The 52,410-nt window shown below is 65.6% G+C and carries 49 protein-coding genes and 1 riboswitch; of the genes, 32 read left to right on the forward strand and 17 right to left on the reverse strand.

The genetic code is table 11. The features are described from left to right. From NZ849_RS08485 to NZ849_RS08500, 4 genes are all read left to right on the forward strand, one after another. Positions 1–1,230: HD-GYP domain-containing protein (locus NZ849_RS08485; protein ID WP_295406103.1), on the forward strand; the 1,230-nt coding region annotated here is incomplete at its 5' end. Positions 1,231–1,280: 50 nt separating this feature from the next. Then, complete coding sequence (locus NZ849_RS08490; RefSeq protein WP_295406189.1) at positions 1,281–1,715, forward strand: DUF5317 domain-containing protein; 435 nt, start codon at positions 1,281–1,283, stop codon at positions 1,713–1,715. Positions 1,716–1,737: 22 nt separating this feature from the next. Next, positions 1,738–2,967, forward strand: a complete 1,230-nt coding sequence (fabF, locus tag NZ849_RS08495) for a beta-ketoacyl-ACP synthase II (protein ID WP_295406105.1) — start codon at positions 1,738–1,740, stop codon at positions 2,965–2,967. After that, entirely contained in the window at positions 2,968–3,900 is a 933-nt protein-coding gene (locus NZ849_RS08500; RefSeq protein WP_295406107.1) for an RluA family pseudouridine synthase, read from the forward strand. On the opposite strand, the gene NZ849_RS08505 is transcribed toward NZ849_RS08500, so the two are convergent. After that, on the reverse strand, positions 3,876–5,015 hold the full coding sequence (locus tag NZ849_RS08505; protein ID WP_295406109.1) for a Xaa-Pro peptidase family protein: 1,140 nt from the start codon (positions 5,013–5,015) through the stop codon (positions 3,876–3,878). The two genes, NZ849_RS08500 and NZ849_RS08505, sit on opposite strands and share 25 nt — an antisense overlap. Before the next feature lie 76 nt (positions 5,016–5,091). Here NZ849_RS08505 and erpA point away from each other — a divergent pair, with 76 nt between their 5' ends. The 3 genes from erpA to NZ849_RS08520 all read left to right on the forward strand — a co-directional run bounded on the left by erpA (position 5,092) and on the right by NZ849_RS08520 (position 9,455). Then, positions 5,092–5,472 carry an iron-sulfur cluster insertion protein ErpA gene (gene erpA, locus NZ849_RS08510; protein ID WP_295406111.1) on the forward strand — a complete coding sequence of 127 codons (381 nt, stop codon included), beginning with the start codon at positions 5,092–5,094 and terminating at the stop codon, positions 5,470–5,472. Positions 5,473–5,624: 152 nt separating this feature from the next. Further along, on the forward strand, positions 5,625–7,499 hold the full coding sequence (locus NZ849_RS08515; protein ID WP_295406113.1) for a peptide ABC transporter substrate-binding protein: 1,875 nt from the start codon (positions 5,625–5,627) through the stop codon (positions 7,497–7,499). Positions 7,500–7,607: 108 nt separating this feature from the next. After that, the gene (locus NZ849_RS08520; protein WP_295406115.1) at positions 7,608–9,455 is read left to right on the forward strand and encodes a peptide ABC transporter substrate-binding protein; all 1,848 of its coding nucleotides are present in this window, start codon (positions 7,608–7,610) and stop codon (positions 9,453–9,455) included. 5 nt (positions 9,456–9,460) lie between these two features. On the opposite strand, the gene uvsE is transcribed toward NZ849_RS08520, so the two are convergent. The 6 genes from uvsE to NZ849_RS08550 form a co-directional block, all read right to left on the reverse strand. Next, complete coding sequence (gene uvsE / locus NZ849_RS08525) at positions 9,461–10,375, reverse strand: UV DNA damage repair endonuclease UvsE (protein WP_295406117.1); 915 nt, start codon at positions 10,373–10,375, stop codon at positions 9,461–9,463. Between the two features lie 153 nt (positions 10,376–10,528). Further along, on the reverse strand, positions 10,529–10,993 hold the full coding sequence (locus NZ849_RS08530; protein ID WP_318773686.1) for a flavin reductase family protein: 465 nt from the start codon (positions 10,991–10,993) through the stop codon (positions 10,529–10,531). 35 nt (positions 10,994–11,028) lie between these two features. Beyond that, positions 11,029–11,652: an SDR family NAD(P)-dependent oxidoreductase gene (locus NZ849_RS08535; RefSeq protein WP_295406121.1), complete on the reverse strand. Its 624-nt coding sequence runs from the start codon at positions 11,650–11,652 to the stop codon at positions 11,029–11,031. A 54-nt stretch (positions 11,653–11,706) separates the two neighbouring features. Beyond that, positions 11,707–13,128, reverse strand: coding sequence for a DUF2867 domain-containing protein (locus NZ849_RS08540; protein WP_295406123.1), 1,422 nt, complete (start codon positions 13,126–13,128; stop codon positions 11,707–11,709). 105 nt (positions 13,129–13,233) lie between these two features. Continuing rightward, positions 13,234–14,325: an aromatic ring-hydroxylating dioxygenase subunit alpha gene (locus tag NZ849_RS08545; protein ID WP_295406125.1), complete on the reverse strand. Its 1,092-nt coding sequence runs from the start codon at positions 14,323–14,325 to the stop codon at positions 13,234–13,236. Positions 14,326–14,492: 167 nt separating this feature from the next. After that, a complete protein-coding gene (locus NZ849_RS08550) occupies positions 14,493–15,305 on the reverse strand; it encodes a DUF4384 domain-containing protein (protein ID WP_295406127.1) in 813 nt (270 codons plus the stop codon). A gap of 152 nt (positions 15,306–15,457) precedes the next feature. Here NZ849_RS08550 and NZ849_RS08555 point away from each other — a divergent pair, with 152 nt between their 5' ends. The 10 genes from NZ849_RS08555 to NZ849_RS08600 all read left to right on the forward strand — a co-directional run bounded on the left by NZ849_RS08555 (position 15,458) and on the right by NZ849_RS08600 (position 24,832). Continuing rightward, on the forward strand, positions 15,458–16,099 hold the full coding sequence (locus NZ849_RS08555) for a 1-acyl-sn-glycerol-3-phosphate acyltransferase (protein ID WP_295406129.1): 642 nt from the start codon (positions 15,458–15,460) through the stop codon (positions 16,097–16,099). Positions 16,100–16,206: 107 nt separating this feature from the next. Then, complete coding sequence (locus NZ849_RS08560; RefSeq protein WP_119359653.1) at positions 16,207–16,509, forward strand: HU family DNA-binding protein; 303 nt, start codon at positions 16,207–16,209, stop codon at positions 16,507–16,509. A 95-nt stretch (positions 16,510–16,604) separates the two neighbouring features. After that, entirely contained in the window at positions 16,605–17,369 is a 765-nt protein-coding gene (locus NZ849_RS08565; RefSeq protein ID WP_295406133.1) for an SDR family NAD(P)-dependent oxidoreductase, read from the forward strand. A 167-nt stretch (positions 17,370–17,536) separates the two neighbouring features. Further along, positions 17,537–18,304, forward strand: coding sequence for an ABC transporter ATP-binding protein (locus NZ849_RS08570; RefSeq protein WP_295406136.1), 768 nt, complete (start codon positions 17,537–17,539; stop codon positions 18,302–18,304). 72 nt (positions 18,305–18,376) lie between these two features. Beyond that, positions 18,377–20,317, forward strand: coding sequence for a long-chain fatty acid--CoA ligase (locus NZ849_RS08575; protein WP_295406137.1), 1,941 nt, complete (start codon positions 18,377–18,379; stop codon positions 20,315–20,317). Positions 20,318–20,328: 11 nt separating this feature from the next. Beyond that, a complete protein-coding gene (locus NZ849_RS08580) occupies positions 20,329–21,234 on the forward strand; it encodes a branched-chain amino acid ABC transporter permease (RefSeq protein WP_295406139.1) in 906 nt (301 codons plus the stop codon). 11 nt (positions 21,235–21,245) lie between these two features. Then, a complete protein-coding gene (locus NZ849_RS08585) occupies positions 21,246–22,322 on the forward strand; it encodes a branched-chain amino acid ABC transporter permease (RefSeq protein WP_295406142.1) in 1,077 nt (358 codons plus the stop codon). A gap of 40 nt (positions 22,323–22,362) precedes the next feature. After that, entirely contained in the window at positions 22,363–23,580 is a 1,218-nt protein-coding gene (locus NZ849_RS08590) for an ABC transporter substrate-binding protein (RefSeq protein WP_295406143.1), read from the forward strand. 52 nt (positions 23,581–23,632) lie between these two features. Further along, positions 23,633–24,448, forward strand: a complete 816-nt coding sequence (locus tag NZ849_RS08595; RefSeq protein WP_295406144.1) for an ABC transporter ATP-binding protein — start codon at positions 23,633–23,635, stop codon at positions 24,446–24,448. 54 nt (positions 24,449–24,502) lie between these two features. Beyond that, positions 24,503–24,832 carry a metal-sulfur cluster assembly factor gene (locus NZ849_RS08600; RefSeq protein ID WP_119359660.1) on the forward strand — a complete coding sequence of 110 codons (330 nt, stop codon included), beginning with the start codon at positions 24,503–24,505 and terminating at the stop codon, positions 24,830–24,832. 2 nt (positions 24,833–24,834) lie between these two features. Here the strand turns inward: NZ849_RS08600 and NZ849_RS08605 are convergent, their stop codons facing one another. Further along, positions 24,835–25,239 (reverse strand): DUF3197 domain-containing protein, encoded by a 405-nt coding sequence (locus tag NZ849_RS08605; RefSeq protein WP_295406145.1) that lies wholly within the window; start codon positions 25,237–25,239, stop codon positions 24,835–24,837. Between the two features lie 97 nt (positions 25,240–25,336). Between NZ849_RS08605 and NZ849_RS08610 the strand changes: the two genes are divergently transcribed. Continuing rightward, a complete protein-coding gene (locus tag NZ849_RS08610; RefSeq protein WP_295406147.1) occupies positions 25,337–25,702 on the forward strand; it encodes a hypothetical protein in 366 nt (121 codons plus the stop codon). Here NZ849_RS08610 and NZ849_RS08615 read toward each other — a convergent pair. Both NZ849_RS08615 and NZ849_RS08620 read right to left on the reverse strand, forming a co-directional pair. Beyond that, positions 25,672–26,991 (reverse strand): MiaB/RimO family radical SAM methylthiotransferase, encoded by a 1,320-nt coding sequence (locus NZ849_RS08615; RefSeq protein WP_295406150.1) that lies wholly within the window; start codon positions 26,989–26,991, stop codon positions 25,672–25,674. The genes NZ849_RS08610 and NZ849_RS08615 overlap by 31 nt on opposite strands. Before the next feature lie 23 nt (positions 26,992–27,014). Further along, positions 27,015–27,467 (reverse strand): hypothetical protein, encoded by a 453-nt coding sequence (locus NZ849_RS08620; RefSeq protein ID WP_295406151.1) that lies wholly within the window; start codon positions 27,465–27,467, stop codon positions 27,015–27,017. Between the two features lie 89 nt (positions 27,468–27,556). Between NZ849_RS08620 and NZ849_RS08625 the strand changes: the two genes are divergently transcribed. After that, positions 27,557–28,471, forward strand: coding sequence for a threonine/serine dehydratase (locus tag NZ849_RS08625; protein WP_295406153.1), 915 nt, complete (start codon positions 27,557–27,559; stop codon positions 28,469–28,471). Here the strand turns inward: NZ849_RS08625 and NZ849_RS08630 are convergent. Beyond that, positions 28,468–29,643, reverse strand: a complete 1,176-nt coding sequence (locus NZ849_RS08630; protein ID WP_295406155.1) for a M28 family metallopeptidase — start codon at positions 29,641–29,643, stop codon at positions 28,468–28,470. The genes NZ849_RS08625 and NZ849_RS08630 overlap by 4 nt on opposite strands. A 264-nt stretch (positions 29,644–29,907) precedes the next feature. Then, positions 29,908–30,933, reverse strand: coding sequence for a hypothetical protein (locus NZ849_RS08635; protein ID WP_295406157.1), 1,026 nt, complete (start codon positions 30,931–30,933; stop codon positions 29,908–29,910). Between the two features lie 524 nt (positions 30,934–31,457). On the opposite strand from NZ849_RS08635, the gene NZ849_RS12095 reads away from it, so the two are divergent. Beyond that, complete coding sequence (locus tag NZ849_RS12095; protein ID WP_363319598.1) at positions 31,458–31,670, forward strand: DUF418 domain-containing protein; 213 nt, start codon at positions 31,458–31,460, stop codon at positions 31,668–31,670. 29 nt (positions 31,671–31,699) lie between these two features. Here the strand turns inward: NZ849_RS12095 and NZ849_RS08640 are convergent, their stop codons facing one another. The 3 genes from NZ849_RS08640 to NZ849_RS08650 form a co-directional block, all read right to left on the reverse strand. After that, positions 31,700–32,686 (reverse strand): iron ABC transporter substrate-binding protein, encoded by a 987-nt coding sequence (locus NZ849_RS08640; RefSeq protein WP_295406158.1) that lies wholly within the window; start codon positions 32,684–32,686, stop codon positions 31,700–31,702. A 184-nt stretch (positions 32,687–32,870) separates the two neighbouring features. Then, the gene (locus tag NZ849_RS08645; protein WP_295406160.1) at positions 32,871–33,905 is read right to left on the reverse strand and encodes a C39 family peptidase; all 1,035 of its coding nucleotides are present in this window, start codon (positions 33,903–33,905) and stop codon (positions 32,871–32,873) included. A gap of 48 nt (positions 33,906–33,953) precedes the next feature. Then, positions 33,954–34,415 carry an arsenate reductase ArsC gene (locus tag NZ849_RS08650; RefSeq protein ID WP_295406162.1) on the reverse strand — a complete coding sequence of 154 codons (462 nt, stop codon included), beginning with the start codon at positions 34,413–34,415 and terminating at the stop codon, positions 33,954–33,956. 145 nt (positions 34,416–34,560) lie between these two features. On the opposite strand from NZ849_RS08650, the gene upp reads away from it, so the two are divergent. The 3 genes from upp to NZ849_RS08665 all read left to right on the forward strand — a co-directional run bounded on the left by upp (position 34,561) and on the right by NZ849_RS08665 (position 37,429). Beyond that, positions 34,561–35,187: a uracil phosphoribosyltransferase gene (gene upp, locus NZ849_RS08655; RefSeq protein ID WP_295406163.1), complete on the forward strand. Its 627-nt coding sequence runs from the start codon at positions 34,561–34,563 to the stop codon at positions 35,185–35,187. 44 nt (positions 35,188–35,231) lie between these two features. Then, positions 35,232–36,335: an MraY family glycosyltransferase gene (locus NZ849_RS08660; protein ID WP_295406165.1), complete on the forward strand. Its 1,104-nt coding sequence runs from the start codon at positions 35,232–35,234 to the stop codon at positions 36,333–36,335. Positions 36,336–36,505: 170 nt separating this feature from the next. Then, complete coding sequence (locus NZ849_RS08665) at positions 36,506–37,429, forward strand: L-lactate dehydrogenase (protein ID WP_295406167.1); 924 nt, start codon at positions 36,506–36,508, stop codon at positions 37,427–37,429. A gap of 323 nt (positions 37,430–37,752) precedes the next feature. Here NZ849_RS08665 and NZ849_RS08670 read toward each other — a convergent pair whose 3' ends face one another. Further along, positions 37,753–38,532, reverse strand: coding sequence for an ABC-2 family transporter protein (locus NZ849_RS08670; protein WP_295406191.1), 780 nt, complete (start codon positions 38,530–38,532; stop codon positions 37,753–37,755). 87 nt (positions 38,533–38,619) lie between these two features. Then, a riboswitch (cobalamin riboswitch) is annotated at positions 38,620–38,763 on the forward strand. A gap of 99 nt (positions 38,764–38,862) precedes the next feature. Between NZ849_RS08670 and NZ849_RS08675 the strand changes: the two genes are divergently transcribed. From NZ849_RS08675 to NZ849_RS08700, 6 genes are all read left to right on the forward strand, one after another. Next, complete coding sequence (locus NZ849_RS08675; protein ID WP_295406169.1) at positions 38,863–39,729, forward strand: ABC transporter substrate-binding protein; 867 nt, start codon at positions 38,863–38,865, stop codon at positions 39,727–39,729. Between the two features lie 3 nt (positions 39,730–39,732). Continuing rightward, on the forward strand, positions 39,733–40,794 hold the full coding sequence (locus NZ849_RS08680; protein WP_295406171.1) for an iron ABC transporter permease: 1,062 nt from the start codon (positions 39,733–39,735) through the stop codon (positions 40,792–40,794). A gap of 2 nt (positions 40,795–40,796) precedes the next feature. Further along, positions 40,797–41,357 (forward strand): cob(I)yrinic acid a,c-diamide adenosyltransferase, encoded by a 561-nt coding sequence (gene cobO, locus NZ849_RS08685; protein ID WP_295406173.1) that lies wholly within the window; start codon positions 40,797–40,799, stop codon positions 41,355–41,357. A gap of 5 nt (positions 41,358–41,362) precedes the next feature. Then, positions 41,363–45,691 (forward strand): cobaltochelatase subunit CobN, encoded by a 4,329-nt coding sequence (gene cobN, locus NZ849_RS08690; RefSeq protein WP_295406175.1) that lies wholly within the window; start codon positions 41,363–41,365, stop codon positions 45,689–45,691. Beyond that, positions 45,688–47,319: an ATP-binding protein gene (locus NZ849_RS08695; protein ID WP_295406177.1), complete on the forward strand. Its 1,632-nt coding sequence runs from the start codon at positions 45,688–45,690 to the stop codon at positions 47,317–47,319. Before cobN ends, NZ849_RS08695 begins: the two co-directional genes overlap by 4 nt. 163 nt (positions 47,320–47,482) lie before the next feature. After that, positions 47,483–48,853: a cobyric acid synthase gene (locus tag NZ849_RS08700; RefSeq protein WP_295406179.1), complete on the forward strand. Its 1,371-nt coding sequence runs from the start codon at positions 47,483–47,485 to the stop codon at positions 48,851–48,853. Between the two features lie 2 nt (positions 48,854–48,855). Here the strand turns inward: NZ849_RS08700 and NZ849_RS08705 are convergent, their stop codons facing one another. Then, positions 48,856–49,038, reverse strand: coding sequence for a hypothetical protein (locus NZ849_RS08705; protein WP_295406181.1), 183 nt, complete (start codon positions 49,036–49,038; stop codon positions 48,856–48,858). Between the two features lie 87 nt (positions 49,039–49,125). On the opposite strand from NZ849_RS08705, the gene NZ849_RS08710 reads away from it, so the two are divergent. The 3 genes from NZ849_RS08710 (at position 49,126) to bshC (ending at position 52,191) form a co-directional block, all read left to right on the forward strand. Further along, the gene (locus tag NZ849_RS08710; RefSeq protein WP_295406183.1) at positions 49,126–49,935 is read left to right on the forward strand and encodes a 1,4-dihydroxy-6-naphthoate synthase; all 810 of its coding nucleotides are present in this window, start codon (positions 49,126–49,128) and stop codon (positions 49,933–49,935) included. 70 nt (positions 49,936–50,005) lie between these two features. After that, on the forward strand, positions 50,006–50,647 hold the full coding sequence (locus NZ849_RS08715) for a Crp/Fnr family transcriptional regulator (RefSeq protein ID WP_295406185.1): 642 nt from the start codon (positions 50,006–50,008) through the stop codon (positions 50,645–50,647). Positions 50,648–50,694: 47 nt separating this feature from the next. Then, positions 50,695–52,191 (forward strand): bacillithiol biosynthesis cysteine-adding enzyme BshC, encoded by a 1,497-nt coding sequence (gene bshC, locus NZ849_RS08720; RefSeq protein WP_295406187.1) that lies wholly within the window; start codon positions 50,695–50,697, stop codon positions 52,189–52,191. Positions 52,192–52,410: the final 219 nt, after the last annotated feature.

The following is a 52,410-nucleotide window of genomic DNA, read 5'->3' on the forward strand; positions in this document are numbered from 1 at the left end:
AGAAGAACCGCCGTAAACCTTCCCTTCAAAGCTTCAATGTCGCATGTCTTCATCGTCGCCCTGGCCTCGGCGACAATTTTTCCGGCATGGCTCGCGGCGGCGCTGGTCTTCTCCTTTTCCTTCAACAAAGACCTGGGGAAAGCCTCGTATCCCTGGTACAAAGACCTGTTCAACCGAACCCAGTCTGCCCTAGCAACCGGCACCGCTGGGCTGGCCTGGTGGTGGGTGCAGTCCCACAACCAAACGCTGGCACCCCACCCTGCCGCCTTGGACTTTGTGGGCATCCTGGCCGCCTCGCTAGCCTACTTCGCAGTCAACGTCCTTTCCGTCACCTGCGTCATCCACCTCGCCAGCGGGGTCAGCCTGGGCAAGGTCTGGTCTGAGAACTTTGGCTGGCTCTGGGTGAGCTACCTGGCCCAGGCGCCGGTCGGGCTTCTCCTGGCCGAGGCCTACCAAACACCCCTGGTGGGGGGGTGGGGCGGGTTCACGGTGCTTCTCCTCATGCTGCTGCTCCACTTCTCGCGCCACTACTGGGACGAGAAGGTCAAGCTGGAAGCGGCCTTTGACTCCACCATTGAGATTCTTGTAGCCACGCTGGACGCCAAAGACCCCTTCACCCGGATGCACTCTGAAAGGGTGGCGGCCATCGCGGGGAGCATTGCCAAAGAGCTGGGGTTTGACGAGCCGGACACCAAGCGGATTACCTACGCAGCCCGCCTCCACGATATCGGCAAGATGGCCATTCCCGATTCGGTCCTGCTCAAGCCCAGCAAGCTCACCTCCGAGGAGTTCCAGCTCATCAAGCGGCATCCTGAAAAAGGCCTGGAGCTGCTCAAGCCGATGATGGAGCGCCTCTCCCGGGAAGCGCAGGGGGTCATCCTGCACCACCACGAACGCTGGGACGGCACAGGGTACCCCATGGGGCTGAAAGGCGAGCAAATTCCCCTTTGGGCCCGCATTGTTGCTGTGGCCGACGCCTACGAGGCCATGACCGCGGGCCGGGCTTACAGCCCGGCTAAAACCCCAGAACAGGCCCTCAGCGAGATAATCATGCTGGCAGGTCAGCAGTTTGACCCCCAGGTGGTCCGGGCCTTTGAGGCAGCTTGGGCGGAAAACCCCATCTGGAAAGACCGGGAGGTGTTCCTACGACGCTCTACCTCATCAGTGCAGCCATTGGCGTTGCCCTTGCCCTCGCCCTCCGAGCCAGTCTCCGCGACATCGGAAACATAGAGCTAAAGGCCCTTTGGACCTTTCTAGCGGCGGCGCTCCTGGAAGGCGGGCTGGCCTTGGGAACCGCCCGGGGCCTCTTCCCACCGGAAGCAGCAGGCCCCATCGCCAAGAGCCTGGTGGTGGGGCTGGTGGGCTACGGCCTCTGGCAGAACCGGCATCTGCGAGGGCTGTGGCTGGTGGGGCTGGGGCTAGCCAGCAACGCGCTGGTAATCTTTGCCAACGGGGGACACATGCCGGTAGACCCGGCGGCGCTCGAGCGGGCAGGGCTCGAGGCCCTGGTACCCAGGCTACAAGCCCGATACGACGCGGTCCACTCCCTAATGGACGAGTCTACCCGGCTGGGCTTCCTGGCCGATGTAATCCCCGTGCGCATCCTGAGCTACGCCAACGTCATCAGCCCTGGGGATGTCTGCCTGATGCTGGGCATCGCCCTGACCATTGTGGAGGGAGCCCTGCGGGCCAAGCGGGGTTCCCGAGCGCCGTAACCGGTGTCCTATAATGGCCTCCATGCGTCGCGTGGTTGTTACGGGAATCGGACCGGTGGCCCCCAACGGTGTCGGAGCGGAGGCCTTCCATAAGGCTCAGCTTGCGGGGAAATCGGGCATACGCCGCATCACCCAGTTTGATGCCAGCAACTATCCCGTCCAAATTGCAGGGGAGGTGGACATCAACCCAGAGCAGTACATAGACAGGCGCGAGCTTCGGCGGCTCGACCGATTTACCCAGCTCGCCCTCATCGCCGGGCAACTGGCCCTGGAGGACGCCGGGCTCGAGCTGGAAAAGGAGGACCTCACCCGCATTGGCACCCTAGTCGGCACGGGCATCGGGGGGATGATCACCTGGCAGGAGCAAAGTCGGGTGCTCTTTGAAAAGGGGGGCACGCGCCTTTCACCCTTCTTCATTCCCATGATGATCGCCAACATGGCCTCAGCCCAGCTCGCCATGAGGTACGGCTTCATGGGCCCCTCCTCCACCGTGGTCACGGCCTGCGCCACCGGCTCAGACGCCATCGGCAGCGCCTTTCGGGTGGTGCAGCTCGGCGAAGCCGACGTCATGCTCACCGGCGGTACCGAGGCCTCGGTGGCCGAGATGGCCATCGGCAGCTTTGGGGTGATGCGGGCCCTCTCTACCCGCAACGAAGAGCCCGAGAAGGCCAGCCGCCCCTTCAGCAAAAGCCGGGACGGCTTCGTGCTCTCCGAGGGAGCAGCGGTGCTGGTGCTGGAGGAGTACGAGCGGGCCAAGGCGCGGGGCGCCAAAATCTACGCCGAGGTGGTGGGCTTCGGCCGTAGCTGCGACGCCCACCACATCACCGAGCCCCACCCCGAGGGCAAAGGCGCAGCCCTGGCTATGCGGGCTGCCCTAAAAGACGCCAAGGTAGCGCCTGAGCAGGTGGGCTACATCAACGCCCATGGCACCTCCACCCCCATTGGTGACAGGGCCGAGACCCTAGCCATCAAGCAAGTCTTTGGCGAGCACGCCTACCGGCTAGCGGTTTCCTCTACCAAAAGCATGATTGGGCACCTGCTGGGTGCCGCCGGGGCCATAGAGGCCATCGCCACGGTGCAGGCCCTGGCCTCGGGCATCCTGCCCCCCACCATCAACCTGGACGACCCCGACCCCGAGCTCGACCTGGACTACATCCCCCACGTCCCCCGGGAGCAGAGGGTGGAGTACGCCCTCTCCAACTCCTTTGCCTTTGGGGGGATGAACGCCACCCTGCTCTTCCGCCGGGTGTAGATGGTGCGCTTTTCGCTCAGCGGTGTGCGGCTTGACCAGGCTTTGGCCCATCAGGCCAACATCTCTCGAGCCAAGGCCCAGGAGTGGATTGCCGCGGGGCGGGTCCGGGTCGGGGGGCAGGTGGTCACCAAGCCTGCCTACCGGCTGAAGGGTGAGCTGGTGGAGGCCGAGCCTCCGCCCCCCAGCCCCCCCATCGTGGCCCCGGAGGCAATCCCCCTCGAGGTGCTCCACGAGGACGACGATATCCTGGTGCTCAACAAACCCCCAGGGATGGTCACACACCCGGCCCCTGGTGTCTATTCCGGCACCCTGGTCAATGCCCTGCTGGGCCGCTACGGGGGCCCGGCAGAGGAAGCCACCAGGCCTGAGCTGGTACGCCCCGGCATTGTCCATCGGCTGGACAAGGATACCAGCGGGGTGATGGTAGTGGCCCGGCACGAGGCCGCTCACCGCCGGCTGGCCGAGGCTTTTGCCGGCCGGAGCGTGTACAAACGCTACCTAGCCATCACCGCAGGCGTCCCCCCTGAGGGCCTCCTCTCCGCCCCCATCGGCCGCCACCCGGTGGACCGCACCCGCATGCATGTGGGCGGGGTAGCAGCTCGCCATGCCCAGACCGAGTTTGAGGTGATGGCCCAGGCAGCGGGCCACGCTCTGGTCTCCGCCGTCTTGCACACCGGCCGCACCCACCAAATTCGGGTGCACCTCAAACACCTGCGGGCCCCCGTCCTCGGGGATGAGCTCTACGGCAGACCTTCCCCGCTTATCCCACGCCAAGCCCTGCACGCCTACGAGCTGCGCTTCCAACACCCCAGGACGGGAAAGTACCTGCACTTCACCGCTCCGGTTCCTGCCGATATGGTGCAGTCCTGGGAGGCCCTGGGAGGGGTTTGGCCCGACGGGCTGCTGCTTCAAAGCCGCTCCAGCGCCTCCTGAGCCACGGTGGTTACCTCCGGCCCTTCAGGATGGAGGTAGACGTTCACCTCGGTGCGAACCCCAAAGGGCCCTGGGTAGACCCCGGGCTCTATGGTGAAGGCCAGACCCGGGATGAGGGGGCGGGTATCGTGGGTCTCCCAGTCGTCTAGGTGGGTGGCGTTGCCGTGAGGCGCGGCAAAGCCCAGGTGGTGCCCGGTGCGGTGCCGCAGGTGGCCCCCAAGGCCGGCCCGCTCAACAACCCCTCGAGCCACCCGGTCCAGCTCAAAACCGCGCGGATAGCGCCCCTCAGCGTAGGCCTGGCGGCAATGGGCCAAGGCCGCCTCGCGGGCCTCCCGCACCACCTGAAAGGCCCGGTGGGCCTCCTCTGGGGCTTCCCACCCCGCCATCCAGGTCACGTCGGCATAGGGACCTTCGGGCCGCCGGCACCAGAGGTCTATGAGAAGCACCTGCCCCTGCTCGAGCCGGGCCTCCCCCGGGATGTGATGGGGATTGGCCGTATGAGGACCGAAGGCCACCATAGGGGGATGGTCCCAGACCAGCCCCCGAGCGACAAAGACCCGGAGGACCTCAGCCTGCACCTCCCGCTCGCTGGGCGGGCTGTCCAGGCGAGCGCGCACAAACCCTAGGGCGTGGGTCAGGGCCTCGGCAATGCCCGCGGCGGCCTCGCGGTGAGCGGCCAGGTCAGCCTCGTGCCAGGTCTGGAAATGGAGCAGCACCTCTGCCGAGGAGACCACCTCGAGCCCCATCCCCCGCAAAAGCTCCACCGTACCAGCGTCCACCCGGGAAAGGTAGGGAATCCCCCCGGCTGGGTGGTACTCCATAGCCACCCGCCCCAGGGGCACCACATGGGTCCGCAGGGCCTCTAGGAACTGGGTCCAGCTGGAGAAGACCGCTCGCCGCCCCGGAAGGTCGGAGAAGTAGGTTTCCTCTATGGCGTGCACGATTAGGGTGGGCTCGCCATGGGCGGGAATCAGATAGGCAAAACGCCGGCTCAAAGCCCGTCCCCCGAGGCCAAGGACCTCCAGGGCTAAGGGGTTGCTCCCTTGGAAGCTGTACAGGAGCCAGCCGGGAATTCGCGCCTCCCGCAAGACCTGCTGGGCCAAAGGGATGTCCATGCGCCCAATATAAGGGGTGCGCCTGCTTACGATTCGCTTTTCGGAGCGTGCTACTTTAGGGGTTGGGAGGTCTTTTGTGGTGCAGGAAGCGGTGATCTCCATTACCCCTCTAGCCGCCGAACGGGCCAAGGAAATTCTGGAGCGCTACAACAAGCCCCACGCAGCCATTCGGGTTTTCGTGAAGTCGGGGGGCTGCAGCGGCTACCAGTACGGCATGGCGGTGGACGAGCGGGAGCTCGAGGGCGACACCACCGTGGAGATGCACGGGGTACGCCTGGTGGTGGACCGGATGTCCCTCCCCCTCCTGGTTGGCTCCCAGGTGGATTGGGTAGACAACCTGATGGGCGGTGGCTTCAGCATCAACAACCCCAACGCCACCTCCTCCTGCGGTTGCGGCCACTCCTTCCGCACCGACGGCAGGGCCCCCGAGGGCGCGGGAAGCGGCTGCCGCGGCTAGCCTAAGGAGGCCGAACAGGGCCATCCACCAAAGGGTGGATGGCCCCTTTACGTCCACAGGTTTGACGCAAGTGAACGGCTGGCTATAATAGGGGCGGCAAAACGCCATAGCACAGCAGGATTCTGCTTCGGCAGAGCCCAAAAGGAGGTTTAATGAACCGTGTAGGCAAGGTCTTTGCACTGGGTCTAACCCTGGCCGCCGGGGCTGCCCTGGCTGGGCCCGCCGACAACAGCCTGGTGATCGGCGCCTCCCAGGAGCCCCGGGTGCTGGGGGGGGACTTCCTCAACGTCATCTCCAACCAGTCCATCAAGATTGAGATTGAAAACTACCTCTTCGCCCCCCTCATGGTGCAGAACCTGCGGGCCGAGAACGAGGCGGTGCTGGTCACCGAGGTGCCCACCCTGGCCAACCGCCGCCTGCGGGTGACCGACATCGGCGGGGGTAAGCGCCGCCTGGAAATCGACCTCACCCTCAAGCCCAACCTGCGCTGGTCAGACGGAGCCCCCCTCACCACCGACGACTTCGCCTTCTACTTCGAGGTGGGCAAGGCCAAGGGGATGCCGGTACCCAACCCCGACTACTGGGAGCGGGTAAACCTTCGGGTCCGCGACAGGCAGAACATGACCGTAATCTTTGAGCCGGCCTACTACTACGACACCTACGGCTCGCCCATTGGCTACGCCCCGGCCCACATCATGCGGCCCGAGTGGGAAAAAGTCAAAGCCGCGGCGGCCAACCTCAACCCCGACCGCGACGCGCAGCGCCTCAACGAGCTCTACCGGGGCTTCTTCCAGCAGTTCTCCTCCAACCAGGCCATCAATGCCGGCCGCATGGTCTACAGCGGCCCCTTCCAGGTCCGGCGCTGGGTTTCCAACAACTCCATCGAGCTGGTGCGCAACCCCAACTTCACCGCCATCGTCCCCCAGGGTGGGGCCGACAAGTACGTGCAGCGGGTGGTCTACCGCATCATCCAAAACACCAACTCCCTCCTGGTGGCCATCCTGGGCGGGGGAATTGACGCCACCTCCACGGTGGGCATCACCGCCGACCAGGCCAGAAGCCGCCAGCTCACCAGCCGGGCTCCGGGCCGCTTCGACATCTGGGCAGTGCCCGGTCCCATTTGGGAGCACATCGACATCAACAAGTTCACCAACGTTCAGCGGGTTCGCGACCTGACCCTGGACGACAGGCGCACCCGCCAGGCCCTGCTGCACGCGATTAACCGCGAGGCCTGGGTGCAGGCCTTCTTCGACGGCACCGAGCCAGTCTCCCACACCTGGGTCTCCCCCTACAACCCGCTCTTCAACCCCAACGTCAGGAAGTACGAGTACAACCCGGCCCGTGCCCGCGAGCTGCTGGCCCAGGTGGGCTGGCGCCCCGGTCCGGACGGCATCCTGCAGCGTACCGTGGACGGGCGCACGGTGCGCTTTGAGCTGGAGTTCGTCACCACCGCGGGCAACGCTGTGCGGGAGCGCACCCAGCAGCTCTTCATCGAGCAGTGGCGGCAGGTGGGCATCGCGGTCAGGACCGCCAACGCCCCCAGCGCGGTGGTCTTCGCCGACGACTTCATCCAGCGGGGCGAGGAGGGCAAGTGGCTCTTCTTCATGTTCGCCTGGGTGAGCAGCCTGGCCGAGGACGGAAGGCTCTTCCAGTACAGGAACCTGAACACCGGGGCCATCCAGGTACCCAGCAGGGAGAACAACTACGCCGGGCAGAACATCGGCAACTGGCGCAACGAGGAGTTTGACCGGCTCACCAGCCAGGCAGTTCTCGAGTTCGACGAGGCCCGGCGCAAGCAGCTCTTCGCCCGGGCCCAGGAGATCTGGGCTGAGGAGCTGCCCGCCCTGCCGCTGCGCTTCCGCTCCAACTACCTGATCGTGCGCAACGGGCTGGTGAACTACGTGGCCTCCACCTACTCCGGGGGCAACGGCTACCCCGGCTGGAACGCCTGGGAGATCGGCTGGGCCAGCCGCGGGGCGGTCAAGCGTCACGACCAAGCCCAGGCCGGCGGTATCGCCATCAAGTAGGCTGTGGGCCTGTTGGGCCAGGGGATGCCCCTGGCCCTTTCGCTTTGACTGGGCGTGCACAGCCCAATAGAATCTAGCCCAGCCGGTTACGGCTGGAAAGGAGGAGGCATGAAAAAGCAGTTCCTTACCCTGGTACTCCTGAGCGGGTTGGCCCTGGCTGGCCCCCAGGACAACAGCCTCATCATTGGGGCAGCCCAGGAGCCCCGCTCCCTCGCTGGGGATGTGGTCAACGCCATATCCAACCAGTCCATCAAGTTTGAGATAGAAAACTTCCTCTTCGCGCCTCTGGTGCAGACCAACCGCGACCTGGAAATCATTCCGGTGGTGGTAACCGAGGTGCCCACCCAGCAAAACGGACGCGTGCGCTTTACCAACGTGCGCCCTGGGGTACGGCGGCTCGAGCTCGACTACACCATCCGCCCCGATGCGGTCTGGTCGGATGGGCGGCCCATCACCACCGAGGACGTGGCGCTCTACTTTGAGATGGGCAAGACCAAGGGAGTACCCTCCACCAACGTGGACTTCTTTGAGCGGGCCTCCATCCGGGTACGGGATAGCCGAAACTTCACGGTGGTCCTAGAGCCTGCCTACTTCTATGACCTGGACGTAAACCAGGTCTACTACGCCCCGAGCCACATCATGCGGTCTGAGTGGGAACGGGCCAAGGCAGCCGCTGCACAGACCAACGACACCGCCCGCCAGGCCGAGATCTTCCGCAACTTCTTCGCCCAGTTCTCCAACCCGCAGTTCCTCAACAGCGGGCGCATGGTCTACTCTGGTCCCTTCACCCTGGTGCGCTGGGTACCGGGGAGCAGCATTGAGATGCAGCGCAACCCCCGCTTCTGGATCAAGCCCCCTGGGGGAGAGGACAAGTACGTGCAGCGGGTGGTCTACCGGATCATCCAGAACACCAACTCCCTCCTGGTGGCCATCCTGGGCGGGGGAATTGACGCCGCCTCGAGCGTTTCCATCACCTTCGACCAGGCCAGAAGCCGCCAGCTCACCAGCCGGGCCCCGGGCCGCTTCGAGATCTGGGCAGTCTCCACCCCCTTCTTCGAGCATCTGGAGATCAACCAGTTCAGCAACGTGCCCAAGGTGCGTGAGCTGATGCTCGACAACGTCAAGACCCGCCAGGCCCTCATCTACGCCATGAACCGCGAGGGCATCACCAGGGCTTTCTTCGACGGGCTCTACACGGTGGCCCCCACCTGGGTCTCGCCGCAGAACCCCATGTTCAACCCCAACGTCACCAGATACCCCTACAACCCCGAGCGGGCCCGGCAGCTTCTGGCTGAGCTGGGCTGGCGCCCCGGCCCGGACGGCATCCTGCAGCGCACCGTGGACGGGCGCACCGTGCGCTTCGAGATTGAGTGGGCCACCACCGCGGGCAACGCCGTTCGGGAGCGCATCCAGCAGTTTGTGGCGGAGAACTACCGCCAGGTGGGGATTGCGGTGCGCATCAACAACGCCCCCAGCGCGGTGCTCCTGAGCTCGCAGTACCGCTCGAGGGCCCAGGAAGGCACCTGGACAGGGTTCCTGCATTACGCTTTCAGCATGGGCCAGGCCGACGATGGGGTGCGCTCGGCCTGCCGCGACGACGAGGGCCGCATGATCTACGTGCCCACCCGGGAGAACGGCTTCCGGGGGCTCAACTTCGGCGGCTGGTGCAACGAGGAGTACGACCGCCTGCGCAACCAGGCGGTGGTGGAGTTCGATGTGAACCGCCGCAAACAGCTCTTCGCCCGCATGCAGGAGATCTGGGCCAACGAGGTGGCCATGATTCCCCTCTACTTCGTCGCCGATGCGCGGATCTACAGGGTAGGCCTGCTCAACTACGTCTCCTCCACCTTTGCCAGCTCGGCCTACCCCACCATCGAACCCTGGCTGATTGGCTGGCAGTCGCGGGGCGCGCAGAAGGTCTACGACCAGGCCAAGTACGGCCAGCCCATTCGCTAGCCATCCTAAACCCAAAGGCCCTCCCTCAGGAGGGCCTTTTTCCCTATTCCCTGCTCCTTCCCCTTGGCCTCCACCATGACATCCGCAGGACCGGGGAGGGCCCGAAGAAGCCTCTCGAAGTCCTCCTCCGCCACCCTGTAGGCATGGGCCCCAGGACGTTTGGCGGGGTCCTGGCTTGCCAGGTGGACCTTGGGCCGCCCCCGCCAGGTGGGGAAGGCAAGGCCAAGGGCCTCCTCCAAGGAAAGCCGCCCGGGGTTTAGGGCGTGGTGGAGGCTGTCCACCACCACCGCAACCCCCAAGGCCTCCGCTGCCCTCAGCACTTCCTCCGCGGGCCAAAGCCTCTCGTCGTTCTCCAAGGCCAGGTAGCGGAGGACCTCCCTCTCCCCCCTCAGGTTGTCCACAAAGCGCCAGAGGCTCCTTTCCGGGTCGCCGTAGACTCCGCCCAGGTGGAGGACCAAGACCCCTTCCTCCGCCCCTAAAAGGCTAAGGGCCCGAGCCGAGTAGCGGAGCTCCGCCAAGGAGCGCTCCACCACCTGGGGGTCGGGGCTTCCCGGGTTCACGTACTGCCCTGGGTGGAAGGAAAGCCGCTGCCCAAGGGCTTTGGCCAGGCTCCCCAGGCGACGGAGCTCCGCCCCGTGGACCTTCTCCCAGTCATAGGGAAAAGCGGGGTGGGAGGCGAAGGGGACAAGGTGCTGGCCGATGCGGAAAAGGTAGAAGCCCCTAAGGGCGTTCCAGCGGAGAATCCGTTCCAGGTCGGTGAGGTTTTCCGTTACCTTAGCCCGGACCCTTTCCTCGGTCAGGGAAGCAAGGCGCAGGGTGTGGTTGGTGCTGGCTTTCAGGGTAAGGTTCTCGCAGGGGTAGCCCAGACGGATCACCGCGTGACCTCCACCCCGCCCCTCACCTCCAAGAAGCGGAGGCACCCCAAGCCCCACCCGAAGAGGCGGGCGGGCGCTCCCGGAAGCCCTCCCCCGGGCCGCGGGCCACCCCCTCCCAGCTCCCCGAGGGGCAAAGGCCGCGCTGGCGCGCGGTGCCCTCCACGGCGCAGGGGGAGGCAAGGGGGGGCCAGGGTTGCCTCAAGGCCGAAACCTCCAGGTCTCCCCTAAGGTGGCGAAGTCACGGAAGCCCAGGAAGAGGATGGGCCGCCGCTTGGCCTCGGCACCTCCCTCGGCGTGGAGCACGTCCCCCAGGAAAAGGCTGTGGTCGCCGTCCGTAGGCCACTCCACTACCCGCAGCTCGTACACCGCCAAGGCCTTCTCCGGCACCTGGGTCCGGACCAGCCTCCGCGCTGGACGCAAGGGGATGCCGAGCTTTTGGGCCTTCTGCGCCCGCCTTCCCGAAAGGTAGCCCGCGCGCACCACCCAGGCCCGCTCCTCCCAAGGGAGGAAGCAAAGCGCCGCCTCGCCCAGCTCCCGCAGAAGGCTTAGGGTGTGGTTCCTCCGGTCCATGGCCAGGAGGAAACGGAAGGGTTCTTTGGACACCGGGGTCCACCAGGCCATGGGCATGAAGTTCTCCCCCACGGCCAGAAGGGCCAGACGCATGGGGTAGAAGTGGGCCCGGTAGCGAGCTTCCACGGCTAGACCTCCAAAACCTCGGGCGGGGGTTCAGCCAGAACCCCCTCCAGGACCTTCCTGGCCGCCTCCTCCGGAGGAAGGGCGCCTTTGGGTGGGCCTCCCAGGGGAGCCCAAAGCCCTGTAGCCACGGCAGGAAGGCGCACCAGGATGAGGTGCACCCCCTCCCGGCGGAGCTCCTTCCGGGCCGCCTCCAGGTAGGCCTCGAGGGCCCCCTTGGCGGCAGCGTAGGCGGCAAAGCCCGGCACCCGCACATAGGTAGGGTAAGCCCCAAAGAAGACCGCCCGTCCCCCTTGCTGGAGGCGGGCGTACCTGAGGGCGTGGTGGGCAGTGAGGAGGTGGGCCGATAGCATCCCCTCCAGAAGCTCCCTCGAGGTTTCCCGCACCGGGGCCCGCCCTGCCACCCCCACGGCGTGGAGGAGGAGGTCCAACGGACCGGCTTCTTCCAGGAGGGCCTTGGCCTCGATGGCGTCCGTTAGGTCCCCGGGGAGGGGTGTCCCTCCCAGGGCCTCTGCCAGTTCCCGCAGGGGCAGGGACCGCCTTCCCGAAAGGAAAAGGGTGTGCTCCCGCAGGAGGTGGGCAAGGGCGCTTCCCAGGCCTCCCGTAGCACCCAGGACGAGGACCCGCATCCCCCTTAGGCTAGGGGGGAAGGCATCCCCCCTTTGTAGCCCAGGGGAAAAACCCTAGCGACCCTCCCCGCTTTCCGCTTCCTTGGCAATGGCCCGGGCCAGGTCGCTGAAGATGCGGGCGTGGACGGGGTAGAGGAGCCACCAGTAGAGGAAGCCTGTAAGGCCAACAGGCTCAAAGTAGGCGGTCTGCACCAGGCGGGACCCTTCCCCTTCCGGTAGGAGCTGCCACTCGAGCCAAGCCTTCCCGGGTAGGCGCATCTCCGCCCGAAGCCGCAGGAGGCGGGGAGGTTCGGCCCGCTCCACCCGCCAAAAGTCCACCGCCTCCCCGGGGAGAAGCTCCGTGGGGTGGCGCCGGCCCCGCCTGAGCCCCGGCCCCCCCAGGAGCCGGTCCAGCCACCCCCGCACCGCCCAGGCCCAGCCCCACACGAGCCAGCCCCGCTCCCCTCCCAAGGAAGCGAAGACCCCGTAGACCCTTTCCAGTGGGGCCTGAACGGGGAGGGTGCGCACCTCCCGGATGACGCCCTCGCGGTCCTCCAGAAAGTAGCCCCGGCCCTGGAGAGCCCCAGACCAGCGGGTCTCCACTTCCCCCGCAGCGATACGCGCCAGGGCGAGCGCCACCGCCTCCCGGTAGGGAATGGGCTCCACCTCGGGGAACAGGGTCTTCGCACGGCAGGTGTCCGCCACCAAGGGGTGGAGGATCCCCTCCACCAGAGGCAGGGCGAGGCGGTTTGGGATGGGGGTCACAAGGCCCACCCAGAGAGCGGCGAGCCGGGGGGCGAGCACAGGTACAGGAAGGATGAGGCGCCTTAGCCCCCGCACCTCGGCGTAGGTCTCCATCATGGCCTTGAAGGGGAGGGGCGAGGTCCCAATCTCCACCACCCCGGAGGGCCCCCTTTCCAAAGCGAGGAGAAGGTAGGCCAGGACATCCCGGATGGCAATGGGGGCGACAGGGTTGAGGACCCAGCGGGGGGCTACCATCACGGGCAACCTCTCCGTCAGGTAGCGGACCATCTCAAAGCTGGCCGAACCTGAGCCCACGATGGGCCCGGCCCGAAACTCCGTGGTGGGCAGGTGTGCCCGCAAGATCTCTCCCACCCGGGCCCGGCTTGCTAGGTGGGCGGAGGGCTTCTCTCCATGGGGAAGGAGCCCTCCAAGGTAGATGGCATGGGGGAGGCCCACCTCCCGGGCGGCTTGTGCGAAGGCGTGGGCCTGTCGTTCCTCCGCCTCCTGAAACCGGGATTCCGAGAGCATGGCGTGCACCAGGTAAAAGGCGGCCTCCACCCCCGAGAGGGCCCTCAGCAGGGCCTCTCGGTCCTCCAGGCTTCCCTCCACCGCCTCCACGGCCTCCGCCCAGGGTCTTCCCTCGAGGCGGCCCAGGTCCCGCACGAGGACCCGCACCTGGTAGCCCCGCTCTAGGAGACGGGGAACGAGCCGCCCCCCCACGTACCCCGTGGCCCCCGTCACCAGGACCCTCACAGGGCCCACCTTATCCCACGCAGACTGAAGGAAGGGTAGTGGGAGAGCAATTTCTCCGAGGTACCGGGGCATCCTCCCCCCGAGGCTGAGCAGCCCAAGGGCTGCCTACCGGGAAAGCACCTCTGCCAACAACCGATGGAAGTGGTGCACCCCCTGCTCCCGCTTCACGCTGAAGCGGCCCTGGTCGTAGAAGCGCGACCTGACCCCCTTATGCACGGCCTCCACCACCACCTCGTCCTCCCGCTCCACCCGGTCGAGGGCGGCCCCGGCCCCCGCCTCGAGCTTGCTGGCATCCCAAACGTAGGGCAGAAACGAGACCTTGGTCAGCTCAGGACCCAGGGGGCGCACCACGTTGACCGAGAGGCCCCAGGGGTAAAAGTTCAGCATCAGGTTGGGAAACACCCAGTAGTAGTAGGCCGCAACGCGCTTGCCGTAGTCAGGCGAGTCCTTGGGTAGCTCAAAGCAGGGCTCGCCGGGGGCCGCGATGCCCAGTTGCAGGTTGCACCAGTCGTAGATTTCGGTGGTGTAGCTGCCGTAGTCAATGGCGCTGTTGAGCGAGGCGTGGATGTAGGGAATGTGAAAGCCCTCGAGGTAGTTGTCGCAGTAGAGCGCCCAGTGGGCCCGCACCAGGTAGTCACGGGCGCGGGCTGGCTCAAAGTAAAACTGCTCAAACGGCATCCAACCCACGCGCTCCTCTATGGGCCTCAGCACCTCCTCCAGCGGAACGGCGGGGTTCAGGCTGGCGAAGAGGAACTTGCCCTTCCCCCAGGTTGCAAAGGCCACCTTGGGCAAGTTGTCTTTGGGGCTGGGAAAGCCCTGAACCCCCTCGAACTCCGGCATGGCCTGGAAGCAGCCGTCCAGGCCAAAGCGCCGCCCGTGGTAGCGGCAGCGCAGGTAGCGGGCGTTGCCGCCGGTCTCGGCCACCAGCATCCCCCGGTGGGTGCAGACGTTGGAGAGGAGGTGCAATCGGTCGTCAAAGTCGCGGGTCAGCACCAAAGGCTCGTCCAGGCAGCCCTCGAGCAAGATAAAGGGCTTGACCGTGCCGGGGGCCTTCAGGTCGTCGGTGTCGCCCACCCACTGCCAGCTCTGGGCAAAGACCTTTTCCTTGCTGGCCTCGTAGAGGGCCGGGTCTTTGTAGAAGCGGGCGGGCAGGGTAGCGGCCTGGGCGATGTCGGGGTGGACTTCAAGCTCCTTCATGACTCCCTCCATGAAAAAGCGGTGCAGCCAGGACCTGACCGCACCGCGCAGGGACGCACCTCACTTACCAGCGGCCACGATGGCTCGAGCAAAGCGCAGGCAGCGGATCTGCATTGCAGGCCAAAGGGGCATGCCCTTATTCTACCGCACCCCCAGGGCCCCAGGCCTCACTTCCCCCACTCCAGCCGCACCACCAGCTCCCCACCGCGAGGGGTTACGCTTACCTCGAGCCTGTCCCCACCCCGGCGGTACTCCGCCTGGTAGGCCAGGCTCCTCTTATCCCCCCTGGAGCGGAAGCTCACCTTCACCCAGCCCTTGGAAAGGAGGTCCTTGTGGTAGTAGCTGAAAACCTCCTCCACATCGCCTCCCCGGTAGGCCACCTGGTACTCGGTCTCCTTGCGGTCCTCCCAGAGAACCGCATGGCCCGGTAGGGGTGGGATGAAGAAAAGGGGGGGCCTAACCGCCACTGCGGGTGGTTGCACCCGGTAACGCACAACGCCGCTCACCCAGTCGCGTTCGGGCAGGCTGGCCTCCATCGTGCCCTGCGCCCATCGCCTAACCTCGGCTAGCTGGATGGGCGAGAGGGGCCGACGGCTGGCCAACGCAAGCACCCGACCCACCCCGGCAGGGCCGCCGAGGCTGAACTCATAGCGGGCCCCTGGCTCGGGGAAGGCCCGGGTCTCGCCCGCCCGCAGGTAGTTCTCCGAAGAGAAGGCGTTGGGCAGGATCAGGCCAACTTGGCCGTCGGCGCCGATGGTGAAGAGGTAGATGTAGGCGTCCTGGCTGACCCAGGCGTAGATGCGAATTCTGTCCCCAATGGAGTAGGTTGGGCTGCCCGATGCCTGGGGGTCGCGGTCCAGCCAGAGGCGCAGCTCGAGCCCGGAAGGCACGGGGTTCACCAAAATCCCCTGGGGGCCCAGCGGGGCCGCCAAGGCCAGCAGGGCCAGGCTTCCCATCAAAACCACCATCCAACGTCCCATGGCTCCTCCTGGGTCCCAGGCTAGGAAAAAGGCCCGCCCCCACCATGAAACCCTCGTCAGGGAAGCTTAACCCTGACCTTGAGCCATCCTTTACGCCCTTCCCCCTCGCAAGACTGGCCCCCCCGGCGGGCTCTTCCTTATGATGAGTTGCCATGTACGCCTACGGCCTCAGCGTCTACAGGGTCTGCAAGGTTCTGGCCACATTCTTGCTCAAGGTGCTGTTTGGCTTCCGGGTGGAAGGGGCCGAGAAAATTCCCAAAGAAGGCCCGGTAATCCTGGCCTCCAACCACATGTCCTTCCTGGACCCGGTGGTGATGGGCGTGGCCTGCCCGAGGGTGGTGAGCTACATGTCCCGTGACGACCTGTTCAGATACCCCATCCTGCGGTGGCTGTTGCCCCGGCTGTACGTGATACCCGTAGCCAGGGGCGCAGGCGACCTGGCAGCCATCAAAGCGGCCATCCGCACCCTGAAAAACGGCATGGCCTTCGGCATCTTTCCCGAAGGGCGGCGAAGCCGCACCGGCTTCATTGAGCCCTTCAAGACAGGCACCGCGGCCATCGCCCTGCGCACCGGGGCCCCCATCGTCCCTGCCGCCATCATCGGAAGCGACAAGGCCTGGCCGGTGGGCAAGGGGCCGCGCCTTCGACGCCCCATCCGGGTGGTGTTCGGTGACCCCATAGCGGTATCTCCGGGAAAGACCGATCACCAAAGTCTGGAAGCTCTCACCAAGCAGCTCGAGGCTGCTGTAACCGCTCTTCTCCCTCCCGAGTATCACAGAAAGCCCATCGTTTAGATATTCTGTTTTTAGCATAAAAGCTTTTCGTGCCGACCCAGCGCTTGCAATTCCATGGCGAGCTGTGATAGACTTCGTCCCGAAGGGAAAACAAAGGAGGTAATGCTATGGCAAAAGCTGGAGCAAGGAAAACCAAGACCAAAGCGGACCTGATAGACCAGGTGGCCGCTGCAGCAGGTTTGAAGAAGAAGGACGCCAAGGCTGCCGTAGATGCCTTCCTGAGCAAAGTAGAAGACGCCCTCAAGTCCGGCAGCAAGGTGCAGCTTACCGGTTTCGGCACCTTCGAGGTGCGCAGCCGCAAGGCCCGCACAGGGGTCAAGCCCGGCACCACCCAGAAGATTAAAATCCCCGCTTCCAAGTACCCCGCTTTCAAACCGGGCAAGGCCCTGAAGGAAGCGGTCAAGAAGTAGGCACCCAGTCCCTTCCAATAGAGGAGGCCCCGGCCTCCTTTATTGCTTTGCCCAGGGCGCAAGCGCAAGGCGCCCAGCTTGGTTAGGATAGGGCCATGTTCCAAGGCAAGGTGGTGCTGGTCACCGGGGCTGCGCGGGGCTTGGGCCGGGCCATCGCAGAGGCCTTTGCACGGGAAAAAGCCCTGCTTGTGCTCTGTGATGTACGACCGGAGGGCCTGGAAGTGGCCAAGCAGCTGGGGGCCCTGTTCGTTTACGCCAACCTGGCCGAACCCAGCCACCGGGAGCGGCTGGTGGAGCAGGCCGTCAAGCAGTGGGGAGGGGTGGATGTGCTCATCAACAACGCTGCCATCGCCCCACCCGGCTCGGTGCTCAAGGTAAGCCTGGAGGAGTGGCAGCGGGCCTTGGAGGTAAACCTGACCGCCCCCATGCACCTTTCGGCTCTGGCCGCACGGGAAATAGCCAAGCGGGGTGGAGGGGCCATCGTCAACATAGCCAGCGTGCAGGGTCTATTTGCTGAGCAGAACAACGCCGCCTACAACGCCTCCAAAGGGGGTTTGGTCAACCTTACCCGCTCCTTGGCCCTCGACCTGGCTCCGCTGAACATCCGGGTCAATGCGGTAGCTCCCGGCGCAATCGCCACTGAGGCGGTGCTCGAGGCCATTCAGATGTCCACCCACCCTGAACTCACCCGACAGGACTGGGAAGACCTGCACGCCCTACGCCGTCTAGGGCGGCCCGAGGAGGTCGCCGAAGCGGTGCTGTTTTTGGCCTCAGAGAAGGCCAGCTTTATCACCGGGGCCATCCTCCCCGTAGACGGGGGCATGACCGCCAGCTTCATGATGGCTGGGCGGCCGGTCTAGGCCGTCGCGAATTCTGCGGGGGCGCAGCCGCTAAAACACAACGTTTTTTATCAAAAACCGCCACAAAGCGTTGACACTAACTCACAGGTGTCGCTATACTTGGCCCCAACCAAACGCACGTTAGCCCTGTCCAGTCAAGGTTTTCGGCAGGCGTACCAGGAGGCGCGGTGCAACTTCAGGTAGACAAGGTCACCCTAAGCTTTGGTGGTGTCCAGGCCCTGAGCCAGGTTTCGCTCGAGGTGGACAAGGGCGAGCTGGTTTCGGTCATAGGGCCCAACGGCGCAGGTAAGACCAGCCTTCTAAACTGCATCTCGGGCTTCTACCACCCCAGCTCTGGAAGGATTACCTTTGAAGGCCACGACCTGACCCACGCCCCACCCCACCTGGTCACCCGCTACGGCATTGCCCGGGCCTTCCAGAACATCGAGCTCTTTACCGGGATGACCGTGCTGGAAAACCTACTGATGGCCCGGCACACCTTCGGCCACTACAGCCTGTGGGACAACCTCTGGTTCTACGGCCGAGCCCTCCGGGTTAGCGTGGAAAACCGCCGCATTTGCGAGGAGATTATCGACTTCATGGAGCTCGAGCCCTACCGAAAAGCCTTGGTGGGCGACCTGCCCTACGGAGTGCGCAAGCGGGTGGAGGTGGCTCGAGCCCTGGCCCTCTCCCCCAAGCTACTGCTCCTGGACGAGCCGATGGCCGGCATGACCCTTGAGGAAAAAGAGGACATGGTGCGCTTTATCCTGGATATAAGGGCTGAGCGGGGCACCACGATCGTCCTCATCGAACACGACCTGGGGGTGGTGATGGACATCTCCGACCGCGTATATGTCCTCGATTTTGGACAGGTTATCGCCTCGGGCCTTCCAGAAGAGGTTAGCCGAAACCCAAGGGTGCAGGAAGCCTACGTGGGGGTGGAGCATGGGGCATAGACCTCAAGCCACTGCCGAGACCAAGCCACACGCCAGGAGGGGCCCCGGGCCCTGCTCTCAGGGGGTGGTCCTATGATGCCCTCCGGCTACGAGCTCAAAAGGTACACCCTCCCCCAAGTCCTGCGGCTACGGGCCCAACACACCCCCAGAAAGGTGGCGCTAAGGGAAAAGGAGTTCGGCATCTGGAACGAAATCACCTACCAGGACTACTACCGCCACGTGACCCACTTCGCCGCAGGGCTGCTGGCCTTGGGCTTTGAGCGGGGGGAGCGCCTGGCCATCATCGCCGACAACATCCCCGAATGGCTCTACGCCGAGCTAGGTACCCAGGCCGTGGGAGGCATCTCGGTTGGGGTTTACCAGTCCTCCTTACCCCCCGAAATCGCCTACGTGCTCGCCTACACGGGAACGGCCTTCGTGCTAGCCGAAGACCAAGAGCAGGTAGACAAGCTTATAGAGATCAGAGGCGAAATCCCCAGCGTCCGCAAGGTCATCTACGAAGACCCAAGGGGCATGCGGGCCTACCGGGACGACCCCTGGTTCATCAGCTACGAGGAGGTGGAGCGGCTGGGCGAGGCCTACCTGCAGCGCCACCCAACAGCGGTGGAGGAGCGCATCAACGAGGGGAATCCGGAGGATGTTTGCCACCTCTCCCTCACCTCCGGCACCACCGGCAGACCCAAAGCAGCTATGCTGCGCCACCGAAACCTTCTGCACATGGGGGTGGCCCTGCAGGAGGTAGACCCCCTAGAGCCCACCGACGACTACCTTTCCTTCCTGCCTTTTGCCTGGATTGGCGAACAGATGATGTCCGTGGGAATGGCCCTTGCAGGGGGGTTTGCGGTCAACTTCCCCGAATCCATTGAGACCGCCATGAACGACCTCAAGGAGATTGGCCCTCACGTGATGTTCAGCCCTCCCAGGGTCTGGGAGGGCACCCAAAGCCAAATCTGGGTCCGTATCTCCGAAACCTACGCCTTCAACCGCTGGGTCTACAACCAGATGCTCAAGATTGGCTACCGCGCTGCCGACTACCGCATGCGGGGTAAGCCCATGCCCATTGGCCTGCGAATCGCCTACTGGCTGGCCGACCAGATCATGTTCAAACCCCTGCGCGACCAGCTAGGCTTCCTGCGGTTGCGCCGAGCCTACACGGGCGGAGCCGCGTTGGGCCCGGATGTCTTTCGCTTCTACCACGCCATTGGGGTCAACCTGAAGCAGATATACGGCCAGACCGAAATAATCGGAATTGCTTTTGTACATCGCGACGGCGATGTGCGGGCCGACACAGTGGGGCTGCCCATCCCCGGCGGTGAGGTGAAGATCAGCGAGCGAGGCGAAATCCTCTGCCGGTCCGATGCGGTGGTGGCGGGCTACTGGCAAAACCCCGAAGCCACCGCCGAAACCTTCGCGGAGGGATGGCTGCACACCGGTGACGCTGGCTACCTCACGCCGGACGGCCATCTGGTGGTGATCGACCGGGTTTCGGACGTGATGCACACCAGCAGCGGCCACATGTTTAGCCCGCAGTTCATAGAGAACAAGCTCAAGTTCAGTCCCTACATCAAGGAGGCGGTGGTCTTTGGCCATCAGAAGCCCTACATCACCGCTTTCATCAACGTAGACCCCCAGACCGTGGGTAAATGGGCTGAAGACCACCGCATCGCCTACACCACCTATCTGGACCTCTCCCAAAAACCCCAGGTGGCTGAGCTGATCCGCAAAGAGGTGCAGGCCGTTAACGAGAGCCTCCCAGAACACCTGCGCATTCAGCGCTTCGTGCTTCTGTACAAGCTCTTAGATGCTGACGATGACGAGCTCACACGCACCGGAAAGGTGCGCAGGAAATTCATAGCCCAGCGCTATCAAGCCCTGGTGGAAGCCCTCTACAGCGGGGCCCAGCAGGTACGGGTGGAAACCGAGTTCAAGTACCAGGATGGCTCAATACAAAGGGTATCTACCGAGGTAAGCGTGCTCGAGACTCATTCCCACCAACCCTTGGTGGGGGTGTAGGGAGGATTGCGATGGACCTGGCACAGAACCTGATTTCCGGCGTCGCTGTGGGCTGCATCTACGCGCTGGCCGCTTTAGGCTTCGTGCTTATCTACAAATCCAGCCGGGTCATCAACTTTGCCAACGGGCAGCTCATCGCCATCGGAGCCTTTCTGGCCTACGCCCTGGCGGTCTGGGTTGGGCTTCCCGTCCTCCTGGCCATGCTCCTGGCCATGCTCCTTACCGCAGGTCTTGGCTTCCTGGTGGAGCGATTTTTTCTGCGCAGGCTGGTCGGCCAGCCCATCATCTCGGTCATCATGGTCACCATTGGCCTAGCCAGTGTCCTTGATGGGCTGATGTACCTGACCCCTTTTGGCTCAGGCAACTTCACCTTTCCCCAGTTCCTCCCCCCAGGCGGTCTAAACCTGGGAGGCGTCAGCATATCCTACCCCCAGCTCCTAGCTATTGGCTTCACAGTGGTCTTTCTCCTAATCTTCGGCTGGTTCTTCCAGCGGTCGATCCTGGGGATAGCCATGCGGGCCGTGGCCGACGACCAGATGGCCTCCATGAGCCTGGGTGTCTCGGTAGAAAAGGTCTTCGCCCTTGCCTGGGCGGTGGCGGGCCTCGCCGCCGCGTCAGCAGGAATTGTGGTCGGCGCGGTTTCCGGGCTCAACCAAGACGGGCTCATCGCCATCGGCCTGGCCGTCTTTCCAGCGGTAATCCTGGGCGGGCTTGACTCGGTACCGGGCGCCGTGGTGGGCGGTATCGTCATCGGAATCCTGCAGTCCCTCTCCACCGCCTACCTAGACGGCTTGCTGGCCCAGGTGGGGCTGGTGGGGGGTGGGTCGCAGTACGCGGTGCCCTTCGTGGTGCTCCTGATTATGCTCTGGTTCAAGCCACACGGCCTGTTCGGCACTGAAGAGATAGAGCGGGTGTAAGAGGAGGCAACATGCGCAACCCCTGGGCCCAGACCGGCAACTACCGCACCTCCTACGCGCAGGACACCACCATCTTCTTCAACTACCGCGAGATCCTCTCGGTTGGGCTGCTTCTGGTGGCCCTCTGCCTGCTTCCCCTGTTTCTGGAACGCTCGCAGGTGCTGGTGCTGAACTTTATCCTGATCTACGCCATCGCGGTGCTGGGGCTCAACATCACCACCGGCTACGCCGGGCTCATCAGCGTAGGGCAGGCCGCCTTCATGGGGGTAGGGGCCTACACCGTGGCCCTGAGCGCGCCCAGCCTGCCCTTCTGGCTCACCATTCCCCTAGGGGGACTGGTCGCGGCGCTGGCCGGGTTTCTGGTGGGGATTCCCTCGCTCCGGGTCAAGCACCTCTACCTGGCGCTGGCCACGCTGGCCTTCCAGGAGATCTTCGTCTGGGTGGTAGGGCGCAGCCCGGCCCTGGCCCAGGGCTCAGCCATTCCGGTGGAAATGCGCAACTTCCTGGGGCTGGAGATTACCTTCCGCAACCACAACTACTTCTGGTACTACGTGATTCTCTTCGTGCTGGTGGTGCTGGTGGTAGCTTGGCGTAACCTGTTGCGGGGCAAGTACGGCCGAGCCCTTATCGCCGTGCGCGACAACGACCGCGCCGCCGACGCTATGGGCATGGACCCAGGCCGCACTAAGCTCTTCGCCTTCGCTCTGGGGGCCTTCTATGGGGGGGTGGCTGGAGGGCTTCTGGCCTACATGCAGCGGGCGGTGGTGGTGGAGGAGTTCACCCTGGTGCGCTCGGTGGCCCTTCTGGCCATGGCCATCGTAGGGGGGCTGGGTACGGTGGTGGGCAGTATTCTGGGCCCGGCCTTCATCGAGTTCCTTAGGCTGGGGGTGGAGCGGCTTTCAGAGTGGATGAAGGCCAACCCCTTTATCCAGAGCATCACCCCGGCGGGGGTGGATGTGGCCTCGGCCCTGCTGCCGCTCTCCTTTGGCCTGGTGATCGTGCTCTTCTTGATGTTCGAACCCCGCGGCCTATACAACTGGTGGCGGCTGGTGCGCAGCTACTTCCGCAACTGGCCTTTCAGGTACTAACGGCAACCCCGCGTTTGCGCGCGTTGCGAAAGGAGGCAGCATGAAGCGAGCGATGACGTTAGCTCTGGCGGTAACCATAGGACTTCTGGGACTGGTCCTGGCCCAGGGACGCACGGTAACGCTGCTCTGGTCGGGAGCCATCACCGGGCCTACCTCGGATGTGGGCGGGCCCTACGCAGCCGGCATCGAGGACTACTGCCGCTACGCCAACGAGCAGAGGCTTATCCCCAACGTGACCCTGAACTGCATCGTGCGGGACGACCAGTACCAGAACCCCAACACCCAGCGCATCCTCGAGGAGGCCCTGGACCGCTCCAAGCCGGCCATCTACCTGGGCTACTCCACCGGGGCCATGCTCCAGCTCAAGCCCCTCATCCAGGAGGTCAAGCTGCCCACCATTCCGGCCTCAGCCCACATCGGCCTGATCGACCCCCCCAACAACCAGTACTTCTTCCTGCCGGTAAGCAGCTACTCCGAGCAGGTTGTGGCCCTGATGGAGTACATCAACCGCAGCGAGAAAAACGCCCGCATTGCCCTGGTGGTCAACCCCAGCCCCTTCGGCCGGGCGGTGGTGGACCACGCCCGGCGGGCCGCCCAGCGGCTCGGACAGACCATTGTCGATGTCCGAGAAGTTGGCGGCGGCAACCTGGACAACACCGCCCTCCTGCGGGCCTTGGATGCCGCCGGTGCGCAGTACATCATCCACCAGAACGTGGCCGGGCCGGTGGCCAACATCCTCAAGGACGCAAAGCGGCTGGGCCTTGACCGTAAAATCAAACAGATGGGGGCGGTCTATACCGGGGGCTCCGACCTGATCCGGCTGGCCGGCGACGCCGCCGAGGGCTACCTCTGGGCCAGCAGCTACTACACCCTGGACGAGAACACCCCTGGCATCGCCCTGCAGAGACAGCTTGCAACCCGCTACAACCGCAGCGCCGATATCCTGAACTCCACCAACTACACCGCTGGGATGCTGGCCGCGGCCATTGCTATAGAGGCCATGAAGCGGGCCGCGCAACGTTTCAGCGGCCGAATTGACAACGATACCGTCTACCAGTCCATCATCGGGATGAATGGCCCCAACGCCTTTAAGCCGGGCTTTGCGGTCTCCACCAAAGCGGGCATTGAAATTGACTTTACCCGCAGCGAGCAAACTGGGGCCGAGGGGCTTCGGGTGCTCGAGGTGCGGGGAGGCAAGTTTGTGCCCATCACCGACCCCTTCACCTCTGCCCTCTTCCGGCAGGTAAGAAACCCCTAAATCCCCCCAGGGCCGAAGGCAGCCCGCCTTCGGCCTTTGGTTTGGAGGCCGTATGCAGCCTGAGGATATAGGGCCCATCCTCCTCGAGGTCAACAACATCGAGGTGGTCTACAAAGACATCATCCAGGTGTTGCGGGGGGTTTCCCTCAAGGTGCCCGAGGGGCACATTACCGCCCTGCTGGGCCCCAACGGCGCGGGCAAGACCACCACCCTCCGGGCCATCTCCGGGCTCCTGGTGCCCGAGGATGGCCGCGTGGTCTCGGGGTCTATACGCTACCGCGGCGAGAACATCGCCAACCGGCCGCCTGAGGAAATCGTGCGGATGGGCATCGTACAGGTACCCGAAGGGCGGCGGGTTTTCAAACACCTCACCGTGGAGGAAAACCTCCGGGTGGGTTCCATCACCCGCCAGGACAGGGCCGTCAAAGAGGACCTGGAGCGCATCTACCACTACTTCCCGCGGCTCGCAGCCCTCAGGAACCGCCTTGCTGGCTACTGCTCGGGGGGAGAGCAGCAGATGCTGGCCATCGGCCGGGCCCTGCTGGCCCGTCCCCGGCTCCTGCTGCTGGATGAGCCCAGCCTGGGCCTGGCCCCCTTGCTGGTGCGGGAGATTTTTGACATCGTGGCCCAGATCAACGCCGAAGAGGGCGTAACCGTGCTGGTGGTTGAGCAAAACGCTCGGGTAGCCCTTTCGGTGGCCCACTACGGCTACATCATGGAGTCGGGGCGAATCGCTTTGGAGGGCACCCGGGAGTACCTGGAAGCCAATCCCGACGTCAAGGAGTTTTACCTGGGGGTGGCCAAGTCGGGGGGGCGGAAGAGCTTCAAAGAGGTCAAGAGCTACCGGCGCCGCAAGCGGTTTATGTAGGCTTTGCAACACAAGGTAGCTTTGGAATGGGCCCTATGCGCTAGTATAACCAGCATGAGCGAGGCCACGCTACCCACCAAAGAGGAAATCCTAGAGGCCCTCAAAGTGGTGCGGGACCCGGAGATTCCAGTCAACGTGGTTGACCTGGGTCTGGTCTACGACGCCCAAGTGAAGGAAGGGGGCATTGTGGACATTACCATGACCCTTACCTCCATCGGCTGCCCTGCCCAAGACATCGTGAAGGCCGATGCCGAAATCGCCGTGCTGCGCCTGCCTGGGGTGAACGCGGTCAACGTGGAATTCGTCTGGACCCCCCCCTGGACACCGGCCCGGATGACCGAGGAGGGCAAGCGCCAGATGCGGATGTTCGGCTTCAACGTCTGAGCCTAGGTCGGCTTGTGGGGCCCCAGGTACAGCGACGGGTCGGCCGGGTTGGCCGCAGCGAGCAGAACTTTGGCGAGCTCATCCTCCTCCAGCCTGAAAAGGGCGGCGAACCTCGAGGGCGGAACCACCGCCTCCCGAAACTCGCTAACCCCCTGCTCCAAGAAGTAGCGGGTGAGCGCATCCAGCGCCTTCACCCCCTGAGGGCCGAAGCGAGGACCAAAGGCATCCAGGGAAAGCACCCGACGCGCGCCTTCCCGCACATAGACCGCATAGCGCGCCTGGTCGCGCCGGTCCTGCCAGTCGGTGATGTAGGTAACCACTGCCTCTGGGAAGTTCACCCTTCTTAGGGCCTCCTTCAGGGCTGATAGACTCTCCTGAGGCGCACCCCGCAAACCCACGATCTCCATGCCCCAGATTCTAACCAGCTGTGGGTTCTAGACCCCGGGTGGCCCGCTACGGTTGCCACCGGGCAAGAGGCTATCCTAAAGAGCGAGGAGGTGTGTGTTGGGAAACCTGAGCGCTAGAGCCCTATGGACCGGGGTATTTCTCGTCCTGATCTCCACGCTGGCGGTGGCAGCCTCTAAGCCCACGCCTACCGCCCTCATACCAGGCCTCTTGGGGCTCCTGATAGCCCTGATGGGCATCTGGGCAAAAAGACGCCCGGACCAGGCCCGGCTGGCCCTGGGCCTCGCCCTAGGCCTCTCCCTGCTGGGCATCCTGGGCTCGCTCAGAGGGGTACCGGAGTTTCTGACCCTGCTCACTGGGGGTACTGTGGAGCGGCCGGTGGCCGCCATGGCCCAGTTCGCCACAGCATTCATATGCTTGGGCTTTGTGGTGCGCTACCTGGCGGAAAGGCGCAGGGGCGGATGAGCCTCCTCTGGCTCCACAGAACCCCGCAGGGTGTAGCCCGAGACGCCCTCCACCCGCGCCCAGACAGTCTGGCCCACCCGGGCTTCTCCAGCCAGCTCGGCCTCGTAGTAGTCCGGCGTATGGCCGTAGGCCCTATCCCCCCGGAAGCTCTCCACCAAGACCTCCACCCGACCCCCCAGGAGGGGACGGACCCGCTCCTCAGCCAGACGGCGGGCCAGTGCGGCGAGCTCCCGGTTCCGCCGCTTGCGCACCTCCACGGGTACCTGGGGCATTGAGGCCGCGCGGGTTTTGGGCCTGGGGGTGTAGGTAAACACATGCACCCGGCTGGGGCGAAGCTCCTCCAAAAAGGCCAGGGTCTCCCGGTGCTCGGCCTCGGTTTCGGTGGGCAGGCCCGCGATGACATCGGTGGTGAGGGCAAAACCCGGTATCAGGGCGTAAGCCCGCTCCACCAAGGCGCGGTAGTAGGCTCTGTCGTAGCGGCGGCCCATCAGCGCGAGGAGCCGGTCGGAAGCGGTCTGCAGGCTCAGGTGCAGGTGGGGGCGAACCTGGGGGGCATAGCGGCGAAGAACCTGCAGCAAATCCTCCCCTGTGTCCTCAGGCTCAATGGAGGAAAGGCGCACCCGGGCCCCCATCTGGGCCAGGGCCTCCACCAGCCCAGCGATGCCTCGGGGATGGCCCTTGTAGGAGCCCAGGCGAACCCCCGTGAGCACGATTTCTTGCACCCCAGCCTTCAGCAAGGCTTCGGCCTCCCGAAGAACGCCTTGGTAATCGCGGTGGCGCTCCCGCCCCCGCAAGCGAGGGATGATGCAGTAGGCGCAACCCGCGTTGCAGCCGTCCTGCACCTTGATAAAGGCCCGCACGTAGTTGTTCAGCAGGCCGCGCTCGCCCGCACCCCAGAACTCGTTGGGTGGGGTGGTCAGCGGGTCGGCAGGCAGGCCGAAGCGCTCGAGAATAATCCCCGGCAACTCGGCCTTGCGCCGGTTGGGCACCACCGCATCAGCCCCCAGCTCGGCCACCTGTTCGGGAGCCAGCTCGGCGTAGCAACCGGTAACCACGATAAAAGCGCCTGGGTTGGCCCGCCGGGCCCGGCGCACCTCCTTGCGGGCGTCGGCCTCGGCGCCGGTGGTAACCGCACAGGTGTTGATGACCACCAAGTCTGCCCCAGCCTCCAGCGGCACCACCCTGGGGTTCAAGGCCCCCAAAAGGCCCACCAGGGCATCCGATTCCACCTGGTTAACCTTGCAACCGAGCGTCCTTACAGCCAGCCGAAGCCCCTCCACCAGGGGCATTGTGGGGGAAGCGAAGCCCGGGGTCAAGGGTCGGCGTCGGTGATGATCAAGGAGGCTATGTCGTCGTCCTCCCCACCGGCCCACTCCTGACGGACCCCGGGAAGCCTGAGGAGCTGCGCGGGCCTTTGCCCGGCCTGCCCCTGGGAGCGGAGCACCCGCTTTTGGATGAGCCGCTCGAGCCCAGGGGTGGCCTGCTGGAGGCTCACGGGAAGGTCGAAGAGTTCGGAAGCCTGGACGGGGTAGACCGTCTCCAGGTAGCGCAAAGCCTCCAGCACCTCGGTTGCGGAGACCAGGTCCCGCCCAACCGCGCTGCGAAGGGGCTCAGAAGCCGGCTCTGGAAGATGGAGCACGTACAGGTCAAACCCCCCTTCGTGGCGGTGCACCCAAAGCTGCAGGACTCCCTGGGAAAAGGGCGTCTGGCCGGACAGCACCTGACCGGGCTGCAGTGTGTAGAGGGCCTCGGCAAGCGGGCGCATGGCTTCAGGGTAGCCAAGGCCGACGGGCCCCGGGGGGGCTTTCATGCGTTACGCAAGGGTCTAGCGTTAAGGCCTGGTAGCATGGGAAGGTGCTCACCCTCCCCGAGGTTTTAGCCGCATCCCAGCGAATCGCTCCCCACATCCACCGCACGCCGGTACTGACCAGCCGGGGGCTGGATGCCCTTTTGGGCAAGAGGCTTTTCTTCAAAGCCGAGCACCTGCAAAAAACCGGCAGCTTCAAGGCTCGAGGGGCTCTCAACGCCGCCTTGGAGCTACAAAACCCCAAGGGGCTCATCGCCGTCTCCTCGGGCAACCACGCCCAGGGGGTTGCCTACGCCGCAGGGATTCTCCGGGTTCCAGCCCTGGTGGTCATGCCCAGCGATGCCTCGCCCACCAAAAAGGCCGCCGCCCGGGCCTACGGGGCAGAGGTCTATGACCAGGGGGTCACGGTGGAAAACCGGGAGGCGGTGGCCGAAAAGCTGGCCGAGGAGACGGGCTACACCCTCATCCACCCCTTTGACGACCTCCGGGTGATGGCCGGGCAGGGCACCCTGGCTCTGGAGCTGCTGGAGCAGGCCCCCACCCTGGAAGCGGTCTTGGTTGCGGTAGGGGGCGGGGGGCTTATCTCCGGTGTGGCCACGGTGGTCAAGGCCCTGCGGCCCGAGGTGGAGGTCATCGGGGTAGAACCCGAAACCGCCAACGACGCCCAGCAGAGCCTGCAGGCAGGCCGGCGGGTCAGCCTGCCCCAAGCCCCCAAGACCGTGGCCGATGCGGTGCGCACGCTGGCGGTGGGGGAGCGCACCTTCCCGGTGATGCAGCGGCACGTGGACCGCATTCTGACCGTTCCAGACGAGGTCACCCTGCAGGCCCAACGCCTCATGATGGAGCGGCTCAAGCAAGTGGTGGAGCCCACCGCCGGGCTGGCCCTAGGACCGGTGCTGATGGGCTACCCACTCCCTCAGCGGGTGGCGGTGGTGGTGTGCGGGGGCAACTGGATGCCTTAGCGGAGGAGCCGCCCCAGCACCCCCTGCACCACCCGGCCCGTCTGGGCCATGAGCCGAGGGTCGGCGATGGTGTCGGTGGGGCGGTGGTAGTTGGGGTCAAGGCCCCGGAAGAAGAAGAGCACCGGCACCCCGGCCTGGGCAAAAGGCACGTGGTCGCTGCCCCCACCCGGCGCGCTGCCGCAGACCACCTGCACTGCCGCGCAGTCAACCAAGGCCCGCAGTTCGTTGCTGCCCCCGATGCCCAGGCTGCCGTTCACATCCACCCCCACCATGTCCAGGTTGAGCATGGCCCTAAGCCCCCTCACCAGCTCGAGGTTCTGCTCCACGAAGCGACGCGAGCCCCAAAGACCATCCTCCTCGCCGTCGAAGAAGATGAACCAGATGCGCTCGGAAAGGGGGTCGGCGGCCAGCTGGCGGGCCAGCTCGAGCACCGTCACCGTGCCCGAAGCGTTGTCGTTGGCCCCCGGGCTGCCCGGCACCGAATCGTAGTGGGCACCCACGATGGCCAGCGGGCTCTGGCCGCCCCGCCTGGCAATCACGTTGCGCCCCTGGACTTCCTCACTCACCATGCGCACGTCCAGCACGGCCCAGGCCCCGGCCTGGTTGAACAGCGCCTCGCCGTCGGTGCGGGAAAGGGTCGCGCCCGGAATGGGGCTTTCACCGCCAAAGGTGAAGCGGGTGCTGCTGGGTTCTTCGGTGACCAGAACAATGCCCAAAGCGCCCCGCTCGGCGGCCAGGCGGGCCTTCTCGAGGCCCGGAATTCCCCCCCGGCGCACCAGGGCAATGCGGCCTTGCAGGTTCAGGCCGGCAAAGTCTGCCGCCAGCCCCGCCCCCGGCACCACTGCCAGCGGCCCTTCCACCCTTCGGCCTGGGCTGCCCGATATGCCGTTCACCGGGAACGAAGCGCCGCCCACCACCAGGCTGGTGCCCTGGTCGCGGGTGCGGCTGTAGGTGAAGGGAAAAAACTCCACCGAGTACCCCACCCTGCGCAGCTCTCCCGCCAGGTACTCCGCCGCAGCAGCGGCCGCCGGGGTCCCGGCCACCCGCGGCCCCTGGGAGAGCAAGGCCTGCAGGTCGGCCTGCATCCGCTCGGTGGAAAAGGCCTGCACCAGCGCCAGCAGCCCCAGCGCCACCAGACCCCAAAAGGCTCTGGAAAGCAGGTTTCGGCTCATGCCCCATTCTTGCCACCCGGCGCATGAGTTAGATGGGCTCCAAGCACCTTACCGGTGCTCTTTAGAGCAATCTCGACCATGAGCCTTCTGACTTCAAGAAAAAACCCCCGCTGGGATCCAGCGAACCAGAGAAAATGCCCCCGAGGGTAGCGGGGCTCCAAACCCTGCGGCCCCGAGGGCCGCTCTTGACAAAAGCCGCGCGGTTGGTCTCCAGCAGGCCCAGGCTCAGGCCGCCGAGGAGGACGTAGGCCGCTCCGCGCATACCTACTCGTGGTAGCGGAAGCTGAACCCCTCCGGCCAGCGGAAGGGGTTGTACTCATCGGGCAGCAGGAAGGGGTGGGCGGCGTTCTGGATGTAGGGAATCTCCACCCAGCGCCAGGGCTCGCTCTGGCAGACCAGCCGCCCCCCCTCCAGCCGGGCGCTGACCCTGGTCCAGCTGATGAAGGAGTCCCGTGGGTAGTGGGAATCCCAGTTTGGATCGGTGCTCTGCAGCATGACCACCTCGTAGGGGGCCTCCCGGGGCGGGAGGGCGGTGATGAAGTCGGCACCGCCCAAGGCATTCATCTGGGCCACTCCATCCAGGTACAGGGTCTCCTTGCCCTGACTATCCAGCGCCAGGTAGAGGGCTGGGGGGGCCGGGGGGGCCAGGATGCGGCCCGGGTTGGGCTCGTCGTTCACCGGCGGCCCCAGGAACCACTTTGCGCCCGCCTGCAGGCAGTAGGGCTCGTGGGCCACCAAGCGGGGGCCGACCTCCCGCGCCCACAGCCTCGGCTTTCCGTTCTCGTCCAGCCGGTCGCTGAAGAAGAGGGGTGACTCCGCCGTGGGCTCCCGGTAGACCACCGTGGGGGTGAAGCGGAAGGTGTAGCTTCCGTCCGGCTGGAACTCGGCCTCCACGGTGCGCCGGGCCACCCACCAGGCCTCGGCCGGGTCGGGGCTGGACTTGTAGTAGTAGAAGATGTGGTGGCCGGGCTTGAGGTGGACGCAGCTGAGCGCCGTCCAGCCCTCCTCCCGACGGGGCTGGTGCCTCATCAGCAGCCCCTTGGCGCTCTTCTGGTCAGGCCTCTTCCCCACGAAGAAGGCGTACCAGCCCGGCTGCTCCCCGATGGTGTGCAGCAGGAAGCGGCCGTCGTCCTCGCAGGTGTCGTTGCGCCCCTCGGGGCTCTCGTCCATCAGCAGGATGCGCAGGACGGGGGCGCGCTCGGGCGAGGGTGGAGGGGCGGTCAGGCGGCCGAGCTCGTTGCAGCCAAAGAGGGCGGGCAGTAGCAGTAAAAGGATGAGATACCTGCTCATGCTTCTCAATTGTAGTGCCAGGAAGCGGGCGTCTCAGGTCAAAACCATCGGATCACTGCCGCCAACCGCGGCCCGCCCACCCGTTTTGGTTTGTGCCGGGTATGGGAAGTTACCCGGAAGGGTGAACACCCTAACCCAAATCTGTGCAACCGCTGGTTCTCCGAGCGCCGTTTGATTGTGGGCTGCGGGTTTCCTGCTGTGCGTTCCACTGCCAGAAAAACGCCCTCCACGCCGCCACGCAAAAAGGGGGGGCTTGCACCGGGGTTTGTAAGGAAATCCCCGTACAATCGCCTGGTGCAGCCGCCGGCCTCGCTCGAGCGCGACGCTTCGCGCTGGTAGGCATCCTGGCGGTGAACCTGGAAATCTTCGCCGGGGTGGGCCTGTACGCCGCCCTCCACGGGGCCTCGCCTGGCTACCAGCTGGGCCGCGAGGTGCTTTTTCTTTAGCGGCAATTTCTACACCATCTTCTCGATTCTGTGGGCTGGGCCTGCTGCAACACCGGCGCTTTGTGGAAGCGGGCCTGGATGCACAGAAGCCACTCCGCCGCCATCTGGGCTGGCTGCTGGGGGTGGGGGCGCTGCACGGGGTGTTTGGAACGAGCTTTACAACAACGAGGTGATGCGAAGCAGGGGGTTCTGGGCGTGACCTTGCAGGTGGTCCTGAGCCGCTGGTGGCTGGCGCACTTTGGGCAAGGACCGCTAGAACGCCTCTGGCGGAGCTTCACCTACCGCGCGTGAAGCCCGCCGAGGCGCTGTTCCCAGCCAGACTAGAGCAACCCCGCCTCGCGCAGCAGGCGCAGGGCAGTCTCGAGGGGCAGCTTCTCAAAGTCTACCTTGGGGCTCTTGGCCACAGCCTGGTTGAGGGGCAGCAGGCTGCTGCTCAAGACCACCCCCCGGCCTACGGGATACTCGATGATCTCGCTGGTGAAGAACTGCTGAGCCTTAGGCGAGAGCAACCAGAGCAGGAAGCGGTTAGCGGCCTGGATGTTCTTGCTGGTCTTGAGAATGCCCGCCCCGGTTACCAGAGCCAGGTTGCCCGCGTCCCCATCGGCGAAGTAGTAGGTCCCAATCTGCTGACCGGCCCGCACAAAGCGCTGGATGTAGTAGTGGTTGGTGGAACCCAGGTCAATCTCCCCCGAGCGGATGGCCTCCATCATGGCCGGGTTGGAAGGGTAGGCCTTGGGCTCCAGGGCCTTCATCTCGGCCAGCCACTGGCGGGTGCGGGCCTCGCCAAACTGCAGCACCATGGCCGCGATCATGTCCTGGAAGCTGCTGTAGGTAGGTGTCCATCCAATGCGGCCTTTGTACTGGGTTAGCTTGGGCAGGTCCAGGATGCTCCTGGGCAGCTCCTCGGGCTTAACCTTGGCCGGGTTGTAGGCCAGCACCCGCAGGCGCACCGTCAGGGGCACCCACTGCCGGCTGGCCGGCAGAAACGCCGTCACCCGTTGGGCAATGGGGTCGGGTACCCGCAGGAACAGCCCCCGCTCGGCGGCCACCCCCAGGGCCCCCGCCGTGTTGCCCCAGAAAATATCGGCTGGGCTGCGGCTTCCCTCCTCCTGCAGGGCCGCTAGAATCTCCGCATCCCGACCGTAGCGCACATTAACTTTGATGCCGGTCTCTGCTTCAAACTGCCGGACCAGAGGCTCTACCAAAGCCTGACCCCGTCCGCTGTACACGGTGAGGGTTGCTTGCTGAGCCTGAGCCAGGCTCGCAAAGGCCAGGGCTGCTCCAACCAGAACCGATTGCAGTTTCACTTTCCACCTCCTGCAAAAATTTCAAGTCGTTGCCGACTCCAGGGTGAGTCTACGGACCGGCCTGGCAAATGTCAAGTATTCCAATCGGATTTACTAACTTTTTGAAAACAGGACCTATTCGCATTAGGCCCATGCCCAGGTGGTCCAGCCGCCGGGCAGCACCTCCCCCATCCCTAAAAGCGCCTCACTCGAGGGTCCGCAGCGCCGCGGCAGCCTCCTGGAAGCCCGGCCGGTACCCCAACGCCGCCCGGAGGTCGGCCCTCGCCCCTCGCAGGTCCCCCAGCGCCCCCCGAGCCCTTCCCCGCCAGTAGAGGCTCTCCTCGTGGTCCGGGGCTCGAGCCAGCACCCCATCGGCCAGGGCCATGACCTCCGCGTAACGGCCTGAGCGGTAGTAGGCCTCGTAAGGGCCAAACTGGTACCAGAGCATCCGCCAAGGCCAGCCAAAAGCCCCACCCCCCACAGGACGGGGGTCGAGGCCCCGGTCTGGCGGCATCCGGCGGGAGCGGTCAAAGGCCAAAGCGGCGTCCTGGGGCCGTCCCAGCGCCAGCCAGGCGCTGCCTAGGTTGAACCAGGGAAAAGGGCTGGGAGGGCCCTCCCGAATCTCCTGCTGGGCCCGCTCTGCGGCCAAGCGAGCCTCAAACCCCACCCGCCGCCGCTCCCCTAGTACGGCCCAAAGCCGCTCCTGGTGAGATTTCGGATAGACCACCAAGTAGGTCCGGCCAAAAACCCGCCAAAGCCGGTCCAGCTCGCCGTAGGGAAGGAGAACCCGGGGGCCGAGGTAGCTGTCCAGGGCGTGGAAGACCCTCCGGGCCCGGTCGTAGCCCACCAGCAACCGGTAGTGCCCCATCCCCCCATGATCGGGGGTCACAAACCAGGTCTCCACAACCACCGGAAAGCCCGCCCCAAGGAGCCGCTCGAGGAGCCCCCAATCCCCGGCCACCCCCTGGTGGGCGCCGAAACCCAAGCCCCGGGCGTAGGCCACCATCTCCTCTGGGCTCACGTTCTTGTCATTGGGGTTGGGCTTCAGCACCGGGGCGATCTGGTACTGGGTCTCAGGACGCCCCCAGTAGCTCAGGGCCATCCCCAAGGTGGCCGGACCGCAGTTGTTGAAGCGCTGGTACTCGTGCCGAATACCCCTCAACAAGAGGGCCTCCTGGGCCTTGGCCGCGGGATAGGCCAGCAGCGCCCCAAGGCCCCACAACACCCAGAAGGGCAACACCCTCCCAGTATAGGCCCAGGCTGGCTCAAGGGGACCGGGTACCCCTACCTAGCCGCGCTGAAGGCCTGCCGCCTCCACCAGGGACTCTTCGCTGGGCCAACGGCCCGCTTTCAGCTCGCGAAGCAGGTACTCGCTCATGCGACCCAGGGCGTCACGAACCCTGCGCCACTCCGCCAACTCCCTTCCGCTAGGGTCTGGAAAGGAAACGTGCCGCCTCTGGGTCTGGGCCGGGTAGGCAGGACAACGCTCAGCTGCCGCATCGCAAACCGTGAGGACAAGGTCAAAGTTCCAGGGGTCGGGCAGTTCAAACAGGGTCTTGGAGGTATGGCCGCTCAGGTCTATGCCCACCTCGGCCATCACCGATACCGCCTCGGGCTTGACCCGCGTCTTCTCCGTTCCTGCCGAGAAAACCTGGGCAGGAAGCCCTATCTGCTCCGCCCAGTGGCGCAGCCAACCCTCGGCCATCTGGCTGCGGGCCGAATTGTGGGTGCAGAGGACCAGGATTCTCACTGAGGTTATTATTAGACACTTTTTTTCACGGCAACGTCAGGCGGTCGGCCCGCTTTGAGTTCGGAGGCCCCAGGGAGGGCACGCACAGGGCAATTTCCGAGCCGCATTGCTCCCACCCCCAGCGCGGTGTTACGATTCGGCCAGCATGAAACTTACCGTGGTCAACCACCCCCTGGTGCAGCACAAGCTGGCCATTCTGCGGGACAAAAACACGGGGAACAAGGAGTTCCGCGAGCTCGCAGAAGAGGTGACCCTGCTGCTGGCCTACGAGGCCATGCGAGACCTCGAGCTCGACCCCGTCACCATAGAAACGCCCCTTACCACCATGACGGCCCACATGCTCTCCGGGAAAAAGCTGGCGGTGGTGGCCATCCTTCGGGCCGGGCTGGTCATGGTGGACGGCATTCTCAAGCTGGTGCCAGCGGCCAAGGTGGGGCACATCGGGCTCTACCGGGACCCTGAAACCCTCAACCCGGTGGAGTACTACTGCAAACTGCCCTCCGACATCGCCGAGCGCCGGGTCTTCCTGCTCGACCCCATGCTGGCCACTGCAGGCAGCGCGGTGCACGCTCTTTCTGTCCTAAAGCACAAGGGGGCCCAGCAAATCAAGCTCATGAGCATCATCGCCGCTCCGGAAGGGATAAAGCGCGTCCAGGAAACCCATCCCGACGTGGAGATTGTGGTCGCCGCGGTGGACAGCCACCTAAACGACCACGGCTACATCGTGCCGGGCCTGGGCGACGCGGGGGACCGCATCTACGGGACCCGGTGAAACCCTCTCTCACCGGAGGGGAGTAGCCTCACCTGGGGCTTAGAATGACAGAGTTCCTCAAAGCCATCGGCATTGCCAACCCCGGAGGCACTGGCTGGCTCACGGTGGTCTTCACCTTCGTGGCGGCTTGGATAGTGACCTGGCGCTTCATCCCACGGGTGCGCCAGTTTGCGCTCAAGGTAGGCTGGGCCGACCACCCCAACGCTCGGCGGCTCAACAAGGAACCCCTGCCCAATGCGGGAGGGCTGGCCATCTTCGCCGGTGTGGTGGCGGCTCTGGTCGTAGCCACCGCCCTGCGGCCCATCCTCATTCAAGAGGTGCAGGTGCAGGTGCTGGCCATCCTCTTGGGGGGGTCCATCCTGGTTCTGGTGGGCTTTGTGGACGACCAGTTTGGCCTGCCGCCCCTGTTTCGGTTGCTTGTGCAGCTCCTAGCAGCGTTGCTGTTGGTGGCGGTAGACATCCGCTTCCACGCGGCTTTCGGCACCGCCCTAGACCCCCTGCTGGGCATCCTGCTCACCTTGGTCTGGGTCGTCGGTATCACCAATGCGGTCAACCTGATGGACGGGGTGGACGGCCTGGCCGGAGGGGTAGCCTTTATCACCGCCATGAGCCTTCTGGCCGTCTCAGCCCAAAGCCCCCAGTGGGCCGCGGCCACCCTGGTGCTGTCCGCTTTGGCTGGGGCCGCACTGGGCTTTTTGCGGCACAACTTCTACCCATCCAAAATCATCATGGGCGATGCCGGAGCCTACTTTTTTGGGTATGTGCTGGCCGCCACTGCGCTTTTGGGCAGCCTCAAGCTCACCACTGCCTTCTCCTTGGTGCCCACCGCGCTTTTCCTGCTCTTGCCGATTCTGGACACCACCCAGGTGTTCGTGCAGCGGCTTTTGCGGGGGCAAAACCCTATGGCCACCCCTGGCAAGGACCACATCCACCATCGGCTGCTGGCCCGGGGCTTCTCCCAGCGGCGCACCACCCTGACGCTTTGGACCATCACCCTGCTGTTCAATCTGCTGGCCATGCGGGTGCAAGGCCTAAGCCCCCTGGTCATAGGGGTAACCGCTCTGGGCACCGCCCTGCTGCTGGGGTTTACAGTCTGGCGAAAGCTCCGGGCAGTATGGAAAGAAGCTGAAGGAGCGGCCCACCCCTAAGGGGCCTTGCACCCTTGTGAGGGCAGGGCAACCCAAGCGCCGCCCTTGTCGCGCGGAAGGGGTGCAGCCGTCGGGATAACCGCACGAGAAACCCCAAAAGCGCATGAGGGGCGCAGGGGAAAGGGGGAAGGCAGCCCCGGAGGCCTAGCCACCACGGCTATAATTCACCTGTGAAGGTCGGAATTGTGGGCTCGGGCATGGTGGGCAGCGCCGCTGCTTACGCCCTCGTCCTCCTTGGGGTGGCGCGGGAAGTGGTCCTTGTGGACCTGGACGAGGCCTTGGCCCGGGCCCACGCGGAGGATATCCTCCACGCTACGCCCTTCGCCCACCCGGTGTGGGTGCGTCAGGGAGGTTACGCAGACCTGGAGGGGGCCAAGGTGGTGATCCTGGCGGCGGGAGTGGCGCAGCGGCCCGGGGAGACCCGGCTCCAGCTTTTGGACCGGAATGCCCAGGTGTTCGCGCAGGTCGTGCCCAAGGTGGTGCGCGCGGCCCCAGAGGCGGTGCTCCTGGTGGCCACTAACCCCGTGGACGTGATGACCCAGGTGGTCTACCGCCTTTCCGGTCTGCCTCCCGGGCGGGTGGTGGGTTCGGGAACCACCCTGGACACTGCCCGCTTCCGGGCGCTTTTGGCAGAGCACCTTTGGGTCTCGCCCCACTCCGTACACGCCTATGTGGTAGGAGAGCACGGGGATTCCGAGGTCCTGGTCTGGTCCAGTGCCCAGGTAGGTGGGGTGCCCTTGGGCGCCTTTGCCGAGGCCAGGGGGAGGCCCCTCACGGAGGCGGTCCGGCGGGCGGTGGACGAGGGGGTGCGGCAGGCCGCCTACCGTATCATCGCCGGCAAAGGGGCTACCTACTACGGCATCGGGGCGGGCTTGGCCCGATTGGCGCGGGCCATCCTCACCGACGAGAAGGGGGTCTACACGGTGAGCGCCTTCACCGAAGAGGTGGAGGGGGTGGCCTTGTCTCTGCCTCGCCTCCTTGGGGCCCAAGGGGTGGAGGCCACCCTCCGTCCCCCTCTGGCCAAGGAGGAGCAGGATGCGCTTTGGCGAAGCGCGGAAATCCTGAAGGAGGCGGCAGCTACTCTTGGGTTCTAAAGCCTCCCCCAATTCTCCACCGAAAGGCAGGGGGCACGGTCCCTTCTGCAAGCCAAAGCACCACCTCAAAGGGTTTCCCCCACCGGGGCCAATGTCCCCAAAGCCACAAGGCTCGGGCCACCTCCGGCAAGACTGCTCCAGCAGATGGAAGGAGTAGAGGTTTCGGCCTGGGGAAAGCCTCGTTCTCCGCGTGCTCTTTTTGTCGGTGCGGGGCTCTGCGGTTTGGGAGCACCTCACACGTACTGCTTGGTGAGGGTTTTTCCCTGGCGAACCTCCCCCAGAATAGCCCGGTAGCGGCAGGCCAGATTCTATTGGGCTTCCGGTCAGCTCGAGGCCGAGGTGTAGCTCCTAAGAGCCACCCGCCACAAAAGTCGGGACAATCCCAACAAGCCCAACGCCAGCCCCACGGACAGCGCCAGGCTCGAGGCGCCCAACCGTCCCAGCACCGCCTCAGCCGGAACGGTGGTCAGGAAAGCCACCGGCACCACAAAGGTAAAGACGAACCGGTAGGCTGGCGGAAAGGCCTGAATGGGAAAGCGTCCCGCCTCCAGAAGAGCCCTGAGCACCTCTACGGCGTTGGCAACCTTCACAAACCAGATGCTGCTCGAGGCGATGACGAACCACAAGCTGTAGAGGATGAGCATTGCCAGGAGCAGAAGGCCCAAGCCCAGCAGGTAGTCCAGCGGTCCAAGCCCCAGCCGCACCCCCGCGTACAGCCAGAGGCCCAGGCCTATGAGAAGGTCGGTAAGACCCCAGGGAGAAAGGCTCCGGCAGGAAAGCCAAAATTGGCTGTCTATGGGCTTCAGCAGGACAAAGTCCAGGGTCCCTTTCTGCACGTGCTCCACAATACGGCCGAGGTTGGGGTACAAAAGCACAGAGGAAAAACCATCCAGCATCAAAAAGGCCGACAGAACCAAAAGAGCCTCCTCAAACCGCCACCCTCCCGGCTGGTAGCCGCCCTGGTACAGCAGCGAGATACCGAACAGGCTACCCAAGGCCCCCCCAACCGCAGAAAGGGCGGCGAGCGAAAAGTTGCTGCGGTACTCCAGCTCCGCTGCCAAAGACGTACCCCAAAAACGCCACAGCACCCGCAGGTAACGCACCCCCATAGTCTACCCATCCGGCCCTCTGCACCCCTTGCCCCCAGGCTGGGCCCGATGTAGTTTTGGTGTATGCCCCGCTAGGGGCCGAAAGCTCGAGCCGCTCTCGGTGGCTGGGCGCGTAGTCCAGCCTTAAAGTGGGGAAGTCCGGTGAGAATCCGGCACTGTTGCGCAGCGGTGTGGGGCGCTGGAGCGCCCCGAGTCCGAATACCTGCCGAGAAGTCCTCCGGAGCCGCAACGGAGGACTCCCGCGCATCACGGGAGAGATACGGGGTTCCCGTTCTCTTGGGCCTTTGCCCAGCGAAATCCAAGCTCGAGCTTCAGGGAGCCAAAATGAAACGTGTGTTTTCCCTCCTTCTGGCGTTTGTCCTAAGCCTCGCTCTAGCCCAGTTTCCCCTCACCCTCACCGACGATCAAGGCCGCAGCATCACGCTGCAAAAACCGCCCCAACGCATCGTGACCATGCTGCCCTCGGCCACGGAGACCATCTGCTCGCTTTCTGAAACGGCCTGCAGGCGCATTGTGGCCACCGACCAGTTCTCCAACTGGCCGGAGCAGGTAAAAAGCCTGCCCAAGGCCGGCGGCCTCATCAACCCCAACCCCGAGCTGATCGTCTCCCTCAAGCCCGACCTGGTCATTGTGAACTCGGCCCGGCTGGTGGAGCCCCTGGAGCGGGCCGGCATCCCGGTCTACATCACCCGCCCCCAGACCTTTGCCGACATCTTCCGCACTGCCCGGGTCTACGGCGAGATGCTGGGCATGCGGGCCGAGGCCGAGCGGCTGGTGGCCCGCATCCAGGCTGAGGTGTTCGCCCTGGAAAGCCGCGCCGCCAAGGCTAAGGAACGCCCGCTGGTCTACTACGAGATCGACCCCACCCCCTACACCGCTGGACCGGCCTCCTTCATCGGTACGCTCATCGAAAAGGCCCGTGGCCGAAACATCATCCCTGCCGAGCTGGGCAACTTCCCCAAGATCAACCCCGAGCTGGTGGTGCAGCGAAGACCCCAGGTGATCGTGGTCACCCACCCCGAGGTGGGGGGCATCCGGAACCGCCCCGGCTGGGGGACCATCCCTGCGGTGCAGCAGAACCGCATCTGCGCCTTCAGCGGGGAGGCCACCGACCTGCTCTCCCGACCCGGACCCCGGGTGGCGCAGGGGCTCAGGCTCCTGATTGAGTGCTTCCACCCGGAGCTGAAGTAGGCCATGCAAGGCCGCCTGAGCCCCACCCAGAGGTGGACAGGCCTGCCCTTTGCAGCCCGGCGCACCCTCACCTTCACCGCCCTGGCCCTCCTGTTAGGCGCGGCGCTGGTCCTGGGGGTAGGCCAGGGGGCCGTCTACGTCCCCCCGCTCGAGGTGCTCCAGGCCCTCCTGGGCCAGCGCGAAAACCCCATCGTCACCGAGCTCCGCCTGCCTCGGGTGCTGGGAGCCATGCTGGTAGGGGCGGCCTTGGGCCTGGCCGGGGCCGCCTACCAGGGCCTTTTCCGCAACCCCCTGGCCGACCCCTACCTGATGGGGGTGGCCGCCGGGGCTTCCTTCGGCTTCACCCTCACCCTGAGCCTAAGCGGTGCGCTGGCCGGCTTCGGGGCGGGCCTCTTCTTCTCCAGCCTGCCCACCACAGCGGCGCTGGGGGCCTTCCTGGGGGCCCTTCTCGCGGTCTTCCTGACCCTCATCCTGGCCGGTGGGTCCAGAAGCGGACAGCACCTTATCCTGGCCGGGGTGGTGGTGGGCAGCGTGCTCACCGGCTTCTCCACCCTTCTTCTGCTGCTGGACACCGACCGCATCCGCGAGGTCTTCAGCTACACCCTGGGAAGTCTAGCCTTCATGGGTTGGCGAGGGGTGGGTCTGCTCTCTGCGGGGCTGGCCTTCGCGATGCCCTTGCTTTGGGGGCTGGCCCGGGCCCTGAATGCCCTGGCGCTTGGGGAGGAGACCGCGCGAAGCCTGGGCCTGCCCCTTTCGGCCCTTCGGTTGGTGCTGATTGGCCTCTCCACACTGCTCACCTCACTCTCGGTGGTGCACGCCGGCATCATCGGGTTTGTAGGCTTTGTAGCCCCCCATGCCCTCCGGCAGCTCGTGGGGGGGGATTACCGCTACCTGCTCCCCGCCTCGGCGCTGGGCGGGGCCCTGCTGCTGGCCCTGGCCGACTGGGCTGCGCGGGTGGTGGTGCGGCCCGCCGAGCTTCCGGTGGGGGTGATCACCACCCTGCTGGGCGGGCCTTTTTTCCTCTATTTGCTTTGGCGGGCCCGGCGGGGCCTCCAGTGGGGGTAAAGATGGAACAGCCCAAACGGGAAAAACCCTACCAAAAGCCCACCGGCCCCCGGCGGGGGCTGGTCCTGGTCTACACTGGGGAGGGCAAGGGCAAAACCACCGCCGCCTTGGGGCTGGTGCTCCGGGCGGTGGGGCGGGGCTACCGGGCGCGCGTCTTCCAGTTCATGAAGCACGAGCGCGCAGCCTTCGGCGAACACCGCGCCCTGGAACAGCTCGGGGTGGAGATTGAGGGCCTGGGCGACGGGTTTAGCTGGAAGTCCAAGGATTTGGAAAAGTCGGCGGCGCTGGCCTACCAGGGCTGGCAGAAAGCCCGTGCGGCGCTTTTCTCGGACTACTTCCTGGTTGTCTGGGACGAGATCAGCTACCCCCTGCGCTACGGCTGGGTGCCCCTGGCCGAGGTGCTCGAGGCCCTGCGGCAGAGGCCCCAAGGGGTGCACGTGGTGCTCACCGGGCGGGGCATGCCGCAGGAGATCCTCGAGCTGGCCGACACCGTGAGCGAGGTGCGCAAGCTCAAGCACGCCTTCGATGCGGGCATACCGGCCCAACGGGGGATTGAGCACTGAAGCCCATGAACCTATACCGCCAAAAAGTCCTGCGCCCCGATGGCCGCCCGGTGCACCTGGTGCAGAAGCGGGGCCACCTGAGCTACTGCTACACCGGCTGCTGCTGCGGCCACACCGAGCGGGGCTACGCCCCGGTGCCCGCCGAGGTCTACAAGGAGGAGTGGCTGCGGCGCAAGCTGCGCAACGTGGTCCATCTGACCAAAGGGGGCTGCCTGGGGCCCTGCACCCTGGCCAACGTGGCGGCACTGGTTTTTGACGGGCGCTCGGTCTGGTTCCACTCGGTGAACACCCCCTGGCAGGTGCGGCTCATCTTCGACTACATCGAGAGCATGCTCCAGGCCGACCGCTTCCTGCCCCCCCCGCCCGAACTCGCCGAGTACGCCTTCAACTTCTACGACTGGGAGGCCCGGGGTGCGGTGGCTCAGCCCCCTTCCGCGCCCACCGAGGCCCCTCAAGCCCTCTCAGGCCTCGCCCTGCTGAGCCATGCCGACACCGACCTGCTGGCCCTGGAGGCGGCCAAAGGCCTGCTGCCCCCGGGCTTCCCGCCGGTGCTGGGCCTGAGCCTCAACCAGCTAAAAAGCCCCGAGCAGATGGGCCTGTGGCTCCAGGGCCCTCTGGGCCGGGCCCAGGTGGTGGTCCTGCGGCTACACAGCTCGCCCGAACGGGTACCCGGCCTGGAGGCCCTTCAGGCCCACGCCCAGGCTCACGGGCAGCAGCTTTTGCTCGTAAGCGGCCTGGGGGAACTCTCCCCGGAGCTGGCCCGGCTCTCCGACGCGGGCCCGCTGACCCTTCGGGAGGCCACCGCCTACTTGTCGGCGGGTGGAGTGGACAACCTGGTGGAACTCCTCAAGTACCTCTCGGATACCCTGCTGGGAAGCCGCTACGGGCACGCCCCCCCAATCCCCCAACCCGAGCACGGCATCTATCACCCCCGCCTGCCCCAAGGGGCCACCCTGGAGGACTGGGAGGGAATCCGCGACCCCAACCGCCCCACCGCCGGCCTGCTCTTCTACCGGGCCCACTACCTGTCGGGAAACCTGGCCTTTGTGGACGGTCTGGTAGGGGCCCTGGAAGAGCGGGGAATGAACGTCCTTCCCGTCTACACCTCCTCGCTCAAAGCCATGGAGATGGGCTTTCCCGTGGCGCTCAGCTTCTTAGAAGGGCGCGTGGATGTGCTCATCTCCACCCTGGTCTTCGCGCTGGGGGAGGTTCGGGGGGGCGCCATCACCCCACCGGGGCAGGGGGTGGGGGCCTTCGCCCGGCTTGGGGTGCCGGTCCTACAAGCCCTGACTCCGGGAATGCCCAAGGGAGCCTGGGAGGTGAGCCAAAGGGGGCTCAACCCCCTCGAGACCGCCATGGGGGTGGCCCTGCCGGAGTTTGACGGCCGGCTGATTGGGGTGCCCATCAGCTTCAAGGAGCAGGGCCAAGCAACCCTCTACATTCCCGAACCCGAACGCATGGAGCGCACCGCTGGCCTGGCCGCGCGGCTCGCGGCGCTGCGGCGCAAACCCAATGCGCAAAAACGCATCGCCTTTGTGCTCACCAACTCAGGGGCCAAGGCCCAGATGGTGGGCAACGCGGTGGGCCTGGATGCCCCTGCCTCGCTGCTGCGCATCCTACGGGCCATGCGGGCCCGCGGCTACGACATCCCCGAGCTGCCAGAAAACCCCACAGCCCTCATGGAGGCCCTACTGCGGCGGGGCAGCTACGACCCGCAGCACCCCCTAGACCCTCAGCAGGCCTTCCGCATCCCCCGCTCGGACTACCTGCGCTGGTTCAGGGGCTTTCCCGAGGCCCTGCGCTTCCGCATGGAGGACTTCTGGGGCACCCCGCGCGAGCGGGGCTACACCCTGCGCCAGGGGCGTCCCAGGACCGACAAGAAGACCCTGAGCAAGGAGCTCAGGCGGCTGGGCACCCCGAAGCTGGACGAGGAACCCTACAGCGACGAGGAGAGCTACTGGGTGGCGGGCCTCGAGCTGGGCAACGTCCTCATCGCCCTCCAGCCCCCCCGGGGCTACGGCCTCGACCCCGACGCCATCTACCACACCCCCGACCTACCCCCCACCCACCACTACGCGGCCTTCTACCGGTGGCTGGAGGAGGGCTGGGGGGCCGATGCCATCGTGCACCTGGGCAAGCACGGCACCCTGGAGTGGCTCCCCGGCAAGGGGGTGGGCCTCTCGGCGGCCTGCGCCCCCGACGCCCTGCTGGGCGATCTGCCCCTCTTCTACCCCTTCATCCTCAACGACCCTGGCGAGGGCACCCAGGCCAAACGGCGGGCCCACGCCGCAGTGGTGGACCACCTACCCCCACCCCTGACCCTAGCCGAGACCTACGGCCCCCTGGCGCGCCTGAGCGAACTGGTGAACGAGTACTACGTCCTGGAGAAGCTGGATCCCAGCAAGCTACCCCTTCTGCAGCAGGAAATCTGGCAGCTTCTGGAGGAGACCCAGCTCAAGGCCGACCTCGAGCTGAAAAACCTGCTCAGCGCTGACCACGGCGACCACAAACACGAGTGGGACGAGACGCTCACCCCTGAGGGCATCCCCTCCACCCTGGCCGAGATGGAAGGGCGCCAGGTGGCCCACCTGCTGGAGGACATCGAGGGCTACCTATGCGAGCTGGGACTGGCCCAGATCCGCAATGGGCTGCACACCCTGGGCGAACTGCCCCCCTTCCCCGAAACGCTCAGGGCCCTCACCCGGCTGCCCAACGGGGGGGTACCGGGCTGGCTCCCCACCCTGGCCCGGGCCTACGGCTTCCAGCTGGACGGGCTCCTGGAGCGCATGGGGGCCCGCCTGGACCCCCCCCACCCCCTGGGCCGGAGCCACGGCCAGGTGCTGGAGGGCCTCGAGCACCTGGCCTTGCGGCTTTACGAAGCTTTGGAGGAGGAAGGCTTCGACCCCGGCAAAGTCCCCGGTATTCTGGCCCAGACGCTGCCCGAAGGGTACGACGTGGGGGCGCTGGCCGAGCTGGAGGAAACCCTGCGCTTCGCCTGCAACCTGGTAGGGGTTCTGGAGCGCACCGACGACGAGATCGAACACCTCTTGCTGGGGCTGGAAGGCGGGTACATCCCAGCCGGCCCTGCTGGAGCCCCCAGCCGCGGGCAGGCTCACGTCCTCCCCAGCGGGCGCAACTTCTACGCGGTGGACCCCCGGGCCCTGCCCTCCCCGGCGGCCTGGCGGGTGGGCGAGCGGCTGGCCCGGGAAACCCTGGAGCGCTACCTGAAGGAGACCGGGCGCTACCCCGAGATGGTGGCCCTCTCGGCTTGGGGCACTGCCCAGATGCGCACCCAGGGCGACGATGTGGCCGAGGTGCTGGCCTTCCTGGGGGTGCGCCCCCGCTGGCACCCCCTGAGCCGGCGGGTTGAGGGGCTGGAGGTCATCCCTCTAGCCGAGCTGGGCCGTCCCCGCATCGACGTGACCCTGCGCATCTCCGGCTTCTTCCGCGACGCCTTCCCCCACCTGATAGAGCTTCTGGACGAGGCTTTTGAGATGGTCATGCACTTGGACGAAGACCCCGAGCAAAACTACCCCCGCAAGCACTACCTGGAGGCCTTGCAGCAGTGTGGCCCGGAGGCGTGTGGCCTGGCCGAGGCCCAGGCCCGCTGGCGCATCTTTGGCTCCAAGCCGGGGAGCTATGGGGCGGGGATGCTGCCGCTGCTCGAGGCGGGCAACTGGGCAGGCCCAGACGACCTGGCCGAGGTCTACCTGGCCTGGGGGGGGTACGCCTACGGGCGTGGGGTGGATGGGCTCGAGGCCAAGGAGGTCTTTGCTCAGCGGCTGCGGCAGGTGGAGCTGGCCCTGCACAACCAGGACAACCGCGAGCACGACATCCTGGACTCCGACGACTACTTCCAGTACCATGGGGGCCTTATAGCCGCGGTACGGGCCCTCAAAGGAGAGGCCCCCAGGGCCTACTTCGGCGACACCGCCGACCCCGAGCGGCCCCGGACCCGCGACCTGAGGGAGGAAATCCTGCGGGTTTACCGGAGCCGGGTGGTCAACCCCAAGTGGCTTTCGGCCATCCAGCGCCACGGCTACAAGGGGGGGCTCGAGATGGCCGCCACCGTGGACTACCTGTTCGGCTACAGCGCCACCGCAGGGGTGGTGCCCGACTTTGTCTTCCAGGGCGTAGCCCAGGCCTATGCCCTCGACCCCAGCACCCAGGCCTTCCTCAAGAGGGCCAACCCCTGGGCCCTGCGGGCCATCGCCGAGCGGCTCCTGGAGGCCGCCGAGCGCGGGCTCTGGAAAGCTGAAGAGGCCACCTTGGAGGCCCTTCGCGAGGCCCTTTTGGAAGGTGAGGCGGCCTTGGAGGCTCGAGGCGAGGTATGAACTACCCCTTCGCTGCGTTGGTTGGACAGGAGGCCATGCGGCTGGCCCTCCTGCTGGCGGCCACCGACCCCGGGCTATCGGTGCTCCTGCAAGGGGAGAAGGGCAGCGCCAAGACCACCGCCGCGCGGGCCCTGGCCGAGCTGCTCCCCGAGGGGGCTCCCTTCGTGAATCTGCCCATCGGCACCGGGGAGGAGCGGCTTTTGGGCGGGCTTGATCTGGAAAAGGCCCTGGCCGGCCAGCCGGCCCTGAAGCCGGGCCTCTTGAGCCAGGCCCACGGGGGGGTGCTCTACATAGACGAGGTCAACCTGCTGGCCCCCCACCTGACCGATGCCCTGCTGGACGTGGTGGTGAGCGGGGTGGGGCGGCTCGAGCGGGAAGGGTTCAGCCTGGAGTACCCAGCCCGCTTCGTGCTCCTGGCCAGTATGAACCCTGAGGAGGGGCGGCTTAGGCCCCAGCTCTACGACCGGTTTGCCCTGAAGGTAACCGTTGCCGGCCTCAAAGACCCCGCGGAGCGGGCCGAGGCCCTGAGGCGAAGGCTGGCCTTTGAGGCCGACCCGGTGGGGTTTCGCGAGGCCTGGGCAGAAGCGCAATCGGCGCTTCGGACCCAGCTCGCCGAGGCTCGCGCCCGGCTGGGGGGGCTGACCTTACCCCAAGAACTCCTCCAGGAAATCAGCGCACGGGTGGCCGCCCTAGGGGTGGGAAGCCTGCGGGCCGACCTGGCGCTGGCCAAGGCCGCGCGGGCCCTGGCCGCCTGGGACGGGCGGGATGGGGTAGCCTGGGAGCAGGTAGCGGTGGTCTGGCCCTTGGTGCTGCCGGAAAGCCCCAGCCCGACCCCGCCCACCCCACCCTCTGCCCCACCCCCTCCCCCCGAGGACCACCCCCCCTCCGAGCGGGTCTTCGCCCCGAAAACGCCCCCTCACCCCCTCCGCCTGGAAGCCCCGCCCCTCCCCCAGGGCCATAGCCAGCCCTCCCCAAGAGGCCCCGCAGTAAGGGCCATACCTGAGGAAGGGCCGGTCCGCCTCGAGCTCCGCGCCTCCTTGCTCCATGCTGCTGCGCGGGGAGCCCACCGGATAGAGCGGCAGGACCTGCACGCCCGCGTAGAGGCCGGACGGGAGGGCCGCCGGTTGCTGTTGGTGGTGGACGCCAGCGGCTCCCTGGGGGCCCAAGCCCGCATGGCCTGGGCCAAAGGAGCCCTCCTGCAACTCCTGGAGGAGGGGCTCGAGGAGGTGGGGCTCATCGTCTTCCGCGGCAGCGAGGCCCGGCTGGCCCTGCCCTTCACCCGCGACCTGGAGGCCGCCCGGCGGGCCCTGGAGCACCTGCCCACCGGAGGGCGCACCCCGCTGGCCGCGGCGCTGGCCCTGGCCCTGACCCACCTGGATGGCCGCACCCGGCTGGTGCTGGTCACCGACGGGCGGGCCAACGTGCCCCACCAGGGAGGCGACCCCTGGGATGAGGCCCTGGCGCTGGCCCGGCGCATCTCCAGCCCCGCGGTGGTGCTGGATGTGGAGGGCGGCCCTCACCCTTTGGGCCGCGCCCGCCTCCTGGCCCAGGCCATGGGTGCCCAGTACGCCCGGCTCGACGACCTCAACGACCACACGGTTCTCCTCAGGCTGGAGGGAGCGCCATGAACCCACCTCGCCCGCTGGCGGCCGCCCCCCATCCCGGAACGGGCAGGGCCACCTCACTGGCGCTAGCCCCAGACTCTCTGGCCCGGGACTCTCGGACGCAGCCCCACGGGCCGGAGCCCAACTACCTGACCCTGAGCGGGGGGGGATGATGTCCAAGGCCATTATGGTTCAAGGGACCAGCAGTGGGGCCGGCAAGAGCCTGTTGGTCACCGCGCTGTGCCGCTACTACGCCCGGCAGGGCCTCCGGGTAGCCCCCTTCAAGGCACAGAACATGAGCAACAACGCCCGGGTGGGGGTGGGGGGGGAGATGGGCAGCGCCCAGTACTTTCAGGCCCTGGCGGCAAAGACCACCCCCGAGGTGCGGATGAACCCCATTCTGCTCAAGCCCGAAGGGGAAAACCGAAGCCAGGTGGTGGTGCTGGGAAAGCCCCAGCCGGAGCTTTCCCGCCTCCCCTGGCACGAGCGCAAGGCCCGACTCTGGCCGGTGGTTCGGCAAGCCCTGGGGGAGCTGCGGGAAACCTACGACCTCCTCGTCATCGAAGGGGCGGGCAGCCCAGCGGAAATCAACCTGAAGGCCAGCGATATCGTGAACATGCGGGTAGCCCGGGAAGCGGGCGCCCGGGTGCTTCTGGTGGCCGACATAGACCGGGGCGGGGCCTTCGCCCACCTCTACGGCACCTACCTGCTTCTAGAACCTGAGGAGCGCAGACTGCTTCGGGGCTTTGTCCTCAACAAGTTTCGCGGCGACGCCAGGCTCCTCTCCCCTGCCCCTGAGCGGCTGGAAGCCCTCACCGGGGTTCCCACCGTAGGGGTACTGCCCTTCCTCGAGAGCCACGGGCTGCCCGAGGAGGACGGGGTTTTCGACGACAGGGCGACCGGGGAGGGCTTCACCGTGGCCGTGGTGGCCTATCCCCGGGCCTCCAACCTAGACGAGTTCGAACCCCTAAAGCATCTGAAAGGGGTGCGGCTGGTCTGGGTCCGGAAGCCTGCCGACCTCCAGGGGGTGCACCTGGTGGTGTTGCCCGGCTCCAAGCACACCGCAGACGATCTCCGCTGGCTGCGAGGGCAGGGCCTCGAGAAGCCCCTGCGGGCCCATGCCCAAAGCGGCCGGCCACTTCTAGGTGTCTGCGGCGGGCTGCAGATGCTGGGTCAGGCCATCCACGACCCGCTGGGGATAGAAGCCCCAGGAAGCCACCAGGGGCTCGGGCTCTTGCCCCTTCAAACGGTGTTTGAGCCCAATAAGGTGCAGCGCCACACCCGGCTGCGCCTAACCGGGCTTTCGGGCTTCTGGGCAGCGCTGGAAGGGGTGGAGATGGAGGGCTACGAGATTCACCACGGCCAAAGCGGCTCCCTTTACCTCCAGCAAGGAAGCGTACTCGGACTCTACCTGCACGGGCTGTTCGAGAACCCGGAGGTGCTCCGGCGGCTTTTCGGCGGGAGCCACGCTGGACTGGAGCCGGTCTTCGAGGCCCTGGCCGACCTTGCGGCAAAACACTTCGCCAAGGGCTTCTTAGAGCGCCTGCTGGAGCCCTAAGCCTACCTCTTCCGGTAGGCGTACAGCACCCCGGCCACCGCCAGCAGGGCTAGCAGGAGCCCCGGCCACCCCTCCTGCAGCACCGCCGCCCAACCTCCCTGGCTCCAAAGGGAGTAGGTCCACAGACCGAAGAGGAACCCAATCAAGGCCAGCCAAAATTCGCGCAGCGAGGGGTTGGACTTCACCCCTTCAGTGTACAAAAGGACTGGGGAGCGCGCAAAAAGGTATCCCCAAAGGATGCGGTGCCTCCCCCAGGGGTTTAGCATAGGCCCATGCAGCTCGGATACTCCTTCTGCCCCAACGACACCTTCATTTTCTACGCCCTGGCCCACGGCAAGGTGGAGGCCCCCTTTGCCATTCAGGAGCACTTAGAGGACGTGGAAACCCTAAACCGCTGGGCCCTGGAGGGAAGGCTACCCCTCACCAAAATCAGCTACGCGGCCTACGGCCACCTGCGCGAAGGCTACGTAGCCCTGCGCTCGGGAGGGGCACTGGGCCGGAAGGTAGGACCTCTTCTGGTGGCCCGCACACCTTTAGGTAGCCTGGTAGGCAAACGGGTGGCCATCCCCGGCCGCTACACCACGGCTTTTCTCCTGCTCTCTCTCTTCAATCCGGGCTTCGTGCCGGTGGAGATGCGCTACGACCAAATTATGCCCAAAGTGGCCCAGGGAGAGGTGGACGCAGGGCTCATCATCCACGAATCGCGCTTCACCTATCCGCGCTACGGCTTGGTAAAACTCCTCGACCTGGGGGAGTGGTGGGAGGACGAAACCGGCCTGCCCTTGCCCCTGGGGGCCATCCTGGCCCGGCGCGACCTGGGAGCGGAGGCCATCCGGGCTCTAGACCAGGCGGTGCGGGCCAGCCTCGAGTACGCCTGGGCCCACCCCGAAGAGACCGTGGCCTACATCAAACAGCACGCCCAAGAGCTGGAAGACGAGGTCATATGGGCCCACATCCATACCTACGTGAACGAGTTCTCACTAGACGTGGGCCCGGAGGGCGAAGCTGCGGTAGCTGAGCTCTTCCGCCGGGGCGAGGCCGCCGGTCTTCTACCCTCCTCCAACCTTCCGCCCTTCCTCTAATGTGATATTCACACATTTTGTATCCCATACCCGAAATCAGCTTCCCGAAAGCCGCTAAATTATCCCAGGGATGACGCCGGAATTCATCGCCTCCCTGCCCCCAGAAGCCCGGGCTGAAGCTGAGCGGGTTTTCCACAGCTTCACCGCCCGCCGTGGCAGCTACATCTACTACCCGGAGGACGAGGCCAAAACCCTCTACTACGTGGTAGATGGCTGGGTGCGGCTCTTTCAGCTCGGTCCGCAGGAAGAGGAAATCACCCTTACCGTGGTGGGCGCGGGAGAAATTTTCGGCGAAGGGGCCCTCCTGCCCAGCGAGTCCTACGGCGCCTTCGCCGAACCATTGGTGGACAGCGAGCTCCTCTCGGCCAGCCGCGAGGACCTGCAGCGGCTCGCAAGCCGCTTTCCCGAAACCCAGATGGCCTTTGTGCTTCTCCTCTCCCGCAGACTGCGCAAGGCCGAAGAACGCCTGCGCGACCTGCGCTTCAAAGAGGTTCTGCCCCGCCTGGCCAAGGCCCTGCTCTCGGCCATGCGGCCGGGCGAGGAGGGCTTTGAGGTGACCCTCTCCCACCAGGACCTGGCCCACCTGGCTGGATCCACCCGGGAGACCATCACCAAGGTACTGGGCGAGCTGGCCATGAAAGATGCAATTGAGCTGGGCTACCGGCGTATCCTAATCCTGAAACCCGAGGTCTTGCGGCGGGTAGCCTTTTAGCGGTAGCCTACGCCACGGCACCCGGGAAGGCGGTAGAATCCCTGGTTATGGCTGACCCCTTGCGCCTGTTCCTGCCCTACGGCTTAGAGGAGCTGCCGGTGGCGCTCTCCTCTCCCAAAGAGGCCCCCCGCGAAGCCCTGAGCCAGGGGTTACAGGCCTACCTCAGGCGGCTGGGGGCACCAGAGGAGAGCCTGGCCGCCGCCCGCCACCTCGCCCACCCCCAAAGCCGAGCGATTGTCACCGGGCAACAGGCCGGCCTGCTCACCGGGCCTGCCTACACCTTTTACAAGGCCCACACAGCCCTCCGGCTGGCAGCGCAGCACCACCACCCCGATCGCCCGGTGGTCCCGGTCTTTTGGGTAGCCTCGCAGGACCACGACACAAGCGAGGTGAGCAGCGTTGAGTTGCTGGACTTTGAGGAGCGGATTCACCGCCTGACCCTGAACCTACCCCCTGCCCGACCCGCAGGGCGCATTCCGTTTGCACCCCATCTGGAATTGGTCTGTGGACTTCTGGGGAAGTTCGGGGGGCGGCCCGAGGTACGGGCCCGGCTTTGTCAGGCCATGCTGGGACCCTGGAGCTACAGCGAGGTCTTTGCCCGGATGCTTCTGGAGTTTCTGGGTCCACAGGGGCTGGTGGTCTTCGACCCCATGGCTCCGGAGCTAGCCCCGCTGTTTGTCCCGGCCCTCGAGCGCGAGCTGGCCAATCCCTTGGCCTCCTCCGAGGCCATCAACCGCACCGCTCGAGCCATGAAGCAGGCCGGGCTCGAGCCCAGCTTGGGCCGAGGCGAATCCGCTACCAATCTCTTCCTTGAAGGTGACGATGGCCTGCGCCGGCTGTTGCGCTTCCGCGACGGGCGGTTTGACGACGGGGTGCAAACCTACACCCTGACCGACCTCAGGGCCATCCTAGCCCAAGACCCCGCCCGCCTTACCCCAGCTGCGGGCCTGCGGCCGGTACTCCAGGACACCGTTCTCCCCACCGCCGGATTCGTGGTGGGACCGAGCGAGCTGCGCTATGTGGCCGAGCTAGGGGAAGTCTACGCTCTACACGGCCTTACGCCACCTGCTGTTATCAGCCGCATGCGGACTACGGTGATTGAACCACCCATCGCCCGCATCCTGAAAAAGTACAACCTGGACCCCTGGGCTTTTCAGGAAGACCCTGAAGGGGCCTTCAAAAGGGCTTTAGCGGAGCAAGAAGAGCGCATAGCGGCCATTGAGCGGCACCTCGAGCGCATCCAAGGCGAGCTAGAAGGGATACAGGCCCTGCTTCCCGAACCCACCCTGGCGCGTCCCAAAAAGCGGGCCCAGGCGCGAATAGCTCACGAGCTAGAGCGGCTCAAACGGAAAATTCTAGACTCTGCGTTGCGGCAGGAAAACACCATCGGAGCCCATTTTGCTCGCCTCCAGCGCCACCTGGCTCCAAATGCTCCTCAGGAAAGGGCTTACCCCTTTCCCATGTACCTGATTAAGCACGGCGAAGCAGCCCTGAGGAAGCTCACAACCTTGCCCGCCACTGGGCAGCACATCATCCCGCTGTAAAACCCCTACCAAACGACCCGACGACCCGTTCGCGCCGGGCAGCATAGCCGCACCACGAACGGGTCGTCGTCTGTATCTGGGTTGCAATCCCCTTTCGGGGCTTTGGGTTTGCGACCTACGAGTGCCCCGCCTGCGGCGCTCGTTGAGTAATCGTTGCAATCCCCTTTCGGGGCTTTGGGTTTGCGACATGGAATACGCAAATATGGTCGTCAGGTTTCT

Source organism: Meiothermus sp., assembly GCF_025060375.1.
Classification (GTDB): domain Bacteria; phylum Deinococcota; class Deinococci; order Deinococcales; family Thermaceae; genus Meiothermus.

What these genes read in the sequence shown, in the direction of transcription:
- NZ849_RS08515 (WP_295406113.1), top strand. Translation starts at nt 5,625, where the DNA reads ATGAACCGTGTAGGCAAGGTCTTTGCACTGGGTCTAACCCTGGCCGCC.
- bshC (WP_295406187.1), top strand. Translation starts at nt 50,695, where the DNA reads ATGGCTGACCCCTTGCGCCTGTTCCTGCCCTACGGCTTAGAGGAGCTG.
- NZ849_RS08675 (WP_295406169.1), top strand. Translation starts at nt 38,863, where the DNA reads ATGAAACGTGTGTTTTCCCTCCTTCTGGCGTTTGTCCTAAGCCTCGCT.
- NZ849_RS08595 (WP_295406144.1), top strand. Translation starts at nt 23,633, where the DNA reads ATGCAGCCTGAGGATATAGGGCCCATCCTCCTCGAGGTCAACAACATC.
- NZ849_RS08560 (WP_119359653.1), top strand. Translation starts at nt 16,207, where the DNA reads ATGGCAAAAGCTGGAGCAAGGAAAACCAAGACCAAAGCGGACCTGATA.
- NZ849_RS08635 (WP_295406157.1), bottom strand. Translation starts at nt 30,933, where the DNA reads ATGAGCAGGTATCTCATCCTTTTACTGCTACTGCCCGCCCTCTTTGGC.
- NZ849_RS08565 (WP_295406133.1), top strand. Translation starts at nt 16,605, where the DNA reads ATGTTCCAAGGCAAGGTGGTGCTGGTCACCGGGGCTGCGCGGGGCTTG.
- cobO (WP_295406173.1), top strand. Translation starts at nt 40,797, where the DNA reads ATGGAACAGCCCAAACGGGAAAAACCCTACCAAAAGCCCACCGGCCCC.
- NZ849_RS08615 (WP_295406150.1), bottom strand. Translation starts at nt 26,991, where the DNA reads ATGCCCCTGGTGGAGGGGCTTCGGCTGGCTGTAAGGACGCTCGGTTGC.
- NZ849_RS08600 (WP_119359660.1), top strand. Translation starts at nt 24,503, where the DNA reads ATGAGCGAGGCCACGCTACCCACCAAAGAGGAAATCCTAGAGGCCCTC.
- NZ849_RS08575 (WP_295406137.1), top strand. Translation starts at nt 18,377, where the DNA reads ATGATGCCCTCCGGCTACGAGCTCAAAAGGTACACCCTCCCCCAAGTC.
- NZ849_RS08555 (WP_295406129.1), top strand. Translation starts at nt 15,458, where the DNA reads ATGTACGCCTACGGCCTCAGCGTCTACAGGGTCTGCAAGGTTCTGGCC.
- upp (WP_295406163.1), top strand. Translation starts at nt 34,561, where the DNA reads ATGAAACTTACCGTGGTCAACCACCCCCTGGTGCAGCACAAGCTGGCC.
- NZ849_RS08710 (WP_295406183.1), top strand. Translation starts at nt 49,126, where the DNA reads ATGCAGCTCGGATACTCCTTCTGCCCCAACGACACCTTCATTTTCTAC.
- NZ849_RS08500 (WP_295406107.1), top strand. Translation starts at nt 2,968, where the DNA reads ATGGTGCGCTTTTCGCTCAGCGGTGTGCGGCTTGACCAGGCTTTGGCC.
- NZ849_RS08580 (WP_295406139.1), top strand. Translation starts at nt 20,329, where the DNA reads ATGGACCTGGCACAGAACCTGATTTCCGGCGTCGCTGTGGGCTGCATC.
- NZ849_RS08715 (WP_295406185.1), top strand. Translation starts at nt 50,006, where the DNA reads ATGACGCCGGAATTCATCGCCTCCCTGCCCCCAGAAGCCCGGGCTGAA.
- NZ849_RS08660 (WP_295406165.1), top strand. Translation starts at nt 35,232, where the DNA reads ATGACAGAGTTCCTCAAAGCCATCGGCATTGCCAACCCCGGAGGCACT.
- NZ849_RS08585 (WP_295406142.1), top strand. Translation starts at nt 21,246, where the DNA reads ATGCGCAACCCCTGGGCCCAGACCGGCAACTACCGCACCTCCTACGCG.
- NZ849_RS08700 (WP_295406179.1), top strand. Translation starts at nt 47,483, where the DNA reads ATGGTTCAAGGGACCAGCAGTGGGGCCGGCAAGAGCCTGTTGGTCACC.
- fabF (WP_295406105.1), top strand. Translation starts at nt 1,738, where the DNA reads ATGCGTCGCGTGGTTGTTACGGGAATCGGACCGGTGGCCCCCAACGGT.
- NZ849_RS08630 (WP_295406155.1), bottom strand. Translation starts at nt 29,643, where the DNA reads ATGAGCCGAAACCTGCTTTCCAGAGCCTTTTGGGGTCTGGTGGCGCTG.
- NZ849_RS08605 (WP_295406145.1), bottom strand. Translation starts at nt 25,239, where the DNA reads ATGGAGATCGTGGGTTTGCGGGGTGCGCCTCAGGAGAGTCTATCAGCC.
- cobN (WP_295406175.1), top strand. Translation starts at nt 41,363, where the DNA reads ATGAACCTATACCGCCAAAAAGTCCTGCGCCCCGATGGCCGCCCGGTG.
- NZ849_RS12095 (WP_363319598.1), top strand. Translation starts at nt 31,458, where the DNA reads ATGCACAGAAGCCACTCCGCCGCCATCTGGGCTGGCTGCTGGGGGTGG.
- NZ849_RS08530 (WP_318773686.1), bottom strand. Translation starts at nt 10,993, where the DNA reads ATGCGTCTGGCCCTTCTGGCCGTGGGGGAGAACTTCATGCCCATGGCC.
- NZ849_RS08590 (WP_295406143.1), top strand. Translation starts at nt 22,363, where the DNA reads ATGAAGCGAGCGATGACGTTAGCTCTGGCGGTAACCATAGGACTTCTG.
- NZ849_RS08520 (WP_295406115.1), top strand. Translation starts at nt 7,608, where the DNA reads ATGAAAAAGCAGTTCCTTACCCTGGTACTCCTGAGCGGGTTGGCCCTG.
- NZ849_RS08695 (WP_295406177.1), top strand. Translation starts at nt 45,688, where the DNA reads ATGAACTACCCCTTCGCTGCGTTGGTTGGACAGGAGGCCATGCGGCTG.
- NZ849_RS08680 (WP_295406171.1), top strand. Translation starts at nt 39,733, where the DNA reads ATGCAAGGCCGCCTGAGCCCCACCCAGAGGTGGACAGGCCTGCCCTTT.
- NZ849_RS08545 (WP_295406125.1), bottom strand. Translation starts at nt 14,325, where the DNA reads ATGAAGGAGCTTGAAGTCCACCCCGACATCGCCCAGGCCGCTACCCTG.
- NZ849_RS08620 (WP_295406151.1), bottom strand. Translation starts at nt 27,467, where the DNA reads ATGCGCCCGCTTGCCGAGGCCCTCTACACACTGCAGCCCGGTCAGGTG.
- NZ849_RS08535 (WP_295406121.1), bottom strand. Translation starts at nt 11,652, where the DNA reads ATGCGGGTCCTCGTCCTGGGTGCTACGGGAGGCCTGGGAAGCGCCCTT.
- NZ849_RS08550 (WP_295406127.1), bottom strand. Translation starts at nt 15,305, where the DNA reads ATGGGACGTTGGATGGTGGTTTTGATGGGAAGCCTGGCCCTGCTGGCC.
- NZ849_RS08505 (WP_295406109.1), bottom strand. Translation starts at nt 5,015, where the DNA reads ATGGACATCCCTTTGGCCCAGCAGGTCTTGCGGGAGGCGCGAATTCCC.